Here is a 55161-nt window from a genome sequence, read left to right on the forward strand (position 1 = left end):
CCGTCGTCCTGAACTTGATTCAGGATGACGGAAATATCGGGTGAGAACGGGTGCGTCAGCGGGCGGGCGCGCGGCGACGGGGGGAGCGGAAGCCGCGCACCAGCAGCGTGGACACCGCCACGAACAGCATCCAGGCCAGAACCGCGCCGACCACGCCCCAGCGCGGATCGATCGTCAGCCCCGGCCGCCACTCGGCATAGGCGTTGCCCAGGATATCGCTGTCGGAATGGCGCAGCGCCACCGCCGGCCGGGTCCACGGCCCCGCCGCCTCCAGCTCGGCGCGGGCGACCCGCAGGTCGGCCAGCCGGTCGACCATGGCGGTCAGCCGCCGGCCGGAGCCCTGGATCGCCGGGTCCGCGTTGGTGTGGTGGCGCTCCAGATAGGCCTCCAGGGTGAGGTTCTGGGCGGCGGCCTCGGTCCGATGGGCGGTCACCTGCCGATCCAGCTCGTCCACCGCCCCGCCCAACCGTTGCGCATAGGCATCGACGAAGGAGGAGACCTGCGATCCGCCCGTGAGCCCGAGGATCACGACGAGGAGCAGGCACAGGTCGCGCAGCATCCGAAACATCGTCTCTCCCGGTCAGAAGCCTAGGAACGGATCGTTCGGACGGCGGCGGATCCAGTTGCCAGGGTGCCATGCCGCCGCCCCGTCCACCACGTGCAGCGTGTACGCCATGCGCGAGCGCGGCGAGGTGTTGGCCGCGCTGCCATGGGGCAGCAACCCGTGCAGCACGACCAGGGTACCCTTGCGCGCGGGCAGGGGCACGAAGCCGTCCGCCAGGTAGGGCGTGGCGTCCAGGGTCTCCAGGGACAGACCGCCGTCGCGGTCCAGGAACCGCTGACGCAGCGGACCCCTGTGGCCTCCCGGCTGGGCGATCAGACAGCCATTGCCCTCGTCCGCGTCCTCCAGCGCCAGCCAGAAGCCGGTCACGCTGGGCGGGTCGGTGACGAGAAAAGCGGCGTCCTGATGCGGCACCACCGCGCCGCCGATGGCGGGCGGTTTCCAGATCACCATGGACTGGACCAGCTTCGGCGCGCCGATGCCCAGGGCGGCGGCGATACGGGCCAGCACCGGACGACGCGACACGCGGTCGAAGTCCGGGTCGAGATCGTGCATGGCGTGGCCAAGCTTGTTCACCGCCCGGTGCCGGTCGACGGTCAGCGCGCCCTCGGCATCCACCGCGCCCTCCTCCAGGAACACCCGGATCTTGTCGCCGCTCCCGCGGAAATACGCGTCGGAGGCGTGCCTCGGCGCGGTGGTGGAGAACACCGAACGCCCGTCCGCCGGGTCCCAGGCGTCGACGATCGCATGGGCGCGCTCGATCAGGGCGTCGCAGTCGGCGGACGGGATCGCATCCTCGACGACCAGCACCCCGTCGCGCCCATAGGCGGCGGCGAGTTCGGCCGGGTCGCTGTCGACGGCGAAGCGCGGGATCATCGCCGCGTCCCCAGCCGGCCAGACCTCAACCGATCTATGCCGTGATCGCCCGGCGCCAGGCCCAGATGGGCGGCCAGGGTGGCGCCCACATCGGCGAAGGCGAGTTGGCCGAGATCCCCCGGCGCCAGGCCGGGGCCGGCGAACAGCACCGGCACCTGCTCTCGGGTATGGTCGCTGCCGCGCCAGGTCGGATCGCAGCCATGATCCGCCGTGAGCACCGCCAGATCGCCCGGCCGCAGGGCGCCGAGGAAACGCGGCAGGTCGCGGTCGAACGCCTCCAGGGCGGCGGCGTACCCGGCGACGTCGCGGCGGTGACCGTAGAGCGTGTCGAAATCGACGAAATTCGCCACCACCAGCGCGTTGTCCAGATCGCGGCCGGTCACGGACATCAGGGTCTCGAACACCCCGTCGTTACCGGCAGTCTTGATCTCCTCGCCGGTGCCGGCATGGGCGAAGATGTCGCCGATCTTGCCGATGGAGACCACCGACCCGCCGGACTCGGACTGGCGCTGCAGCAGGGTCGGTGCCGGCGGGGTAACGGCCAGGTCCTTGCGGTTGGCGGTGCGGGTGAAGTCGTCGGGTCCGGAGCCCAGGAAGGGCCGGGCGATGATCCGGCCGACCGTGTCGGGCACCAGGGTGCGGGCGACCCGGCAGACCTCGTAGAGCCGCTCCAGCCCGAAGCTCTCCTCATGGGCGGCGATCTGCACCACGCTGTCGGCCGAGGTGTAGAGGATCGGCTTGCCGGTCCTCATATGCTCGGCGCCGAGGTCGGCGATTATGGTCGTTCCGCTTGCGTGACAATTTCCCAGGATGCCCGGCAGCCCGCAGCGCTCGACCAGGGCGGCGGTGAACTCGGCCGGGAAGGTCGGAACGGTGTCGGGATAGTAGGTCCAGTCGAAGGCGACCGGCACGCCGGCCAGCTCCCAATGGCCGCTCGGCGTGTCCTTACCCAGGCTGGTCTCCGCCGCGTGACCCCAGGCCCCGATGCGGGCCGGCGCCGCGTCCAGTCCGACGGGCTCGGTGCCCGTGGCCCCGCGATGCGCCGCCCCCAGTCCGAGGGCCAGCAGGTTCGGGAGGTGCAGCGTGCCACTGCGGCCGTGCCCATCGCCCCGGCCGGTGGCGCAGGCATCGGCGATATGGCCCACCGTGTCGGAACCGGCATCGCCAAAGCGCTCCGCATCCGGGGCGCCGCCGATCCCGACGGAATCCAGCACGATGAAGAAGGCGCGGGCCATCAGCCTTCCCCCGTCCGCCGTTCGATCACCACCGGCCCGACCTCCGGTGCAGCGTCGCCCAGGGTATAGGCGGCGCGGATGGAGGCAGCCGCCGGCTCGGCGGCGGCGGCATCGCGGCAATGGATCACCGCCAGCGGCACGTCCGGGCCGACCGCCTCACCGATGCCGGCGATCTCCGTCAGCCCGACGGCATGGTCGATCCTGTCGGATGCCTGCCGACGCCCGCCGCCCAGCTCGATCACCGCCACGCCGAGCCGGCGGGCGTCGATCCGGGCGACGATGCCCGGAGCCTCGGCATAGACCGGCACGGCGGCGGGAGCGGTCTCCAGATGTGCCTCGGGTCTGTCCATCAGGTCGGCCGGGCCGCCCAGCGCGGCGACCATGCGGCCGAAGACCTCGGCCGCGCGCCCGTCCTCCAGCGCCGCTCGGGCCATGTCGCGGCCGATATCGGGAGTCTCGGCGATCTTTCCCTGGGCCAGCATCTCGCCGGCCAGCGCCAGGGTCACCTCCAGGCTGCGCGGCTCGCGCTCGGCGCCGATCAGGAAGGCGACGGCATCGGCCACCTCCAGCGCGTTGCCGGCGGTGCGGCCCAGCACCTGGTTCATGTCGGTGATCAGCGCCACCGTCGGCAGGCCCGCCGTCCGCGCGGTCTCCGCCAGGGCGTCGGCCAGGTTCCGCGCCTTGGACAGGTCGTCCATGAAGGCGCCGCTGCCGCATTTCACGTCCATCACCAGCCCGTCCAGGCCGGCGGCAAGCTTCTTTGAGAGGATGGAGGCGGTAATCAGGGCGGCGGATTCCACCGTCGCGGTGACGTCGCGGATGGCATAGAGCCGCCGGTCCGCCGGTGCCAGGTCGTCGGTCTGGCCGATCACGGCGCAGCCGACCTCCCGCACCACCCGCTGGAACGTCTTCAGGTCCGGATTGGTGCGGTAGCCGGGGATCGAGTCCAGCTTGTCCAAGGTGCCACCGGTATGGCCGAGCCCGCGCCCGGAGATCATCGGTACATAGCCGCCGCAGGCGGCGACGATGGGGGCCAGCATCAGGCTGATCCGGTCGCCCACCCCGCCGGTGGAGTGCTTGTCGAGCACCGGGCCGTCGAGCCCGTCCCAGCGCAACACGGTGCCGCTGTCGGCCATCGCCCGGGTCAGGGCGGCGCGCTCGTCGGCGTCCATGCCTTGAAAGAACACCGCCATGGCGAAGGCCGCGGCCTGTCCCTCGCCCACCGCTCCGCCCGTCAGCCCGGCGATGAATTCGGCGATCGCCTCGGCCGATAGGGTCTGGCCGTCGCGTTTGGCGCGGATGACTTCCTGGGGGAGCACGGAGCTGTCCTTCGCTGATCGATGGGTCGGCAACCAGACTACATGTGGGGTCCGGGCCTCGCCACTGCGACGGCGGAGGCCGGCGATCACCGCCACTTACGCCGGTAATCCCGGCAAAACCTGTGGAACCGGTCCTGCCTCAGCCCCGTTGGCCAGGGACATGCGCAACGCAAGGAGGAGCATATGAGGAGGAAATTACTGGCCGGTGCCGGCGCTCTCTCGCTCGCCGTCGCGGCTCTCGCCACCGTCCCGAGCGCGCCCGTGCAGGCCGATACCTCGGTCGTCGTGGTCGATGCCACGGACCTTTATCGCAGCCCCAGCACGGGGAACGGCCCGCGCCTCTCGGAACTGAGCGGCCAGGCGGTCTACAGCAATTCCGGCAAGCAGCTCGGCGTGATCGAGGATTTCGCGATCGGCCGCGGCGGCGAGGTCGTGGCGGTGGTCGATACCGATAACGGCCCGCTCGACGAGCTCTTCGAGACCGGGGATGACGACATGCTGATCATCCCGCTGCGCGAGCTGCGCACCGCTCCGATGGCCAGCCTGCACGGCGCCCAATAGGCGCCGGGTGTGGCCCTTCATCAGCCACCAAGATCCTTGGAGGATGACATGCCTAGAACTCTCATGACTGCGGCGGCCCTTGCCGCCGGCGCCCTCGCCCTCTCCGCCTGCGGCAACACCGCGACCGAGCGCGGCGTCACGGGTGCCGGTCTCGGCGGTGCCGCCGGCTACGCGGTCGGCGCCCCGCTTCTCGGCGCCGCGGCCGGCGGTGCCACCGGCGCCTTCACCGAGGAAGACGACATCAACCTCGGCAGCCCGATCTGGGATTGGGACTGACCCGACCCCGCACTTCCGGCGCTTCCGGCCGATCAGTGCCGGAAGTGCCGCATGCCGGTGAGCACCATCGCCAGCCCCCGCTCGTCGGCGGCGGCGATGATCTCCTCGTCGCGGATCGACCCGCCCGGCTGGATGATGGCCGTCGCCCCAGCCTCGGCCACCGTGATCAGGCCGTCGGCGAAGGGGAAGAACGCATCCGACGCGGCGACGGAGCCCACTGTGCGCGGCTCGGCCCAGCCGGCGGCTTTGGCGGCGTCCTTGGCCTTGATCGCGGCAATGCGCGCGGCGTCCACCCGGCTCATCTGACCCGCGCCGATGCCGGCGGTGGAGCCGTCCTTCACATAGACGATGGTGTTCGACTTCACATGCTTGCCGATGCGGAAGGCGAGCAGCAGGTCGCGCATCTCCGCCGCGCTCGGCGCCCGCTTGGTGACGACCTTCAGCTCGGTCTCGCTCACCCGGCCGGCATCGCGCGACTGGATCAGCAGCCCGCCGGCCAGGTTCTTGATCGTCAGGCCCTTGGCGGTCGGGTCCGGCATGCCGCCGGTCTTCAGCACCCGCAGGTTCTTCTTCGCGGCGAAGACCTCCAGGGCGGCCGGATCGAAATCGGGGGCGATCACCACTTCGCTGAAGATCGCCGCGATCTTCTCGGCGGTTGCGGCGTCCATCCGGCGGTTGGCGGCGACGATGCCGCCGAAGGCGCTGACCGGGTCGCAGGCGAGTGCTGCGTCCCACGCATCCGACAGCGAGCCGGCGACGGCGACGCCGCACGGGTTGGCATGCTTGATGATGGCGATGCCCGGCTCGTCCAGCTCGGCCGCCAGTTCGAAGGCGGCGTCGGTATCGTTCAGGTTGTTGTAGCTGAGTTCCTTGCCCTGGACCTGCTCGGCGGTCGATACGCCGGCCCGGCTCTCCGCGGTGCGGTAGAACGCGGCCTGCTGATGCGGGTTCTCGCCGTAGCGCAGCACCTGCGGGGCGGAGCCGGCCAGGGTGAAGCGGCGCGGGAAGACCTCGCCCACCTCGCCGGCCAGCCAGCCGGCGATGGCCGCGTCGTAGGCCGCCGTGCGGCCATACGCGGTGGCGGCGAGCTTGCGGCGCAGGGCAAGGCTGGTGGCGCCGTCGTTCGCGCGCATCTCCTCCAGCACCGGGCCGTAGTCCTCCACATCGACGATGACAGTGACGAAGTCGTGGTTCTTCGACGCCGCGCGGATCATCGCCGGGCCGCCGATATCGATGTTCTCCACGCTCTCGTCGTAGCCAGCCCCGCGGGCGCGGGTCGCCTCGAACGGATAGAGGTTCACCACCAGCAGGTCGATCGGCGCGATGCCGTGCGCGTCCATGGCGGCGACATGGTGGTCCAGGTCGCGTCTGGCGAGCAGGCCGCCATGGATCACCGGATGCAGGGTCTTCACCCGGCCGTCCATCACCTCCGGGAAGCCGGTCCGCTCCGCCACCTCGACCACCGGGATGCCGGCCTCGGCGATCGCCTTGGCGGTGCCGCCGGTCGACAGGATCTCCACGCCCATCTGCGACAGGGCGGCGGCGAACTCGATCAGGCCGGTCTTGTCGGAGACGGAGATCAGGGCGCGGGCGACGGGAACCAGATCGGGGGCGGCCATGGGGGGCGACCTCGGCAGTTGTTCAGGGATGCGGGCTTATCCCCATTGAAACCGCTCCGGTCAACCGGACACAGCGTCCCAGCCGGGGCTCGGCCCTCTTTTCCCGCCGGGGCTCAGCCCTCTTTTCCCATCGCCCGGGGCGAGGCGACGGGCGGCACCCGGTCCACCGCGGTCGAGGGCGGTCCGGCCGGCAGCTTGCCCTCCTTCTTAAGCCGCGCCTCGCGGATGCCGATATAGGTGGCGCTGGAGAAGATCATTGCGCCCCCCACCCAGGTCCACACGTCCGGCAGTTCGCCGAAGACCACATAGCCGATGGCCGCGGCCCAGAGCAGCTTGGAGAAATCCACCGGCAGAACGGCGGAGGCGTCGGCTATCTTGAAGGACTGGTTCATCGCCGTCTGGGCGATGGTGCCGACAATGCCGATGGCGATCAGCCAGAGCAGGGATTCCAGCGACGGCCAGGCCCAGAACGGCAGGGCGACGACCAGGCAGACCGGCGACAGGAAGATCGAGGCATAGGCGGTGATGGTGACGCTGGACTCCGTACGGGTCAGCACCTTGATCACCATCAGCGCCACCGACCAGACCACCGAGGACCCGAGGATCAGCATCGGACCGAGCCCGACCTCGATCACCCCGGGGCGCAGGATGACCATGGCGCCGGCGAAGCCGATGACGATGGCCGTCCAGCGGCGCAGGCGTACCACCTCGCCCAGCACCAGCATGGCCAGGACCGTGGCGAAGAGCGGAGCGGTGAAGCCCAGCGCCGCCACGGTGGCCAGCGGCGTGATCGACAGGCCGTAGAAGAACATCAGCATCGCCGCGGCATTCAGCATGCCGCGGATGCCCAGCAGCTTGACCTTGCTGGTGCGCAGCGGCGCCCAGCCCTGGCGCAGGAAGACCGGCGCGAGGGCGAAGAACCCGAAGAAGACCCGGAAGAACGCGATCTCGAACGGATGCAGCTCCAGGCTCACGTGACGGATCGCGGCGTGCATGAAGCTGAAGGCGGCGGCGGCCACCGCCATCATCAGGACGCCGGCGAGCGAGCCGGTGAGCAGCGGGGACAGGGCGGATCTGACTGACACCCAGGCAACCTACCCGCCGGGCCGAGGCCTGCCTAGAGCCCGTTCAGAAACGCCATGATGCTGTCAGCCAACTGATCCGGCTTTTCCATCGGGATGATGTGACCGCAGTTCTCGAAGATTTCCAGGCGCGCGTTCGGGATGCCGGCGGCCAGCGCCTCCAGTTCGGCGAGCGGCCGAAGCAGGTCCTCGCGGGCGGCGACCACCAGCGTGGGCGCGGCGATGCGGGGCAGGTCGCCATGGCCGTCGACCCGTGTGGCCTGGAGCTGGCGCGCCATGACCTCGCCGCCGAGTTCGGCCCCCATCGCCCGCAACCGGGCCACCAGGGCCTCCCGGTCCGGATGATCCGGATGGATGCCGCGGGCCAGGGCCTTGCGCGACATGCCCTTGAAGCCGGTCTCGGCGAGCTGTGAGAGGATCGCCTCCTTGCGGCCATGCTCCGCGTCGGAGGTGGCGCGGGCCGAGGTGCCGATGAGGATCAGCGCGTCGACCCGCTCCGGCGCGCTCAGCGCGATCTCCCGGGCCACGAAGCCGCCCATGGAGAAGCCGAGCAGCGCGAAGCGATCGGGCGCGTCCCGGAGCACGCGCCGGGCCATGCCGGCGATGGACGTGTCGCTGTAGACATCCCCGTGCAGAAGCCGGAGCCGGTCGCCGAGGCTGTCGGCAAGATCGTCGAAAAGACCGGGCCCCAGCATGAAGCCGGGCAGGCAGACTGTATTGCGGATCATTCTCAATTACTTGAAATCATTACGTTTTTTCTTGCCGATTTGAACCGTTCTTGTACTCTGCGCGCAATGATCCGACCGACGGAGGGCGCCATGAAGGGCGACAAGACAGTCATCGAACACCTGAATCGCATCCTCAAGAACGAGTTGACGGCGATCAACCAGTACTTCCTGCACTCCCGAATCCTCGGCGACTGGGGTGTTTCGAAGCTTTCGAAGAAGGCCTATGAGGAATCCATCGAGGAGATGGAGCACGCCGACAAGCTGATTCAGCGCATCCTGTTCCTGGAAGGCCTGCCGAACCTGCAGGAGCTGAACAAGCTGCGCATCGGCGAGAGCGTCAAGGAGATCCTCGAGTGCGACCTGGCGGTCGAGCTCGACGCGGTGCCAGACCTGCGTGAGGCGATCGCCCATGCCGACTCGATCCGGGACTACGTCAGCCGCGATCTCTTCAACGAGATCCTCAACGACGAGGAAGAGCATGTCGACTACCTGGAGACCCAGCTCGACCTGATCGGCCGCATCGGCATCGAGCACTACACCCACCTGCAGAGCGAAGCCAACGCGATGACCGAAGGGTCCTGAGCCCGCCTGCTCTTTCTTCAATAGATTGCGAGCCTTTCCCGATCACGGGTGATCTGGAAAGGCTCTAGCGGTGCGTTGGCGCCGCTCGACAACTCTAGCGCCATGAGACGGTCACCCGCCTTGGGGCGGGTGACCGGATTGCGTCTCCGCCGTTAGGCTTGCGGCTCCAGGATCCACAAATATCTGGTATCGCGCTGCACCAGATCCTGGGCTTCCAGACTGTCGGTCTGACCTCGGGAATGGGGATCCAGGATCGACCGTCCCGACACGACCGAGGTAATCATGATCGCGTCGGGGTACTCGGCGGACACTTCACATTTCCAGTGCTGATCCGCCGGGCTCTTGAGAACCTCATCGTCCGTTCGATAGCCGCTGACGGCCGGACCGTTGCTGTAGATGACGGTACCGAGCCACGCCAGGCTCATGATCCGGAGATAGTCGCCCTCCTGAAGGAAATACCAGAGCTGATCGTTACTTATCGCGCCGCCTCCGTAGGCGCAAAGGCCGCCGCTCCTCGGAAACTCCGGTGTTTGAGCGATGACATTGTCGGTCGACATGTTCCTGAGCCTGTACGGCACAGCACTGATTGGCAGCATAACAAGTCCCCCATCTATCGGTTGATTAAGTAGCTGGTGATCGAAGGTATTTTCGACCTGACGAGTCTGTGTCCACCAAAGGGCAAAGTCCTGAAATTCACTCAACTAAAAGCCGAAATAATAACGAAATTGCGGGCTCGTATCGGCCGAATCTGATGGCACGCTGGGGGAGCCTGAACAAAGAAAGGGCCGCTTTGCAGCGGCCCTCATGTCCTCACGCGCTAGCGGAAGAGATCACACGTCCAGGTTGGCGACCTTGAGCGCGTTGGACTGGATGAACTCGCGGCGCGGTTCGACCACGTCGCCCATCAGGGTGCTGAACACCTCCTGGGCCTCGTCGGCATGGGCGATCTTCACCTGCAGCAGGGTGCGGCGGTCCGGATCCAGGGTGGTCTCCCAGAGCTGGTCCGGGTTCATCTCGCCGAGACCCTTGTAGCGGTTGATCGTCAGGCCCTTGCGGCCGATCTCGAAGATCGCCTCGATCAGCCCGACCGGCCCGTAGACCGTACGCTCGCTGCCGTCCTTCTGCACCAGGGTGGCCGGCTCGGCGAACAGTTCGCTCAGGTCGGCCGCCCGGTCGGCCAGCGCCCGCGCCTCGGCGGTGCGCATCAGTACGCCGTCGATGGTGTAGGTCTCGGTCACGCCGCGCAGGGTGCGGGCGACGACGATGGCCGGACCGGTCTCGGTCTGCTCCTCGTAGGAGGCGAACCAGCCGCGCTCATGCTCCTCCGACAGCACGTCGAGGCGCCGGGCGAAATCGGAGGCAGCGGCGGCCGCTTCCGCCGGCTCCGACAGCAGTCCCGGGCGCAGCAGGCCGGCGACGGCCGCCTGCTCGGTGACGACCGGGCCGCCGAGACGGCGGACCAGCGGCTCCAGAAGCTGGCGGGCCTGGCGGGCCAGCTCACCCTGATGGGCGAGATCGGCCGCCCCGATCTGCGCGCCGGAGGAGGTCCGCAGCACCGCGCCCTTGGTGCCCTCGTCGATCAGGAAGCGCTCGAGCGCCTTGTCGTCCTTCAGGTACGTCTCCTCATTGCCCCGCTTCACCCGGTAGAGCGGCGGCTGGGCGATATAGAGATAGCCGCGCTCCAGCAGCTCCGGCATCTGCCGGAAGAAGAACGTCAGCAGCAGGGTGCGGATGTGCGAGCCGTCCACGTCGGCGTCCGTCATGATGATGATCCGGTGATACCGGGTCTTCTCGATGTTGAACTCCTCCGGCCCGATGCCGGTGCCCAGGGCGGCGATCAGGGTGCCGATCTCGGCGCTCGACAGCATCTTGTCGAAGCGGGCGCGCTCGACGTTCAGGATCTTGCCGCGCAGGGGCAGGATCGCCTGGTTCTTGCGGTCGCGGCCCTGCTTGGCCGAGCCGCCGGCGCTGTCGCCCTCGACCAGGAACAGTTCGGCCTTGGAGGGATCGCGCTCCTGGCAGTCGGCGAGCTTGCCGGGCAGGTTGGCGATGTCCAGCGCGCCCTTGCGCCGGGTCAGCTCGCGCGCACGCCGGGCGGCGTCGCGGGCGGCGGCCGCCTCATAGGCCTTGGTGACGATCCGCTTGGCCTCGTTCGGATGCTCGTCGAACCACTGGTCCAGACGCTCGCCGACGATGTTCTCCACCACCGGCTTGACCTCGGAGGAGACCAGCTTGTCCTTGGTCTGGGAGGAGAATTTCGGGTCCGGCACCTTGACCGACAGCACGCAGGTCAGACCCTCGCGGGCGTCGTCGCCGGCCAGCGAGACCTTCTCCTTCTTCGCGATCCCGGTCTGGGCGGCGTAGTTGTTCACCTGACGGGTCAGCGCCGCACGGAAGCCGGCCAGATGGGTGCCGCCGTCGCGCTGCGGGATGTTGTTGGTAAAGCACAGCATCGTCTCGTGATAGGAGTCGGTCCACTCCATCGCGATCTCGACCGTGATGCCGTCCTTCTCGCCGATGGCGGAGATGGTCGGATGCAGCGCCGTGCGCGAGCGGTCCAGATACTCGGCGAAGGCCTTCAGCCCGCCCTCGTAGAACAGGTCGGTGGTCGTCGGGTCGCCGCTGCGCTCGTCGGTCAGCAGGATGCGGACGCCGGAGTTCAGGAAGGCCAGCTCCCGAAGCCGGTGCTCCAGGGTCGGGAAGTCGAAATCGACCATGGTGAAGGTGCCGGTGGACGGCTTGAACGTGACCTCGGTGCCGGTCTTGCCGTTGGAGGGCCCGACCTCGACGAGATCCGCCTCGGCGTCGCCGTGACGGAACCGCATGAAGTGTTCCTTGCCCTCGCGCCAGACCTTGAGTTCCAGCCATTCGGACAGGGCGTTCACCACCGAGACGCCGACCCCGTGCAGGCCGCCGGAGACCTTGTAGGAGTTCTGGTCGAACTTACCGCCGGCATGAAGCTGGGTCATGATGACCTGGGCCGCCGACACGCCTTCCTCGGAGTGGATCTGCACCGGAATGCCGCGCCCGTTGTCGCGCACGGTGACCGAGCCGTCGCCGTTCAGGATGACCTGTACCGCGTCGCAATAGCCGGCCAGCGCCTCGTCGATGGCGTTGTCCACCACCTCGTAGACCATGTGATGCAAGCCGGAGCCGTCATCGGTGTCGCCGATATACATGCCCGGTCGCTTGCGCACCGCATCGAGGCCGCGCAGGACCTTGATGGATTCCGCGCCGTATTCGTTGTCTTGACCGTTTTCGGTGCCGTTGGTGGCGTCGTCAGCCATGGGGGGAGACTCCGGTTAGGACACGACCTCAGCCGGCCGGACCTTGCCGTCGGCGACGTCGAACAAGCGCGCGCGATCGGCGATCGGCGCGAAGGTTGATAGATCGGTTCCGGTCAGCCAGGCCTGCCCACCGAGGTCGAAGACGGCCTCGAACAGGGCGGCGCGGCGCCGGTCGTCGAGATGGGCGGCGACCTCGTCCAGCAGCAGGATCGGCGCCGCATGCTCGTCGATCGCCTGCAGCCGGGCATGGGCGAGCACGATGCCGACCAGCAGCGCCTTCTGCTCGCCGGTGGAGCATTGGGCCGCCGGCATGGCCTTGCCCACATGGGTCACCGCCAGGTCGGAGCGGTGCGGCCCTTCCGCCTCCTGCGGGCCGAAACGGGCGGCCGCCAGGGTGGCGCGCAGCCGGTCCTCGACCTCCAGGGCCGGGGTGCCGACCAGCCAGCGGTCGATCTCGCCGTCCAGCGCCAGCTCGGCGGCCGGGAACGGGTCGCGGGTGGCGGCGCAGATCCGGTTCAGCCGGGCGATCAGCGCGGCCCGGGCGGCGGCGATGGCCACCCCGGTCTCGGCCAGGGTCTCCTCCAGCGCGGCGTACCAGGCGGCCTCGCGCCGGCCGTCCTTGATCAGCCGGTTGCGCTCGCGCCAGGCATGTTCATAGCCGTTCACCCGCCCCGCATGCTCGCCGTCGAAGGCATAGACTAGGCGGTCCAGGAACCGGCGGCGACCCGACGCCCCTTCGGTGAACAGCCGGTCCATCGCCGGGGTGAGCCAGGACACGGTCAGGTGGTCGCCTAGCGCCGACTGGCTGCGCGCCGGGGCGCCGTCGATGCGGACGATCCGCCGCTCGCCCTCGGCCGCCGCATCGCGGCCGGTGCCGACCCGCGCGTCGCCGAGCTTGCCGGTGATGGACGCCGAGACCGCCCAGGGCCCGGAATCGCCCACCCGATCGATCTCCGACAGCCTGGCCCGGCGCATGCCGCGGCCGGGGCTGAGAAAGGAGAGCGCTTCTAGCAGGTTGGTCTTGCCCGACCCGTTGGCGCCGGTCAGCACCGCCACCGGCCGGTCGATCTCCAGGGAGGTCGCCGCGTGGTTGCGGAACCGGGTGAGGCTGATCGAATTCACCGCCAGCCGCAGCGGTTCCCCGGCGGCGGAGGCGGCACCGCTATGTTCGCTGAGAATGGGACCCTCGACCGACACGCGCGCCGTCACACCCTCATCGGCATCAGGACGTAGAGCGCGCCGTCATCGGCCTCGTCCGTGACGATGGTCGGCGAGGCCGCGTCGGCCATCTGGAAGACGGCCTTGCCACCGTCGTCGACCTGGTCGGCGATGTCCAGCAGATAGCGGGAATTGAAGCCGATCTCCATGGCGGCGGCGCCGTATTCCACGTCCATCTCTTCCGTCGCCTGAGCATTGTCCGGGCTGTTGGCCGACAGGGTCAGGGTGCCGTTGTTCACGGCCAGCTTGACCGAGCGCGACTTCTCCGTGGAGATCGTCGCCACGCGGTCGACCGCCTTCTTGAAGGAGCGGCAATCGACCCGCATGATCTTGTCGTTGCCGGCCGGGATCACCCGCTCGTAATCCGGGAAGGTGCCGTCGATCAGCTTGGTGGTCATCACGGTGTCGGCGAAGGCGAAACGCAGCTTGTTCTCGCTCAGGCCGATCTGCACGTCGCCGTCGGTCTCGTCGATCAGCTTGCGGATCTCGGTCACCGCCTTGCGCGGCACGATCACCGACGGCATGCCCGACGCCCCTTCCGGCAGCGGCATCTGCACCCGCGCCAGCCGGTGACCGTCGGTGGCCACCGCCCGCAGCACGGCCATGCCGTTGGCCTGGGTCTCGTGCAGGTAGATGCCGTTGAGGTAGTAGCGCGTCTCCTCGGTGGAGATCGCGAAGCGGGTGCGGTCGATCAGCGTCTTCGCATCGGCCGCCGACAGCACGAAGTTGGTTGTCAGCTCGTCGCCGGACAGGGCCGGGAATTCCTCCACCGGCAGGGTCGGCAGCGAGAAGTTCGAGCGCCCGGCGCGGATCGCCATGCGGCCGCTGTCGCCGGCGACGGTCAGCTCGACCTCCGAGCCGTCCTGCAGCTTGCGGGCGATCTCGTAGAGGGTCAGGGCCGGCACCGTGGCCGAGCCCGGCTGGTCGACGGAACAGGCGACGCTCTCGACCACGTCCATGTCCATGTCGGTCGCCGTCAGGGACACCCGCCCTTCCTTCGCCTGCAACAGGACATTGGCCAGGATGGGAATGGTATTCCGGCGCTCGACGACGCTCTGAACATGGGCCAGCGGCTTCAGGAGGGCCGCCCGGTCAATGGTGATCTTCATGTGCTCGCTCGAACTGGATTGACGCCTGACGGACCGGCGTATCGCGAGTTTCGGCGCCACCCGATCCGGTGGAATCCGACCGCCCGCGACCCGGCGAATCGAAAGTCAGACTTTATAGCACGAAACGCTTGTGCACAGGGAGTTTTTCACCGTCCGGCGAGGCGGTTTCCGCCACCGCCGGACGGCAAGGGACTCACCCCTCCAGCATGCGCCGGAGCAGGTCCACATCGGCGTCGAAATGCCGGTCCGTGGACCGCAACTCGTCGACCTTCTTGACGGCGTGCATGACCGTCGTGTGGTCGCGGCCGCCGAACTTGCGGCCGATCTCCGGCAGGGAGCGCTGGGTGAGGTGCTTCGACAGGTACATGGCGATCTGCCGCGGTCGGGCGATCGCCCGGGCCCGGCGGGCCGAGTACATGTCGGAGATCCGCATGTTGTAGTGCGAGGCCACCTGACGCTGGATCTCCTCGATCGTCACCCGGCGGTCATTCGCCTTCAGCAGGTCGGACAGGACCTCCTGCACCATCTCCAGGGTGATCGCCCGACCGACCAGGGTCGAATGGGCCACCACCCGGTTCAGCGCCCCTTCCAGCTCGCGCACGTTGGAGCTGATCTTGTGCGACAGGAACTCCATGACCTTCGGCGGAATGTCCACGTCCACCCGCTCGACCTTGGACTGCAGGATGCCCAGCCGCAGCTCGTAGTCGGTCGGATGGATGTCGGCCACCAGGCCCCAGCCCAGGCGCGAGCGCAGCCGCTCCTCCAGCCCGTCCAGATTGGTCGGGCTCTTGTCGGCGGAGATCACCACCTGGCGGTTGTTGTCCACCAGGGCGTTGAAGGTGTGGAAGAACTCCTCCTGGGTGCTGTCCTTGCCGCTGATGAACTGCACGTCGTCTATCATCAGCACGTCGACGGAGCGGAACAGGTCCTTGAAGGCGACCGTGTCCCGGTACCGCAGGGCGCGGATGAACTGGTACATGAACTTCTCGGCCGAGAGGTACAGGACCCGCCGTTGAGGGTGGTTCCGGCGGATCTCCCAGGCGATGGCATGCATCAGGTGGGTCTTGCCGAGCCCGACCCCGCCATACAGGAACAGCGGGTTGAACGGCACGGTCTCGCTCTCCGCCACCCGGCGGGCGGCGGCGAAGGCCAGCTCGTTCGGCTTGCCGACGACGAAATTCTCGAAGGTGAACCGGGCGTCAAGAGACGCCGAGATGGCGTTCAGGTCGCTCGGCGGTTCCGCCGACACCAGCTCCGGCGTCGACAGCGGCTCGGCGACCGGCTCGTCGTCCTCGAACACGTCGGGGACGGCACGGGCGACCGCCTCCTGACGCGCTGCGGCGACCACCTCGACGGCGGCGATGGCCGGATCCTCGCCCTGCCACAGTCCCCGCAGGCGATCCCCGTACTGGGTGACCACCCGGTCCCGCTCGAACTTCGACGGGATGGCCAGATAGACCACCTGACCGTCGCGGCGCGCCAGCGTCAGCGACTTCAGCCAGCCGCGATACGCCGTCTCCCCGCATTCCGAACGCAGACGTGTTTTAACCCGCGCCCATTGGGCGGCTAGGCCGTCCCGATCCGCCAGTTCAGCCATGACGACCCTCCCTCGAAAGATCGCCCGCCGGCCGGTCGACGTTGGTCAGCGCGATGCTCCAATAGTTCCACTTTGACGATACATCCCCCGATTGGCTCCCCCAGCCGATCCGTGTCACCGTCCTTCCCTCGCATTCCTCTGAACCCCGACATGCGGCAGTTCAATTTGCCCAACCACTTGCGGAGGCATCCCTGTGACCTCCACACCGACATCATTCGATCGTCTACACACACTCGTTCCGCCGCGGCCGACGCCGCTTCGTTTAGCATTTAGCCAGTATTCGGAAAATCACCCCGAGAACTTGATCCGGGAAAATCCATTCGACCGAATGAAACCGCTCAGAGTAGTAGACGAATTACTCGACATGTTTATTCCCTATGCTTCGCAACTCGTCATCTGCGGTGAGATCGCTAAGGTACTAGGCAGACCATCGGCGCGCAACCGAGTCGAACACTCTATGACGATTTTTTTTCGAACCCTTGTGCAAGGTCAACACGATCACTTCAAAGAGTCATTGTGATTCAGCGGATTGAGGCGGTTTCCTCACCCCGGACTCAACGAATCGGGCCAACTACTTCACCGGTTAGAATCGTGTTGGGGATTCAGATTGCTAAGCATGGACTCCCAATTGTCACACAGAAAGAAGGTGCATACGATCGCGAACCAAAACAATCATGAGGCGCGGCCCAAAAACCCCTTCCGTGACCAAATGCGACGGCACCCGCATGACCGTCGCCGCGGTGAACAAGGACAATGTGATCCTGGGTGACGGGGACCAGGGCCTGGATGACGGGCCTGGCTGACCGGGGCGGCGACGACCTTGCCGCACGGGGTGCCCGCACGCGACCGGCGGCAGAGCTGCTCCTGATCCCGCCGACAGGCAGCGCCCCCTCGACTTCAGCAGGCTCCGCAGGATCCTCCGGACCCGATCAGACGGGCCGGGACGCGGGCGCAGGGGCGGTGCCGATACACAGCGGTGCCGGCACAAAAAAGCCGCCGATCCCGGCGGCTTCCTCGTCGTCGTCTCGGCACGGGCCTGAGATCAGGCGCCCAGCGCCTTGATGCGGGTGTTCAGGCGGGACAGCTTGCGCGCCACCGTGTTGCGGTGCAGGACGCCCTTGAGGACGCCGCGGTGCATCTCCGGCTGGGCGGCCTTGAAGGCCTCCATGGCAGCGGTCTGGTCGCCGGAGGCGATCGCCTTCTCGACGCGCTTGACGTGCGTACGGATGCGCGAGATGCGCGCGTGGTTGATTTCGTACCGCCGTGCGTTGCGCCGGATGCGCTTTTCAGCTGAAGCGTGATTGGCCATGTTCGTCTCTCAAAGTACGGCAGATCCGTGGAAGGCGCGCTTATAGCTGTCACCCCGGACGCCGTCAACAACGAGTCGCGTCGACCGGGGTGATTCTTTGGCGGAGAAGAGTCCCGCCGGAGTCCTGCGGTCAGCGATTCTTGAAGACCGGCTGGCGCTTCTCGACGAAGGCGGCCATGCCCTCCTTCTGGTCTTCGGTGGCGAACAGGGAGTGGAACAGCCGGCGCTCGAACCGCACGCCCTCGCTGAGCGTGGTCTCGTAGCTGCGGTTGACCGCCTCCTTGGCCATCATCACCGACGGCAGCGACAGATCGGCGATACGGCCGGCGACCTTCATCGCCTCGTCCAGCAGGTCGGCCGCCGGCACGATGCGGCTGACCAGGCCCGAACGCTCGGCCTCCTGAGCATCCATGTTGCGGCCGGTCAGCACCATGTCCATCGCCTTCGACTTGCCGACGAAGCGGGTCAGGCGCTGGGAGCCGCCGGCGCCCGGAATGACGCCGAGATTGATCTCCGGCTGGCCGAACTTGGCGCTGTCGGCGGCGATGATGAAGTCGCACATCATCGCCAGCTCGCAGCCGCCGCCGAGCGCGTAGCCGGCGACCGCCGCGATCACCGGCTTGCGCACCCGCAGGATCGTCTCCCAGCCGGAGGTGATGAAGTCCTCGACATACGCGTCGGCGAAGCCCTTGGACTGCATCTCCTTGATGTCGGCGCCGGCGGCGAAGGCCTTCTCGCTGCCGGTGACGACGATGCAGCCGATCTCGGCATTGGCATCGGCCGCCAGCAGCGCATCGCCCAGCTCCGCCATCAGCGGCGAGGACAGGGCGTTCAGCGCCTTCGGGCGGTTCAGGGTGATCAGCGCGACACTGCCGCGCGTCTCGGTCAGAATGTTCTCATAAGCCATAGCGGCCACTCCCGGGTCGCGCCGACCGCCCGAGCAGGGGCGGCGGCGGTTGTGATCATCGCGGCACGAGCTCGAAGCGGACCACCAGTCCGCCCCGCTCGGCCACCGCGTCGAAACTCAACTCCTCGCCCGCGCGCACCCAGCGATCGCCCTCCAGCCTGTCCCAGCCAAGCTGGGGCAGTGTGGCGTCGTAGAAGGCGCGGACATCCTCCATGGCAACCGTGCCTTCAGCGAAGGCGACGACGATGCGGCCGGCGAGCCCGTCGAACGCGACGCTCGCGGCCGGCACGCTCTGCAGTTCCGGCATCAGGGGCAGATCCTCGATGCCGTCCACGAACCGCCCGTCGGCCGATGCCGGCATACGGACAAGCAGCAGCACCGCGATCGCCAGGGCGGCGAGAGCGGTCGGTTTGACGCATCGGAACGGCAGGCTCATGGCGCCGGCTTCTACCTCAGCGTTGACAGCGGGGACAATAGAAAGTGGACCTCCCGGACTGCACCAGACGTTTCACCGTGCCGCCGCATTCCGGGGTCGGACATCCCTCCCCCTCGCGATCGTACACCCGAAAGGTGTGCTGGAAATACCCGAGTTCGCCCGACACCTGACGGTGATCGCGCAGGCTCGAGCCGCCGGCGGCGATCGCCTCGGTGAGCACGGTTTTGACCGCGTCGGCCAACCGCTCCGCTCGACCGCCCCAGACGTTCAGGGCCAGCCGCCGCGGCGCGATCCCGGCGCGATGCAGCGCCTCGCAGGCGTAGATGTTGCCGACCCCGGCCACCACCTTCTGGTCCAGCAGAGCGGCCTTTATCGGGGTGTATTTGCCGGCCAGCGCGGATTCCAGCGCCGGGCCGTTGAAGGCGTTGCCCAGCGGCTCCGGCCCGATGCCCTTGAGCAGCTTGTGCCGCTCAACCTCCTGGGTCGGCCAAAGGTCCATCATGCCGAAGCGGCGCGCGTCGTTGAACTTCACCCAGGTGCCGTCATCGGTGCGGAAGACCACGTGGTCATGGGTCTCCAGCGGCGGTTTCGGGCCGTCGGAGATCAGCATCCGGCCGGACATGCCGAGATGGATCATCCAGCTCGTCCCGTCGTCGAGATCGACCAGGATGTATTTCGCCCGGCGGCGCAGTCCGAGGATCCGGCGCCCGGTCAGACGCTCGGCCATGCGGTCGGGCAGAGGCCAGCGCAGGTCCGGCCGGCGCACCTCGACCTCGGCCAGCACGCGCCCGTCCATGCGGCTGGACAGCCCGCGCATCACGGTTTCGACTTCAGGCAGTTCAGGCATGATGGCGGACGGTATCCCGACGGCCGTGCCGCGCCAAGCGGCAGATTGGCCGGCACGGCAGACCGGTGCCCGGCCTTGATTCCGGGCGCGTAGAGGCCTAATCCACGTCAGACCGAAACCGGTGGGCGGGTGCAGACGCGATGGCTGCCGAGGGCAAGAACGCGAAATCAGCGCAGGCGACGGCGGCGGCGACGGCCGGCGACCCCTCCGCCGCCGATCCGAAGATCCGCGACGGGGTGACCGATTTCGGCTTCACCTCGGTGTCCGTGGAGGAGAAGAGCACCCGGGTCCGCGAGGTGTTCGACAGCGTGGCCTCCTCCTACGACCTGATGAACGATCTGATGAGCCTGGGCATCCACCGGGTGTGGAAACAGGCCTTCGCCGACTGGCTGGCGCCGCGCCCGGGACACCGGCTGCTCGACGTGGCCGGCGGCACCGGCGACATCGCCGCCCTGTGGCGTAAGCGCGGCGGCGGCCCGGTCACGGTCTGCGACATCAATGCCGAGATGATCGCCGTCGGCCGCGACCGCCTGGAGAAAGCCGGCGGTGACGACGCGGTGGACTGGGTGGTCGGCAATGCCGAGGATCTGCCGCTGGCCGACGGCTCGGTCGACCGGGTGACCATCGCCTTCGGCCTGCGCAACGTGACCCGCATCGACCGCGCATTGGGGGAGATGACGCGGGTGCTGCGTCCCGGCGGCCGGTTCATGTGCCTGGAATTCTCGCGGCCGACCCAGGGCTGGCTCGATCCGATCTACGACACATATTCCTTCAAGGTCCTGCCCTGGCTGGGCGACAAGGTGGCCAAGGATCGCGAGGCCTATCAGTATCTGGCGGAAAGCATCCGCCGCTTCCCCGACCAGCAGGATCTGGCCGAGCGCATGCGCCGGGTCGGACTGGAGCAGGTGAAGTGGCGCAACCTGTCGGCCGGGATCGCGGCGATCCATTCGGGCTGGCGCCTGTAGGCGATGATCCGGTCCCCATGATCCGTTCCCTGCGCAACCTGATCCGCCTGCTGCGGATCGCCTGGGTCCTGGCCCGGCACGGCGTGTTCGAGCCGCTGGAGACCGTGGCGGAGGCGCCGACCGTCTCGGGCCTCGCCCGTCTGGCCCGGCACCTGCGCAGCCCGTCGGTCACCGGCCGCTGGGGCCAGCGGCTGGCCTCCGCGCTCACCCAGCTCGGGCCCACCTTCATCAAGCTCGGCCAGTCCATGGCCACCCGCGCCGATCTCATCGGCGAGCAGGCGTCGGAGGACCTGACCCAGCTCCAGGACCGCCTGCCGCCCTTCGACGAGACCGTCGCGCGCCAGACCCTGGAATACGAACTCGAGGCGCCGGTGGCGGCGCTGTTCGCGGAGTTCGAGACCAGCCCGATCGCCGCCGCCTCCATCGCCCAGGTGCACCGCGCCATCACCACCGACGGCCGCCGGGTCGCGGTGAAGATCCTGCGCCCGGGCATCGAGGTGGCGGTCGCCCGCGACCTGGACCTGTTCTCCTGGATCGCCGAGACCCTGCAGCGCCACCTGCCCTGGTCCCACCGCTTCAAGCCGGTCGACACCGTCGAAGTGTTCCGCGAGACGGTCGAGATCGAGATGGACCTGCGCCTGGAGGCCGCCGCGGCGGTGGAACTGGCGGAGAACTTCATCGGCGACGACAGCTTCGCCGTGGCCGAGGTGGATTGGGACCGCACCACCCGCCGGGTCTTCACCAATGCCTGGATCGACGGCTTCCGCATCGACGACACCGAGGCGCTGGCCAAGGCCGGCCTCGACCCGACGGTGCTTCTGGCCCGCTCGGCGGCGGTGTTCTTCAACCAGGTGTTCCGCGACGGCTTCTTCCACGCCGACATGCATCCCGGCAACATGCTGGTGACCCCGGACGGCGTGCTGATGCCGGTGGATTTCGGCATCATGGGCCGACTCGACCTGGAGACCCGCTACTACCTCGCCGACACCCTGACCGGCTTCCTGCTCGGCAACTGGCGCTCTGTCGCCGAGGTGCATTTCCGCATGGGCATGGTGCCGGCCAACAAGTCGATCGACCTGTTCACCCAGGCGGTGCGCTCGATCGGCGAGCCGCTGATGGACAAGCCGCTGAACGAGGTCTCCGTCGCCAAGCTGCTGGGTCAGGTGCTGCGCATCGCCGAGACTTTCGCCATGGAGGCGCAGCCCCAGCTGCTGCTGCTGCACAAGACCATGGTGGTGTCCGAGGGCGTGGGTCGGCGGCTGAACCCGAACGTTAACATGTGGGAGATGGCGCGGCCGCTGATCGAGGACTGGATGCGCGAGAACCGCGGGCCGGAGGCGCGCCTCGCCCGGGCCGGTGCGGATATCCTGCGCGGCGTCGAGCGCCTGCCCTCGCTGATCCGCCACGCCGACATGGCGTTGAGCCATGTGGAGAAGGGCGGTCTGCGGCTGCATCCGGACACGGTGCGGCTCATGGCGCGGGAGCGGGCGCGGCGGGCTTATTGGCCGGTCGGCGTCGCCCTGGCGCTCGGCCTGCTCTTCGGCATGATGCTGTCCTGAACCCCGGCGTCCGAGTTCCATGGCCTTCCTCGACCATATTCGCTTCTGCAACGCCTACGACCTGAAGGATTTCGTGCCGTTCCGCGTGGGCCAGGCCCGGGTCGGCCTGATGCGCCGGGGCCTGTCGCTGGAGCTGCGCCGGTTCGGCGGCCTGTTCCACGTGTTCGAGGACCTGGTCCATCTCGACCCGCGCCTGACCACCTACGCAGACCGTACCAAGGCAGTGGACGAGGCCCTGGCGGCCCTGTCCGAGGACGGGCTGCTGCCCCGGCTGCGCGGCGAGAAATATCCGGTGATGGAGCGGCTCTCGGACGATCCGGTGTTCGAGATCGACCGGGCGGCAGCGACCGCCTTCGGCATCATCAACCGCGGCTTCCATCTGAACGGCGTGGTCGGCGAGGGCGACGCGGCGCGCATGTGGGTGGCGCGCCGGGCCTGGGACAAGAGCACCTATCCGGGCAGCCTCGACAACATCGTCGCCGGCGGCCATCCGGTCGGATACGGCCCGCAGGAGAACCTGATCAAGGAATGTGCCGAGGAGGCCGGCATCGCCGAGCCTCTCGCCCGCCAGGCGGTGGCGACGGGGATGGTCTCCTACACCATGGAGGTGGACGACGGCGGCCCGTCCAGCACCGGCGGCGAGATGGGCGGCGGCCTGCGGCGTCACGCCTTCTGGGTCTACGACCTGACCCTGCCGGAGGACTTCACCCCGCGGCCGGTGGATGGCGAGGTCGCCGAATTCATGCTGATGCCCTGGCGGGACGTGGCCTCGATCGTCGAGCGCGGCGTGGTCCAGGGGCCGGCGGGGTTCAAGTACAATTGCAACCTGGTGGTGATCGACTGGCTGCTCCGCACGGGCCGCATCGATCCGGACCACCGGGACTACCTGGAGCTCTGCACCGGCCTGCACGCGGTGTTTCCGTAGGGGACCGGGGGCCCGCTCCGCCTTATCCCCCCCTTCCTCACTCCCCGGACCTCTTCCGGGGCGATCCGAAGAGCAGGCGTGGAGGTTCATTCCAAATTACCCGGCGCCCGTCCAAGCTGGACGGATTACCCCGGAATACATCCCGGGAGTGCGTGAAGGTGCGGGGCCTTAAAAGCCCACCCGCGCCCGCACCTCCGCCGGACTCACCCCGCTCTCCCGCAGTGCCTTCAAGGTCAGCGACCGGTCGCGTTTGGCGAAGCGACGGCCGGTTGCCGGGTCCACCAGCAGCGGATGATGCGCATACTCCGGCACCGGCAGGTCCAGCAGCGCCTGGAGCAGGCGGTGGACATGGCTCGCCTGGAACAGGTCCTCGCCCCGTGTCACCAGCGTCACGCCCTGCAGCGCGTCGTCCACCGTCACCGCCAGGTGGTAGGACGTCGCCGCGTCCTTGCGCGCCAACACCACGTCGCCGAACACCTCCGGCCGGGCCGGCTGCTCGCCATGGGTCCGGTCACGCCAGCTCAGCGGCCCGGCCCGCCGAACCGCCTCGGCCATGCGCAGGCGCAGGGCACAGGGCTCGCCGGCCGCCTCGCGCCGGGCGCGTTCGTCTTCCGGCATCAGCGCGTCCGTGTCGGTCACCGCCGGACCGTCCGGTCCCATCATCGGCCGGTTGTGCGGCGCCGACAGGGCGTCGTCCAGCTCCTTGCGGGAGTGGAAGCACTTGTAGAGCAGCCCCATCGCGTCCAGCCGGTCCAGGGCGGCGCGGTAGTCGTCCATATGGTCCGACTGGCGGCGCACCGGCCGCTCCCAATCCAGCCCCAGCCAGGCCAGGTCCTCCAGGATCGCCGCCTCGAACTCCGGCCGGCAGCGGGTGACGTCGATATCCTCGATGCGGACCAGGAACCGGCCCCCGGCCGTCCGGTCTGTGAACTGACCGGCGAAGGACGCCGCCTGCAGCGCCGAATAGGCGTGGCCCAGATGCAGCAGGCCGGTCGGGCTCGGGGCAAAGCGGGTGGTGGTCATGACGGCTCGGTACCGCTAGGGTCTCGCCCGGTCAACTGAAGGAAAGACGGCCATGGCGGAGACTCAGGCAACAGAGCTGGACGGCCCCCGGTTCGGACCGGCGGCCGGCGGCGAGGCGGACGCCCTGGTGGTGATGCTGCACGGCCTGGGAGCGGACGGGAACGACCTGATCGGCATCGCCCCGGTCTGGGCGCGCGAGATGGGCTCGGTCGCCTTCGCCTCGCCCAACGCGCCCTATCCCTGCGACATGGCCCCGTTCGGCCGCCAGTGGTTCAGCCTGCGGAGCCGCGATCCGGCCGACATGCTGGCCGGCATCCGCGGCGCCGCGCCGATGCTCAACGCCTTTCTCGACGCCGAGCTGGCGCGTCTCGGCCTCGGCGCCGACAAGCTGGCGCTGGTCGGGTTCAGCCAGGGTACCATGATGTCGCTCTATACCGCCCTGCGCCGGCCGGCGCCGGTCGCCGGAATCGTCGGCTATTCCGGCGCGCTGATCGCCGGCGATCTGCCGGACGATCCGGTCACCGCCAAACCGCCGGTCCTGCTGGTCCACGGCACGGCGGACGAGGTCGTGCCCTTCGGCGCGATGGAGGCGGCCCAGACCGGGCTCACAGCCGCCGGAGTGGCCGTCGAATCGATCGCGCGGCCGGGTCTCGGCCATGGAATCGACGAGGTCGGGCTCGGGGCCGGGGCGGCGTTTCTGCGGAGAGTTCTTGGGGTTTGACCGACCACCGCGAGGGGCCTTGCGGGGACCATAAAACTGTAACAACATATAGATATATAACGCCTCGAAGCCTGGCACGAACTCCCCACTAAATGGGCGGTCACTGCGATGCGAAGCGACTGGGACGACAAGATGTTGTGGCAAAACATGCGGCAAAGCGCTGCGTGGCATGCCGCTGCTCTCCCTAGTCGCGCGCCGCGTGCCCTGCCGAGAAATCGGAGGAGCACGCGGTGACGGGGCCGGACGCAGCACCCGCGCTCGTCCTCAATGCCGATTTCCGGCCGCTCTCCTATTTTCCGTTGTCGCTCTGGTGCTGGCAGGATGCCGTCAAGGCGGTGTTTCTCGACCGGGTGAACATCGTCTCCGAGTACGACACGACCGTGCGCAGCCCGAGCTTCGAGATGCGGCTGCCCAGCGTGATCGCGCTGAAGGAATACGTGCACCAGTCGCGCCGTCCGGCCTTCACCCGGTTCAACGTGTTCCTGCGCGACCGTTTCTCCTGCCAGTACTGCGCCGACCGCTTCCCGACCCAGGAGCTGACCTTCGACCACGTCATCCCGCGCTCGCGCGGCGGGCGGACGAGCTGGGAGAACGTGGTCACCGCCTGCGGCGCCTGCAATCTGGTGAAGGGCAACCACATGCCGCGCGATATCGGCATGATCCCGATCACCGCGCCGAAACAGCCCACCGCCTACGAGCTGCAGCAGAGCGGCCGCGGCTTCCCGCCGAACTACCTGCATGAGAGCTGGCGGGACTACCTGTACTGGGACATCGAGCTCGACCACGACGACGCGCCCGAGGGCCTCACCCGGATCACGGCGACCTCGCCGGCGTTCTGAGAGCCCCTCTTCCTCCCACCCTTCTCACACTCCCCTCACACACTCCCCGGACTTGTTCCGGGGCGAGCCCAAGTGGAATGCGGCGCGTTTCACGCCGATTCCCGAGCGCCCGCCCAAGCGTCGCCGCTTACCCTGGAATGAATCCGGGGAGTGTATTTGGTGGAGAGGAAAGCCCCCTACCGCTCCTCGCGCACCGTGGTGAGCAGCGCGAGGCCGGCCACCAGGAACAGCACGATCGTCGCCATCCCCGCCCGCTGGCTGTCGAAGGCCAGCGTCGCCCAGCCCAGCAGCAGCGGGCCAGCGAAGTTCGTCGCCTTACCGGAAAGAGCGAACAGACCGAACATCTCGGCGCGCTGATCCGGCGGGGCGAGCTTGGCCATGTAGGTGCGCGAGGCCGCCTGGGCCGGGCCCATGAAGGTCCCCAGCGCCATGCCGATCCCCCAGAACCAGGTCTTGTCCGGCGCCAGCAGGGCCGCCACTCCGAACAGCACCAGCCCGATCAGCGCCAGGAAGATCGTGCGCTTCGGCCCGATCCGGTCGTCGAGCCAGCCGAAGGCGGCCGCCCCGATGCCGGCGGTCACGTTCAGCGAGATGCCGAAAATGATGATCTCGTCGAACGCCATGCCGAAGGTGCCGGCGGCGTAGATCCCGCCGAAGGTGAACAGGGTGGTCAGCCCGTCGGCATACAGCATCCGCGCCACCAGGAACCGGGTCACCGGCTGGGACCAGCGCAGGCGGCGCAGGGTGGTCCAGATCCGCTTCAGCCCGTCGCCCACCGCCTCGTCCAGCGCCTCATTCTCCCGCAGCCGGGATTCCGGCACGAACAGAAGCAACGGCAGGGAGAAGACCGCGAACCAGACCGCCACCAGGATGAAGGTCGCGCGCACCGGCTCCTCGGCCTCGGTGCCCATGCCGAAGGGTGGCGGATCGGCCTGGATGAAGCCGAACAGCGCCACCACCAGGCAGGCGAGCCCGCCGAAATAGCCGAGCCCCCAGCCCAGCCCGCTGACCCGGCCGATCTTGTCGGGCGGCGCCACCTCCGCCAGCATCGCGTTGTAGAAGATCGTTGCGAATTCGAAACCGAGCGTGGCGACGATCACCAGCGCCAGGGCCCGGGTGATGAAGGACGGATCGGGCTCCACGGTCCACAGCGCCGCCGACGCCACGATGCAGACCAGGGAGAACACCGCGAGCCAGGGCTTGCGCTTGCCGGTGCGGTCGGCGATCGCCCCCAGCACGGGGCTCAGCAGGGCGATGCAGACGGCGGCGATGGCCGTCGCGTTGCCCCACAGGAAGGTGCCCGTGGTTTCGTCCGGCGCCACCGCCTTGGTGAAATAGGCGGCGAAGACGAAGGTGGAGATCACCGTCGGAAACGCCGAATTCGCCCAGTCGTACAGGCACCAGCCGATGACCGGCGCACGCGGGAGGCGGCTCATCTCATTCCCAGCCAATCCTCGGCGTCCTCGACGGAGAAAAAGATTCGGAACACGGACCCCGGATAGTCGAAGCTGACCGCCCGGGCGAGCTTGGTCAATAGGGTGTCGCGCAGCACGATCGCCACCCGGGTGCCGGCGTCGCGCCCCATGGCGAAGCGCTTCCAGGCGCTCGACACGTCGCGCAGGCCGCGCCAGCCGTATTTCCCCTCGCCGGTCAGCTCGCGGGCGTCCACCAGGGTGGCGCAGTCGAGCACCTCGGGGTGGCGGTGCCAGATCTCCGGGACGCCGTTGGACAGATCGTCATCGGTCACCCCACCGCACAGACGGATGATCAGGACCAGCCGGCGATAGTCGACCTCCCACGAGATCCGGCCGCCGGGAACCTCGCCCGTGGCCACGCTCGCCGGATGCGCCGTACCCTCCGGGCTCATCGCGACAGCAGCGCCCGCATCTGGCCGTTGGCCACGGCAAGCATGGCCAGATCGACATGGTCGGCGGAGCGGATGTCGTCGAGCAGCCGGTCCGCCCGATCCACATCGTCCACGCGGTCGGCGCTCCAGGCGGTGATGGCGGCATCGGTGGCGGCGACGTCGCCATTGCCGACGGCCGCAGTGTCGGGGGCCTTCTTGCCCGCCGCCTTCTTGGGTTTCGTACCCGATCCGCGGCCGCCCGCATCCACATGGCCGAGCACGTGCTGCGCCAGCTGGCTCTGGTGCTGGTAGAAATCGTCCACCAGGGCGTTGACCGCCAGCTTCTGCCAATAGGTATCGGCCGCCAGTTCCGAGGCCCGGTCACGCAGCCAGTCGAGCGAGAAGCGCGCACCGACCTTGAAGTAGACGATGGCGACCGTCCGCACCTCGGATTTCGAGGCGAGGGCGAGCCGGACCACGTCGCAGGCCGAGGACAGGGCCTCCAGGGACGCAATCTCGTGGGCGAGGTCCTTTGGCACGCCCTTCTCCTCTAGCTCGGAACAGACCAGCCTCAGGTCGTCGCGCTCAACATCGCCAATGACCTCGACGAGGCAGCCCTTCAGGGCGCTGACGCCGGGCTCGAACTCGTTGACGTGGCTGGCGATGTCGAGCGGACGGCGGCCGTTGCGCAGGAACCACAGGGTCTCGCGCTCGACCAGCCGCTGGATGTCCAGCAGCATCCGGGTCTGCAGGGCGGCCGGCACCTTGTTGTCCAGGGCCTCGATGGCGTCCCAAAGCCCGCGCAGTCCGAACACGTCGCGCACGACGGTATAGGCGCGGGCGATCTCCGCCGGCTTCGCGCCGGTCTGCTCGTGCAGGGTGTTGAGGAAGGTCGCCCCGACCCGGTTGATCATCGAGTTGGTGACCGTGGTGGCGATGATCTCCCGACGCAGGCGATGCTCCATGATCGCCTTGCCGTGCTTGGCGCGCAGCCGCTCCGGGAAGTACAGTGCCAGATCCTCGGCCAGGGCCGGGTCGTCCGGCAGGTCGCTGTCCAGCAGGTCGTCGTACAGCTCCATCTTGGCATAGGCCAGTAGGACGGCCAGTTCCGGACGGGTCAGTCCCTTGCCGGCGGTCACCCGGTCGGCGATGGCCTCGTCGTCCGGCAGGAACTCGATGCGCCGGTTCAGCTTCAGATGGCCGCGCTCCAGTTCCCGCATCAGCCGGCTCTGGGCATCGATCAGCGACAGCCCCTTGTGGGAGGCGATGGAGAGCGCCTGGGTCTGGTCGTAATTGTCCGCCAGCACTAGCTCGGCCACGTCGTCGGTCATCGCCTCCAGCAGCTTGTCGCGCTGCTTCAGGGTCATGTCGCCGTCGGACACGATCGCGCCGAGCAGGACCTTGATGTTGACCTCGTGGTCGGAGCAGTCGACGCCGGCGGAGTTGTCGATGGCGTCGGTGTTCAGCTTCACGCCCCGCAGCGCCGCCTCGATCCGGCCCCGCTGGGTGACGCCGAGATTGGCGCCCTCGCCCAGCACCTTGGCGCCGATCTCCTTGGCGTCGATCCGTACCGGGTCGTTCGCCCGGTCGCCGACATCGGCGTTGCTCTCGCGCTCGGACTTGATGTAGGTGCCGATCCCGCCGAACCAGAGCAGATCCACATCGGCCTTCAGCATGGCGCGGATCAGCTCGCTCGGCGGTACCGAATCCTCGGTCATGCCGAATGCCTTCTTGATCTCCGGGCTCAGCTTGATCGACTTGGCCGAGCGGTCGAACACGCCGCCGCCCTTGGAGATCAGCTTGGCGTTGTAGTCGGACCAGCTCGAGCGCGGCAGCTCGAACAGCCGCTGGCGCTCCTTGAAGCTCCTGGCCGTATCCGGGTCCGGATCGACGAAGATGTGCAGGTGGTTGAACGCGCCGACCAGGCGGATGTGCTTGGACAGCAGCATGCCGTTGCCGAACACGTCGCCCGACATGTCGCCGCAGCCGACGACCGTGAAGTCCTCGCTCTGGGTGTTGTGGCCGAGCTCGCGGAAATGCCGCTTCACGCTCTCCCAGGCACCGCGGGCGGTGATGCCCATCTTCTTGTGGTCGTAGCCGGCCGAGCCGCCCGACGCGAAGGCGTCGTCCAGCCAGAAGCCGTAATCCTGGGACACGCCGTTGGCGATGTCGGAGAAGGTCGCCGTGCCCTTGTCGGCGGCCACCACCAGATAGGGGTCGTCGCCGTCGTAGCGCACCACATGCCTGGGCGGAATGATGTCGGGGCCGGAGATGTTGTCGGTGATGTCGAGCATCCCGCGCATCAGCGTCTTGTAGCACTCGATGCCCTCGGCCTGGACCTCCTCGCGGGTGCCGCCGACCGGCGGGCGCTTGACCACGAAGCCGCCCTTGGAGCCGACCGGCACGATGACCGCGTTCTTGACCTGCTGGGCCTTCATCAGCCCGAGGATTTCGGTGCGGAAGTCCTCGCGCCGGTCGGACCAGCGGATGCCGCCGCGCGCCACCTTGCCGCCGCGCAGATGGATGGCCTCGACCCGCGGACTGTAGACCCAGATCTCCACCATGGGGCGCGGCAGGGGCAGGTCCTGGAGCGACTGGCTGTCCAGCTTGAAGGAGGTGTAGCTCTTCGGCTCGCCGTCCTCGCCCATCTGGTAGAAGTTGGTGCGCAGGGTGCTGCGGATCAGGTTCAGGAACCGGCGCAGGATGCGGTCCTGATCCAGGTTGGCCACGTCGTCGAGGGCGGAATGGATCTTGTCCTCGAGCCCCTCGACCGCCTTCGTCCGGTCCTGTTCGGCCGCCGGATCGAAGCGGGCGGCGAACAGCTTCACCAGCAGACGCGCGATCGGCGCATAGGCCAGCAGCGTCTCCTCCATGTAGTCCTGGGAGAAGGTGAAGGCCGCCTGGCGCAGGTATTTGGCGTAGGCGCGGATGACGGTGACCTCGCGCCAGGTCAGCCCGGCGTTCAGCACCAGGCCGTTGAAGCCGTCATTCTCCATCCGCCGGTCCCAGACGGCGGCGAAGGCCTCCTGGAACGGCGTCTTGATGGTGGCGAGATCGCACTCGGTCTCGGCGCGCAGCCGCATCTCGAAATCGTGCATCCAGATCGGGTGTTCCAGGCCGCCGCCCTCGATCTCGAACGGCACCTCGGAGAGCACGCGCACGCCCATGTTCTCCAACATCGGCATGACGTCGCTGAGCGGTACCGGCTCGCGGCCGTGGAACAGCTTCAGGTGCAGGACGTCTTCATCCACCCCGATCGGCCGGAACAGGTTCATGCCGAGCGTCTGGTCGGATCGAATCTCCTCCATGCGCTCCATGTCGAAGATCGCCGCATGGGCGGGGTAGGCTTCCTTGTAGGCGGTCGGAAAGGCCGGCCCGTATCGCCGCAGCAGCTTCTGGGAGCTCTCCTCTCCCTTGTCGGCGACCAGGGCGTCGTGGAGCTTGTCGGCCCAACTCCGCCCGGCATCGATCAGCCGCTGCTCCAGCTCGTCGAAATCGACCTTGGGGATCTCGCCGCGGGTGGTCCCGATGATGAAATGCAGGCGCGCCAGAACGCTGTCCGACATCAGCGTGTAGAACGCCGTCACCTCGCCGTTGAAGGCCGTGGCCAGGATCGCCTGGAAGCGCTGCCGCAGCTGGGTGTTGTAGTGGTCGCGCGGCACGAAGACGAGCGCACTGACGAAACGCTCGAACGCGTCACGGCGCACGAACAGCGCCGTCTTCTGGCGTTCCTGCAGGTGCAGGATGCCGATCGAGATCTCGAACAGCTCGTCCTCGCTGGCCTGGAACAGCTCGTCGCGGGGATAGGTCTCCAGAATGTTGACCAGCGCCTTGCCGTCGTGGCTGGCCGGGCGGAAGCCGGCGCGCTCGACGATCTTCTCCACCCGCCGGCGCAGCAGCGGGATCTCCTTCGGGCTTTCGTTATAGGCGACCGAGGTGAACAGGCCGATGAACCGGTGCTCGCCGACCACCTTGCCGGACTTGTCGATCTTCTTGACGCTGATGGAGTCGAGCGGCACCGGCCGGTGCACGGTGGAGACCTTGTTGGCCTTCATCACCAGCAGCGGCGTCGGGTCGAGCAGGAAGCCCTGCACCTGCTCGGGCAGCGCCGAGATGTCGCGCAGACCGTCGAACACGCTGACCTCGGGCGACCGGATGATGCCGAGGCCGCTCTTCTCGACCACCTCCATGCGGAGCTTCTTGCCGGTGGTCTTGTAGTCGTACTGGCGGTAACCGAGGAAGGTGAAGTGATTGTCCTCGATCCAGCGCAGGAAGGCGCAGATCTCGGTCAGATCGTCCTTGCTCGCGGCCTTCGGCGGCGCCTTCTCCAGCTCGGCGATGACGTCGACCATGGTCTTGCGCATGGTGCGCCAGTCCTCGACGGCGGCGCGCACGTCCTTCAGTACCTGGGCCAGGTCGGCCTCGATTTCGGCCAGCGCCTCGGAGGAGGTCTGTTCCGACACCTGGAGGTGCATGAAGGATTCACCGGCGGCGCCCTGTGCCCCCGCATCCTCCTTCAGCAGGGACGTCACCACCCCCTTGTCGTCGCGTACGACCCGCAGGATCGGGTGGATGACCAGATGCACCGTCAGGTCCCGCCGGTTCAGGGCGGCGGTGACGGAATCGACCAGGAACGGCATGTCGTCGTTGACGATTTCGATGACCGTGTGGGTCGACTGCCAGCCCACTTCCTCGAAACGCGGATTGTAGGCCCGGATCCGGGCCTGGCCCGGCTTGCGTTCGCGGCCGTAGGTCCAGATCGCGATCGCCGCGCCGAACAGGTCCTCGACCTCCTCGTCGATCAGGTCCTGCGGTGCCACGTTGGCGAAGAACTGACGCACGAAGGTCTCCGCCGTCTCCGCCTTGGCTCCCTGCAATCGCGCGAGAACCAGGGCGCAAACGGCATCGATCTTCTCCAGCTTCAGGGTCTCAGTGCGGTTGCGCATAGCGGTCCCCCCTTAGAAATTCGGTCGCCAGCGAGCCTATCAGAACGGCCGAACTACCGGAAACAATTCAGGGATTATGGATATTTACGGGTCGGGGCCTCCATCGGACACGCGCGCCGCGGTTTTTTCTTTGGCTGTCTTCCGTCTATCAAAAATTGATAGAATAGATAGGAAACTGATCAAATATTGATTGGATTTCTTCACCTGCGATAAAGTTCAGCGTTTGCCGAATCCGAGTCAATACGTCGCACGGTTGTTTGTTTCTCTTTCAGGTGACGGCTGGCCCGGATGCCCATTCGCCAATGGAGGATCAAATGCAAAGAACTCGACTGCCCCAGGCCTTGGCCGGAACGATCATGGGTGACCTCATCGCCGAGGGTCAGCGCGCGCTGGCCCGCCACGGTGCGGAAATGACCATCCACGGCGACTTCGCGGCCTTCGCGAACGTCGACCGGGATACCGCCATCGCCTTCCCGGGATATTTCAACGAGACCACAAACGCCGACCGTGGAATGTGCGTCCTGATCCACAAGGACGGAGAGACCATCGGCACCTATGCCTGCGGGCTCTACCTGCCGGTCGACACCATGGCCGAGTACATCGACGAGATCGGCCTGCACAACGCCTGCGCCAAGCCCGATATCGAGATCTTCGGGACGGTGCGCGAGTGGTTCGAGGCGATGGAAGGGCCCTCGGCCTTTTCCGGCGGCATCTGGGTGCGCCCGGATCTTCGGGGCACGGATCTGTCCAGGCTGCTGGTGCCGTTCCTGCCGATGATCGGTCGCAGCTTCGCGGTCGATGTCTGGGATGCCAAGCACGTCTTCTTCATGGTGCCGGAGATCATCATGAAGAAGGGCATCGCGGAGCGGTACCGGCCGCTGTTCCTGGAGCCGGGCGCCACGTGGCACTACACCACGCCGCCCACGCCCCTCTGGTTCGGCTACGCGGCGCCGGTGCAGATCATGAAGGATGCCCTGGACTTCATCTCCAAAGGTCCGGACGTCCTAGTTCCGACCAAGACACCACAGCCTGCCGTCCAGCATGCCGAACTGGTACGCTGAGCACGGTGAACTCGAGGTCGCCGCGGCGGCAATACGCAAGGTTCGGCTCATTGGCGATGATCGATCGCCAATAGCGTTCTGAGGCGGACACCGCCACGTCCTGATCCGCGAGCTCCATCAGGGGGCGTCCGACCATGTTGTTGGACGCCCACCGGAGCCCGTGACCGAGCAGGCCGATCCGCAGCCCGCCGTCGTCGCCGACATTGACGCTGGACATTCTGTCGGTCGCCCCGCCGAGGCGGCGCACCAGATCCTCCAGATCTTGAGTTTCCATCGACTGGGCCCACAGCCGGGTCAGACTGGTGAACCGTCCGGGCATGCGCCGGATCAGCTCGGCCGGCAGCGCGACCGTGATCAGCGGATCCAGCTCGCCCGGCGCCTTCGGCCGGTCCAGCGCCCCCTCCGCCGCCAGCGCGGTGGCCACCTTGTCGATCGAGCTGCGCCTGGCCTGAATCGCACCGTTCTGCGCCAGCATGCGGTAGACCGTCGCCTCGCCGAGGCCGGCCGCCACGGCCAATCGCTCGCGGGTCCAGTTCAGCCGCGCCAGCGCGGCCCGCAACGCCTCGCCTGTCAGGTAGTCGTCCATGGGACGAGACTACATCCAGCGGCTGAATTTTTAAATATGATAGATGGATGATCGGTTTGACTTGGCTAAAAATCGGCATAGATCAAAACCTGATCGATTTTCGATAGGCAGAATGCAATTATATCGCTAGTCTGATGTCTCGATACTCGCGCATGGCAGAACAGGTGACGGATCGGACACATGCCTCCATCGGATGACAGAGTTGGCGGCGGTGCCGGTCCCGGCACCTCGGGGCCGCAGGATCTCGATACACTCTTTGATTTCACCCGGACCCTTGCGCCCCCGCGCGGCGCGGCCGGCGCGGGAGCCTCGCGCGCCGACATGTCGCGTGCCGACGTCCTGCGCGGTCACGGGCTGCCCGTGGGGCTCACCGTCCCCTCGATCCAGCTTGCCCATGCGCTCGAGCTGCTGACCCGGCGCCCGCGGCGGACGGATCCACGCAGCCCGGATCAGGACTTCCCGGAGGACCCGGACCTCGCAGAGGACGCCGAGGAGGCGCGGCGCCTGGTGGCGGATGCCCTGGCCTCGCTTGCCGGCTCGTCCGGGCTGAGCGTTCCGATGGGCGCCCTGACACAGTCGCCGGCGCCGACGGCCGTCGATCCGGAGGTGGAGGCGGTGTTCGTGGAGTTCGACATGGCGCGGGAAGCCTGGAAGGCGCTACCGCCCTCGGCGGAGGCCTGGCAGCCGCACCCGGACGTGGACCGGTATCTCGCGGCGGAGGATGCGGTCCTGAACCTGACGGACGGCAACGCCGTGGTGCTGAGCCGCCAGGCCGGTCTGCTGCTGGAGCTGGCCGACGAACTCGCCGACCAGATGGGGCCGGCGGCGGCGAACGCGATCGCCAATGTCGCCCAGGGTCTGCTGCTCAGGCTGCGTCGCTGACACGAATGCCCGGAACGCGCCGGTAGCCCCGTGGTCGCCACGGGTCCCCCGGTGGGGGACTGATACACCGTCGATGTGCAGGAAAATTGGAGCGGGCGATGAGATTCGAACTCACGACCCCAACCTTGGCAAGGTTGTGCTCTACCCCTGAGCTACGCCCGCGCTCCGTCGAGGCCGCGGATAATACCGGCGGATCGCACGATTGCAAGAGCGATTAACGCCTTTTTCCACGGATTTTTTTTGCCCCCGAAATATGGCTAAAACCCAAGCGTTTTCAAATAGCTATGGCACGGCTCGCGGCGCAGGCTCACTCGCCGGCAGCGATTTTGATATGAAAGACGGCCCAGGCGAGGCCGGAGTCGTCATCCGCCGTCTGACCCTCGTAACTGCCGGCCGGGAACGCCAGCCATACGGGACCTCGCCCGCCCAGGGCCAGCGGCTTCCCGCCCTGGGACGTGGCCAGCACGAAGGTTCCGGCGCGCACCTCGGCGATCTTGAAGGACGGGGCATAGCCGTCGACGGCCTGGACCAGCACCTCGCTGCCCGTCGCCCCGACGAGGTCGAGCACGGCGGCGAGCGTCGGACCGCTGACGGTCACCGGCCCGGGCCAGTTCGGATATCCGATCTCGACCGTCTTCTGCGGCAGCGCGGCCAGATCGTCCAGCGTCAGCGCGTAGGCTTTCTCGAACGTCTCCTGCAGCGTGCCGAACAGCACGTCGGAGAACGGGTCGAAGGGTCCGCGGTTGGTGTTGTCGATGGCCCCCGTCACGGTGAGGACGACCGGGCCGGCGGCCCGGGCCGGGGCCGACAGGGGCAACAGGACGATCAGGGCGGCGAGAAGGGCGAGGGCGACACGGCGCATGGGACACTCCATCCGAGCAGGAACACCGAATTCGGGTCGTCCCAGGATAGCACGCCCCGCGGCAGACGCAGACCGTTCACGGCTTCCCGCCGGCGCGGCGCGGCGCGAAAACCCTCCGGTGCTGCACCCGGAGCGCAAAATGCGCTAGACAAGCCCATCACACACCGCGACAAGCCACCGAAACCGCGCATACCGGAGCTTCCCAGATGGCCGAAAGCGAGACGCCTACCTCGCCCGAACTGCCCACCTCGCCCGAGACGCTGCTGGCCCGACTCGACGCGCTGGACATCGCCTACGACTTGCACACCCACCCGCCGCTGTTCACGGTGGAGGACAGCAAGGCGCTGCGCGGCGACCTGCCCGGGGGGCACTGCAAGAACCTGTTCCTGCGCGACCGCAAGGGCGCCATGTGGCTGGTGGTCTGCCTGGAGGACCGGCGGATCGACCTGAAGGCGCTGGGCGCCCTGCTCGGTGGCGTGCGCCTGTCCTTCGGCAGCGCGGACCGGCTGATGAACACCCTGGGGGTGATCCCGGGCGCGGTGTCGCCGTTCACGCTGATCAACGACACCGAGACCTCGGTCACCGTGATCCTGGACAAGGAGATGATGGGCATCTCGCCCCTCAACTATCACCCGCTGTCGAACGAGATGACCATCGCCGTCACGCCCGACGCCCTCACCCGCTTCATCGAGGCCTGCGGGCATACCCCGCAGATCCTCGACCTCTCCGCCGCCTCTGGCGATTGAGCCTCGGCGGCCCCAATTTCAGGGCGCGGCGACGAAAATCGCCCCCCTTCACCCTTGTCGCGACACGGTCGCACTTTAGATAGTCACTCCCAGAACAGAGGAACGCAGCAGATGGAACCGATCCTGGGCGCGGCGCAACCCGGCGGACAGACCGGAGAGGCCGCAATCGTCGATGCGACCACGGCAACCTTCATGGCCGAGGTGGTCGATGCCTCCATGCAGATGCCCGTGCTGGTCGATTTCTGGGCACCGTGGTGCGGCCCCTGCAAGCAGCTCACCCCCGCGCTGGAGAACGCCGTTCGCAAGGCCGGCGGCTCGGTGAAGCTGGTCAAGATCAATGTGGACGAGAGCCCCGAGATCGCCGGCCAGCTGCGCATCCAGTCGATCCCCACGGTCTACGTCTTCAAGGACGGCCAGCCGGTCGACGGCTTCCAGGGCGCGGTTCCCGAGAGCGAGATCACCGCGCTGATCGAGCGGGTCGGCGGTGCCGCCGGCCCGTCGCCGATCGAGCAGGCCCTGGAGCAGGCGGACCAGCTCATGGAGGCCGGCGATCACCAGCAGGCGGGCGCCGTCTATCAGCAGATCCTCCAGCACGAGCAGACCAATCCGGCGGCCCTCGCCGGGCTGTTGAAGTGCCTGCTCGCCGATGGGCGGTCGGATCATGCCGAGAAGGTGCTGGAGCAGATCCCCGAAGACGTGAAGGCCGACAAGGCCGTCCAGGCGGTGATCGCCCAGATCGAGTTGGCGAAGGAAGGGGCCAAGGCCAGCGCCGAACTCGACACCCTGCGCGCCAAGGTCGAGGCCGATCCGAAGGATCACCGCTCGCGCATCGACCTCGCCGCCGCCCTCTACGCCACCGGCGACCGCGCGGGCGCGGTGGAGCAGCTTCTGGAGAGCATCCGCATCGACCGGAAGTGGGAGGACGAGGCGGCGCGCAAGCAGCTGCTGAAATATTTCGAGGCGATGGGCCCGACGGACCCGGTCACCGCCGACGCGCGGCGCCGTCTGTCCTCGCTGTTGTTCTCCTGAACCCGGGGAAAGGAAAGGCGGCGACGCGATGAGTCCAAGCCCGTTCGACCCGAGCTTCGACGAGCTGCCGGCAACCCTGCCGGTGTTTCCCCTGCCCGGCGTGCTGCTGCTGCCACGGGGAAAGCTGCCGCTGAACATCTTCGAGCCGCGTTACCTGAACATGACCCGCGACGCCCTCGCCACCGACCGGCTGATCGGCATGATCCAGCCGAAGCCGGCCGAGGGCGGTTCCGAAGCGGGGTCGCGCTGCCTCTACCGGATCGGCTGCGCCGGCCGGATCACCCAGTTCGCCGAGACCGATGACGGCCGGTTCCTGATCACCCTGACCGGAGTATGCCGGTTCGTGGTCGACGAGGAGATCGCCTCCATGCGCGGCTACCGCCGGGTCATCGCCGACTGGGGGCCGTTTGCCGGAGACCTGGAGGGCGACTGCGACGCGGAACTCGACCGTGGCCTGCTGGTCACCCGGCTCAAGCAGTATTTCGACGCCCAGGGCATCACCGCGGACTGGGGCGTGATCGAACAGACACCGGACCACCGGCTGGTCACCACGCTGGCCATGGTCTGCCCGTTCGAGAGCAGCGAGAAACAGGCTCTTCTGGAATGCGATTCGCTCAAGTCACGGGCCAGCATGATGCTGGCCCTGCTCGACATGGCGGTCGCCGATACGAGCGGAGGCGACCATGCCCGACACTAACGCGCCGGAACCGGAGTCCGGCCCCGTCGGCCCGACCGGCGCCGGGATCGACCCGAAGCTGCTGGAGATCCTGGTCTGTCCGGTGACCAAGCAGGCCCTGACCTATGACCGGGTGGCGCAGGAGCTGGTCAGCGAGAAGGCGGGCCTGGCCTTCCCGATCCGCGGCGGCGTGCCGATCATGCTGGTCGAGGAGGCGCGACGATTGGACGAGGGGTCGCCGGCGTGAGCGATCCCGGCGCCCCTGACGCCACGACCGGCGACTGGCCGACCGAACTGCGGGTCACCCGCGACCGGAGCGCCCTGGCAGTGACCTTCGAGAGCGGCGTGTCGGGGACCATCGCGGCCGAGCTGATGCGGGTGGAGAGCCCCTCGGCCGAGGTCCAGGGCCACAGTGCTGCCGGAAAGACCCTGGTGGCCGGCAAGCGCGCGGTGACCATCAAGGCGGTCGAGCCCGTGGGCAACTACGCGGTGCGGATCGTCTTCAGCGACGGCCACGACACCGGCCTGTTCACCTGGCGCTACCTGCGCAAGCTCGCCGAAGAGGGCGCCACGATGATGGCGGCCTACGAGGACGCGCTCGCCAAGGCCGGCCTGTCGCGCGGCTGAACGCATTCCAAACGCCGAATTTTCTCGCACGCTCCGGCCTTGTGCCGGGGGTGAATTAAGGTGCTAAACAGCCTAAACTGGCTCGCCGCGCAGCAGCCGCGGCAGGGTGCCCAGGGTCCCCATGGCATGGCGGATCGCGGCCCGTTTGAACATCGGGACCCGCTGCACCATCGACAGGCCGATCCGGCGGGCCGTGCGCACCGGGGCGATGTCGTTGGAGAACAGCCGGGTCAGCCCGTCGGTCGAGGCCACCATCGTCATGATATCGAAACGACGCTGGCGCTGGTAATCGCGCAGCACCGGCACGCCGCCGATGTCGAGGCCGAGACGGGCCGCGTCGGCCAGCACTTCCGCCAGCACCGCGATGTCGCGCACCCCCACGTTGAACCCCTGCCCCGCGATCGGGTGCAGGGCGTGGAAGGCGTCGCCCACCAGCGCCACCCGGTCGGCGATGCCGGACTCCGCCAGGGTCAGGGTCAGCGGATACACCGCGCGCGGCCCCACCGGACTCATCGTTCCGAGGGAATCGCCGAAGCGCTCCTCCAACGCTGCGGCGAAGCCCGCGTCGTCGAGCTGGGCGATCCGCTCGGCGACGGCGGTGCGCTCCGACCAGACCAGGGCCGACCGGTTCCGGTCGAGCAGCGGCAGCAGCGCCAGCGGCCCGCCCGGCAGGAAGCGCTCATGGGCCAGGTTCCGATGGTCTTCGGTATGGGCGATGGTGTCGACCACCGCGCTCTGGTGATAGTCGACGGTGGTGGTGCGGATGCCGGCGAGCGCCCGAACCCGCGAGCCGCGCCCGTCGGCTGCGATCACCAGCGGGGCCGAGAGCACCCGACCGTCCTCCAGGGTGAGGCAGGCCCGGCCCGCGGTGACCGCCAGGGCGGCGGCGGAGCCCGGCTCGACGAAGGTCACCCGGTCGCCATGGTCGGCGAGACGCGCCAGCAGCGAGGTCTTCAGCGCCCCATTGTCGACGATATGGCCCATCGGCTCGTCGCCGACCGTGCTGTGATCGTAGTGCAGATAGCGACTGGAGCCGGAATCGGACACCCGGATGTCATGGATCGGCCCGGCGCCGTCGGCCACGGCCTGCCAGGCGCCGAGCACGGTCATCAGCCGGCGCGAGGACAGGGAGATGGCGGTGGTGCGGATGTCGTTGCGGCCGGCGACCGCGGCGCGCGGATCGACCCGGTCGACGATGATGCTGGACAGCCCGGCCTCGGCCAGCGCCAGGGCCATGGTCAGCCCGGACAGTCCAGCTCCGACGATCACCGTGTCGGCCTCGTCCTGCGGCATGTCGCGCTTGGCCTGCGCCGGCGGAAGCCCCGTGGAAGTGCCCCGGGAGGGTCCCTTGGAAGTCGAAGCCATGGTCGGTCTCCTGATATCCCGTTCTCAGAATGGCGCGCCGGGCGCTCAGGACAAGGGGCAGATGGTCGCGTATCACGCATTTGATCTGCCTGGTTTTTAGGCAGTCCCGTTTTTTCGGCTAATTTCTGACCATTCTAATCGGGGCACGCCGCACGGCTGAACCATACCCGGCGTTTAACACCCCGGAATCAATCAATGATTCAACAAACCTCGCTTTCGGCACGCTTCTTGATGATGGAACCACTGGCCTGCATGACGCGGCCGCTCCGCTCGGCGCGCGGGCAGTACCTGGGGGGTTTCCGGACCGCGCGGGCGCCGATCGGAGTTTTGGGGAACACAAGGTGCGAGGTTGGGCGATATGAAACTCGTCATGGCCATCATCAAGCCCTTCAAGCTCGACGAAGTGCGCGAGTCGCTGACGGGCCTGGGAATCCAGGGTCTTACCGTCAGCGAAGTGAAGGGTTTCGGCCGTCAGAAGGGCCAAACCGAAATCTATCGAGGCGCGGAGTATTCCGTGAATTTCCTGCCGAAGGTCAAGGTCGAGGTCGTCGTTGCCGACGACATGGTCGGCCAGGTGGCGGAGCAGATCCAGAAGTCGGCGAATACCGGCCGGATCGGCGACGGCAAGATCTTCGTGCTGGACGTGGCCCAGGCGGTTCGTATCCGCACGGGCGAAACCGACGCGGACGCGCTCTGAGTAGCGGCGGGGAGCACAATCGATGAAGAAGTTCATGTCCTTCAGCCTGCTGGCCCTCGCGGCGTCCGTCGCGACGGTTGGCTTCACCAAGAGCGCCTCGGCCGAAGTCTCGATCGAGACCGCGTTCATTTTCAACACTTTCTCCTTCGCCTTCCACGGCGCATTGGTCATGTGGATGGCCGCCGGCTTCGCGATGCTCGAGGCCGGACTGGTCCGCACCAAGAACACGACCATGCAGCTCACCAAGAACGTGTCGCTCTATTCGATCGCCGGTCTGATGTACTGGGTGATCGGCTACAACCTTATGTATGCCGACGTTTCCGGCTTCTTCGGCGTCCCGGGCCCGTGGTCGGCCGCCGATCCGTTCGACGCCGAGGGCGCGTTCACCGGTGACGACGCCGCCGGCTACGGTGCGGCCTCCGACTGGTTCTTCCAGATGGTGTTCGTGGCCACGGCCGCCTCGATCGTGTCCGGCACCCTGGCCGAGCGCATCAAGCTGCTGCCGTTCCTGATCTTCACGGTCGTTCTGACCGGTATCCTCTACCCGATCCAGGGGTCCTGGAGCTGGGGTGGCGGCTGGCTGTCCGAGGCCGGCTTCCTGGACTTCGCAGGCTCGACCATCGTGCACTCCGTGGGTGGCTGGGCGGCTCTGACCGGCGCCATCATCCTCGGCGCCCGCAAGGGCAAGTACGGGGCCGACGGCTCGATCAACCCGATGCCGGGCAGCAACCTGCCGCTGGCCGCGCTGGGCACGTTCATCCTGTGGATGGGCTGGTTCGGCTTCAACGGCGGTTCGCAGCTCGCCATGGGCTCCGCCGCCGACGTGGTCGCCATCGCGACCATCTACATGAACACCAACCTGGCCGCCGCGGCCGGCGTGGTGATCGCCCTGATCCTCACGGGGATCATGTACAAGAAGGTCGACCTGACGATGCTGCTCAACGGCGCGCTGGGCGGCCTTGTGGCGATCACGGCGGAGCCGCTGGCCCCGTCGCCGTTCCTGTCGATCATCATCGGCGGTATCGGCGGCGCGCTGGTCGTGTTCGCGGTGCCGCTGCTCGACAAGCTGAAGATCGACGACGTGGTCGGTGCCATCTCGGTCCACCTCGTCGCCGGCATCTGGGGCACGATCGCGGTCGTGTTCTCCAACGGCGATGCGACGATCGGCGGTCAGCTGACCGGCATCGTCGGTGTGGCGGTCTTCATGATCATCACCTCGGCCATCCTGTGGTTCATCCTCAAGCTGATCTTCGGCCTGCGGCCGAGCGAAGAGGACGAGGCCCTGGGTCTGGACCGTGCCGAGAACGGCATGGAGGCCTATCCGGAGTTCGGTCGCGGTTCCCAGACCTTCTGATCAGGGACCGATCGACCAATCCAATAGCGGGACCGCTCCGGCGGTCCCGCTCCCCAGGCGGCAGGGTCCTTTCGACGCCGCACTCTCCCATAACTCGGGCTCGATGCTGGTCATCGGGCCCGCTTTCTGTTTGAGAGGATTCGATTTTTTCTTATCTTCCCTGTGAAGGTTGCCCGCTAACTCCCTGTCGTATAGAGTTGTTCGGCGTTTGGAACAAACCCGATACGCGTGAACCGCCCGGAGTTGGCCCTCCGGCGGCACCGCGCGTCTCCGAGATCTGGGAGGGCTGAGGCGCATGGCACGGGCGTCCGGCGGCAATGAGAATCGAACCCTTCTGCCGGTCGAGGCGACCCGGTACCTGCAGCGGCGCGGCGAAGAGGCGGGCGGTCTGGCGCTGATCGCCGCCGCCGGTCTGCTGGCGGCCACCATCGGCGCCTATGACCCGGCCGATCCCTCGCTCAACGCGGCGGGGTCCGGCGCGATCTCCCATCCCTTCGGCTTCGTCGGCGCGGTAATCGCCGACCTGCTGCTGCAGTCGCTCGGCGCCGCCAGCGCCCTGCTGGCGCTGATCCCGGCCGTCTGGGGCTGGCGGATCCTGCGCCACGAGCGGGTCGGACGCTGGCCCCTGCGCATCGCCCTGCTGCCCCTGTCCATGGTTCTGGCGACCGCCGCCCTGGCGCTGATCACCCCGCCCGCCGCCTGGCCGCTGCGCGCCGGGCTCGGCGGCTTCCTCGGCCCGATCGTGCTGACCCCGGCCGGCGCTGTCGCCGCCCAGCTCGCCCCGATCGGCGGGCTGCTGCCGGTGGCGATCCTGTCCGGCCTCCTGGCTCTGGCCGCCGGCCTCTGGTCCGCCGGCATCGGCCTGATCGAGGCCATCCGGGGTGTCATAGGCCTGTTCCGCCACGCCGCCAGCGGTGCGGCCAGCGGCGCCCGCATGGGCGCCCGTGGCGCCGAGGCCGGTGTGCGGCTCGGTGCCCGGCTCGGCGCCGGTTTCAGCGCCGGCGTGCGCCGCAAGGAGCCGCGCCTGGACGGCGGCGATGGCGAGGACGACGAGGGCGACGTCCCCTGGAAGGAAGAGCGCCGCGAGACGGAGGCACCGCGCCAGGCCGTGCGCGCCGCCAAGGCGGCCGCCGACCGGCCGGCCGAACCGTCGATGCGCCGGGTGGAGAAGCCCGCCAAGACCGCCAAGCCGCGCCAGGCCACCCAGCGCCAGTTCGACCTCGGTCCGAATGACGGCAGCTACGTCTATCCCGAGCTCGACCTGCTGACGGATCCGCCGGCGCAGACCACCGGCCCGGACGAGGATTCCCTGGAGCAGAACGCTCGCATGCTGGAAAGCGTGCTGGCCGATTTCGGCGTGAAGGGAACCATCGGCAAGGTCCGCTACGGCCCGGTGGTCACCCTGTACGAACTGGAGCCGGCCCCCGGCACCAAGTCGTCGCGGGTGATCGGCCTGTCCGACGACATCGCCCGCTCCATGAGCGCGGTCTCGGTCCGCGTCGCCGTGGTCCCGGGACGCAACGTGATCGGCATCGAGTTGCCGAACGCCCGGCGCGAGACCGTGTATTTCCGCGAGGTGCTGGAATCCGACTCGATCAACAGCTCCTCGCACAAGCTGGCGATCGCCCTGGGCAAGGATATCGGCGGCACGCCGATCGCCGTCGATCTCGCCCGCATGCCGCACCTGCTGATCGCCGGCACCACCGGCTCGGGCAAGTCGGTGGCGGTGAACACGATGATCCTGTCGCTGCTCTACCGGCTGCCGCCGGAGCGCTGCCGCTTCATCATGATCGATCCCAAGATGCTGGAGCTGTCGGTCTATGACGGCATCCCGCATCTGCTCTCCCCGGTCGTGACCGACCCGAAGAAGGCGGTCGTCGCGCTGAAATGGACCGTGCGCGAGATGGAGAGCCGCTACCGGGCCATGTCGAAGCTCGGCGTGCGCAACATCGACGGCTACAACGCCCGCATCGCCGAGGCGGTGAAGAAGGGCGAGGTGCTGAAGCGCCGGGTGCAGACCGGCTTCGACGCCGACAGCGGCAAGCCGGTCTTCGAGGAGGAGCCCCTCGACCTGGTGCCCCTGCCCTATATCGTCGTGGTGATCGACGAGGTGGCCGACCTGATGCTGGTCGCCGGCAAGGATATCGAGGGCGCGGTCCAGCGTCTGGCGCAGATGGCGCGCGCCGCCGGCATCCACGTCATCATGGCGACCCAGCGTCCCTCGGTCGACGTCATCACCGGCACGATCAAGGCGAACTTCCCGACCCGGATCTCGTTCCAGGTCACCTCCAAGATCGACAGCCGCACCATCCTGGGCGAGCAGGGGGCCGAACAGCTCCTGGGCATGGGCGACATGCTCTACATGGCCGGCGGCGGGCGCATCACCCGCGTGCACGGGCCGTTCTGCTCCGACGAGGAGGTGGAGGACGTGGTCCGCCACCTGAAGACCCAGGGCGAGCCGGAATACGACGAGACCATCACCGAGGACGACGACGGGGTCGGCGATCCGCTCGGCTTCTCCGGCGCCGGCGAGGGCGGCGGATCCGGCGACGAACTCTACGATCAGGCGGTGGCGATCGTGGCGCGCGAGGGCAAGGCGTCGACCAGTTTCATCCAGCGCCACCTGAAGATCGGCTACAACCGGGCGGCCACCCTGATCGAGCGCATGGAATCCGAGGGCGTTGTCAGCCAGGCCAACCATGTGGGCAAGCGCGAGGTCCTGGTCGGCGACCATTCGGCCGAGTAGCGGTTAGGTTAGGCCGAGTGCCGCTTCGGCCGACCGCGGCTTCGGGCGGCGCACAGGCAGAGTGTCGTGGCGCAATCGTGACGCGGCCGTCTCCGATTTGCCGCTTGCCATTCGCCCCGCGACACGCCAAGTCAGCGACATGATCCGAGCACGCTCCCTCCTCGCCGCCCTGCTGTTCACCGTCGCCGCCGCCGGGGGTGTCGCAGGGGTACCCGCTTCCGCCGTCGCCCAGGGGCTCACCGCCGAACAGCGGGCGGAAGTCCAGCGGGTGGAGGACTACTTCAACCAGCTCACCAGCATGCGCTCGACATTCCTGCAGGCGAGCTCGACCGGGCTGGTCGCCCGCGGGGTGGTCTGGCTGGAGCGCCCGGGCCGCATGCGGTTCGAATATGCCCCGCCCTCGCCGGTGCTGATCACCGCCGACGGAATCTGGCTCACCTACCAGGACAACGACCTGGAGCAGACCACCCAGATCCCGCTGATCTCCTCGCCGCTTTCGGTGCTGGTCTCCGACGAGGTCGACCTGATGGACGAGCTGGTGGTCGAGGACGTGCAGAAGGGCTCCAACGTGATCCGTCTGCAGCTTCGCCAGCGCGACGATCCGGATCAGGGCAACGTGATCCTGACCTTCCAGGACAATCCGCTGTCCCTGAAGCAGTGGATCATCACCGACGCCCAGGGCGTGGAGGTGAAGGTGGCGCTGCTCGACCCGGTCTTCGGCCTGGACCTTCCGCCGGACCTCTGGCGTCCGAACGATTTCGGCCGGCCGTCGGACGACGTGGGGCGCTAGAGCAGATCGTGCGGTGACGGGATCACTTGGTGATCGCGTCACCGTGCGTGAATCTGCTCTATCTTGTTGTTTCAGAGACAAATTCACCGACCATATTGAGTCATTTCATGATTCAATATGGTCGGATTTGGCTCTAGAGTGCGATCGGTTCAGATCGAAACGATCCGTACCGTGAATCGCCCTCTATCCCATTAAAGATAGAGCACATTCCGCTTCTTCCCATCCCACGGCGCACTCCGGCCTTGGTGCGCGTATCGAGGGACCGCGCTTCCGCCTCACAGAAACTTGTTGGGCTTCAGAAACGTTCCCAGCAGCAGCGCCCCGTTCCGCGACTTCGCCACATGCCTGGAACCCGCCGGCCGCCAGACGAAGTTGCCGGCCGTCACCTCGCCCTCCTCGTCCTCGATGGAGCCTTCCAGCACGAAGGTCTGCTCGATGCGGGTGTGCTCGTGCAGCGGCAGCTCCGAGCCGGGCGCCCATTTGAACAGGGCGGTCAGCAGCCCGCTCTCCTCGTCCTTCAGCAGGATCTTCCATTCCACGCCGGGATAGGGGGTCGGCTCCCAGTCCATACCGTCCACATCGACATAGCGTGAGGCCAGCGGGTCGAGTCCGTTGTGGTTCGCAGCCTTCGGGGTCACGGCGGTCATGGTTTCCTCCTCCAGTCGTGTTGGGTGTCGCTAATCCTCTTGCGGGATCACGGCGATCACGTCGATTTCCATCAGCCATTCCTCTTTGGCGAGCCCGGCGACCATCAGGCCGGTGGAGACCGGATAGACGCCCTTCAGCCACCTGCCGACGGTGCGATAGACCGGCTCGCGATCCTCGCGCCGGGTGATGAAGATGGTGATCTTGACGATATCCTCCAGCCGCGCGCCCGCCTCGGTCAGCAGGGTCTCCACGTTGCGCATCGCCTGGTCGGTCTGGGCGGCCGGATCGTCGCGGCCCACCAGGTTGCCGTCGAAATCGGTGCCGACCTGGCCGCGCAGATAGACCGTGCCGTTGGCGACCACCGCCTGGCACAGGTCGTTGTCGAGCGCCTGGTCGGGATAGGTGTCGCGGGTGTTGAACTTGCGGAGTCGCGTATGCGGCATGTCGGGTACACCATGAGAACGGGATTTTAGCGATTGTTTCGTGTGGCAGCGTTCCCGGCAAGCGCGTAAACCGAATGGCTCCCGCCCACGCATGCCAGCCAGCCCATAGGTTCCCCCCCCCGATGACCGACGCCGCATGACCCGAGGCCGCGCCACCCTGATCGGTTTCACCGCCGTGCTGAGTTGGGCGCTGCTCGCCCTGTTCACCGCCCTGTCCGGCGACGTGCCGCCGTTCCAGCTCCTGGCGATGACGTTCAGCGTCGCCACGGCGATCGGCATCGTCGGCTCGCTGGCCCGGGGGAGCTCGCCGCTGGCCCATCTGCGCCAGCCGGCGCCGGTCTGGCTGCTGGGGGTCGGCGGGCTGTTCGGCTATCACTTCTTCTACTTCCTGGCCCTGCGCAACGCGCCGGCGGTGGAGGCGAGCCTGATCGCCTATCTCTGGCCGCTGCTGATCGTCGTGTTCTCCGCCCTGCTGCCGGGCGAGCGGCTGCGCTGGTTCCATGTGGGCGGCGCCCTGCTCGGTCTCGCCGGCGCGGCCCTGCTGGTCACCAAGGGCCAGAGCCTGGAGATCGACCCGCGCTACACGCTGGGCTACATCGCCGCCGGGGTCTGCGCCCTGACCTGGTCGAGCTATTCGGTCGCCTCGCGTCGTTTCGGACACGTACCGACCGATGCGGTCGGCGGGTTCTGCGCCGCGGCCGCGATTCTTGCCATCCCCTGCCACCTGATCTTCGAGACCACGGTCTGGCCGCAGACCACGATCGAGTGGCTGGCGGTGCTGGCCTTGGGACTGGGCCCCGTGGGCGGGGCGTTCTTCACCTGGGACATCGGTGTGAAGAAGGGCGACATCCAGGTGCTCGGCGCCTCCTCCTACGCCGCCCCGCTGTTGTCGACCCTGGTCCTGGTTGCGGCCGGTCTGGCGCCGGCGACACCGGAGGTGGCGATCGCCTGCGTGCTGATCGTCGGCGGCGCGGTGCTGGCGGCACACCGCATGTTGCGGCGCCAGGTGGCGGATCCGGCGCTCTAGCTTCCGGCAGTCCTCGGCACCGGGCGCCAGTCCGGCGGGGCCATCTCGAAGCCGGAGAACTCGAAGGCCGGGGCCACCGTGCAGCCGCACAGGGTCCAGCGGCCCAGGCTCTCAGCCGTCTGCCACCAGCCGGGCGGCACCACCACCTGGGGCGTCTGGCCGGCCAGCACGTCGGCGCCCAGCGTATGGGCCTCGGCGTCGTGGCCATTCGGCGACAGGGTCAGCACCAGCGGCGCGCCGGCATAATGGTGCCAGATCTCCGTCGCGTCTGTGACCCGGTGCCAGGCGGACAGCTCGCCCGCCGACAGCAGATAGTAGATTTGGGTCACCGCCCCGCGTCCGCCGCCTTCCGGGGCGTCGCGGTAGGTCTCCTTGTACCAGCCGCCTTCCGGATGGGCCTGGAGGCCCATCCGGTCGATCAGTTTCTTGACCTCGTCATCCATCGTCGGCTCACCCAACCGGCTTGGTGGCCTGCATGGACGGCCGGGCGGAGAACCGCTCGTACCAGGTGGCCAGCGCCCGGTTCTCGCCGCGCCAGTCCTTGTCCGGGAACCGGAAGTCGAGATAGCCGAGGGCGCAGCCAGCGGTGATGGTGCCGATATCGACCCGGTCGCCGAAATCCTCCGACCAGGTGTCGAGCGCGGCCAGGGCGCCGTCGACCTTGCTCATCTGGGCGTCGGTCCAGGGCTTGTAATGCAGCTCTTCCGGCCGGATCCGGCCCTCGTAGATGATCAGCAGGGCGGCATCCAGCAGGCCGTCGGCGGCCGCCTGGACGCGCAGGGCGTGCCAGCGGGCGTTGCCCGGCTCCGGGAACACCTTCGGGCCCTCGTGCTGGCTGTCCAGGTACTCGCAGATCACCGGCGAGTCGAACAGCGACAGGCCGTCATCGGTCACCAGGGCCGGGATCTTCTTCACCGGGTTGGCCTTGGCCACGTCGGCATCGGGAGCGCCGGGCGCCGTCTTCACTGCCTCCAGCTCGATCTGGTCGATCAGCCCGGTCTCGTGGGCGACCACCACGACCTTGCGGACATAGGGAGAGGCGGGGGACTGGTAGAGCTTCATCTGGGTTTCCTCACAGGAAATACCCCGGGTCGATGCGGCCAGGGGGTCTTGGTTGGCGATGCGGATCGGTCAGAAGTTGTCCTTGCCCTTGCGCACGGCGGCGAAGACGTCCACCGGATCGGCGCCGGGCTTGCCCACGGCGGCGGCGATCGCCGGATCGTCGGCCCGCAGGAACGGGTTGATCGTCTTCTCCTGGCCGAGCAGGGAGGGAATCGTCGGCTCGCCGTTGGCTCGCTGTTCCTCGATCTCCTTGGCCCGCGCCTTCAGGGCGTCGTTGTCGCCGTCGATCGACAGGGCGAACTTCGCGTTGGCGGCGGTGTATTCGTGGCCGCAATAGATGTAGGTCGTGTCGGGCAGCTTGCGCAGCTTGGTGAGCGAGTCCCAGAACTGGGCCGGCGTGCCCTCGAACATCCGCCCGCAGCCGAGCGAGAACAGGGTGTCGCCCGGGAACAGCGCGTCGCTGTCGGCGAAATACAGGGAGATATGGCCGGTGGTGTGACCCGGCGTATCGAACACCTGGGCGGTATGGCCGGCGAAGTCGTAGGTGTCGCCCTCGGCCACGGTGACGTCCATGTCCGGGATCCGGGCCGCCTCGGCCTTCGGCCCGACCAGGGTGGCGCCGTACTTGGCCTTCAGCGCCTCGTTGCCGTCGATATGGTCGGCATGGTGGTGGGTGTTGAGGATATGGGTCAGCTTCCAGCCGCGCTCGGCCAGGGCCGCCTCCACCGGGGCCGCCTCGCCGGGATCGACCACGGCGGTCGCACCGGAGGCCGCGTCGTGCAGCAGATAGACGTAATTGTCCGACAGGGCCGGGACGAGAACGATTTCGAGAGCAGGCATCGGCGGTTTTCCTCGCGTTCTTGTGGCAGTTCGGTGCTGCACGCTGAGATGGGGTGTTTGGTCCCGGTGTCGAGACGGCACGGTCGATCGGATGAGCGGCCGGAACCCTAGCACCGTCCCTCCGAGGCGGCCAATCGGTCATTGGACGCGCCGGATCAGTGCCAGATGCGGGCTCGACAGGACGCGCCCCGCGCAGCCTAAGATGGCGGACAATCACAAACACCATCGTTCCCGGGAGGACGCCCATGAAGATCGCCGCCGTCGAGGCCATTCCGCTCCGCATCCCCTTCAGCCATAGCGGCGAGACCAAGGCCTTCGCGACGGGCAGTTGGGCGATGCTGGACACCTGTCTGGTCAAGGTGACGACCGATACCGGCCTGGTGGGCTGGGGCGACGCCTTCGCCTACCACTGCCTGGACGCGGTGACCGCGGCGGTGGAGCACATGATCGCGCCGGCCGCGATCGGCGAGGACGCCACGGACATCGTCGGGCTGAACCACCGGCTGCAGCAGAAGATGCACCTGTTCGGCCGCCACGGGATCACCATCTTCGCGATCTCCGGCCTCGACCTGGCCCTGTGGGACATCGCCGCCAAGGCCGCGAACATGCCGCTGTGCCAGCTCTTCGGCGGCTCGCCCTCGGCCAAGCTGCCGGCCTATTCGTCGCTGTTCATCCTGCGCGACCAGGAGGCGGTCGTTAAGGATGTGAAACAATCCCTCGAGGAGGGGTACAAGTACATCAAGCTGCACGAGATCGCCGCCGAGGAAGTGGGGGCCGCGCGCGAGGCGGCCGGCGACGACATCCCGATCATGGTCGACACCAACTGCCCCTGGACACCGGATCAGGCGCGGCGCATGGCGGTGGAACTGGACGCCTTCGACCTGCACTGGCTGGAGGAACCGATCTTCCCGCCGGAGGATTTCGCCAGCCTCGCCCATCTGCGGCGCGAGACCGGGGTGCCGATCGCGGCCGGCGAGAACTGGTGCACGGCGATGATGTTCGGCCAGGCGGTCCAGGCTGGTGCCGTCGACTATGCCCAGCCCAGCGTGACCAAGGTCGGCGGCATCACCGAGTTCCGCAAGACGGCGGCGCTCTGCGAGGCGGCCGGGGTGCAGGTGATGCCGCACTCGCCATATTTCGGGCCGGGCTTCCTGGCGACCCTGCACCTGGCGGCGGGTCTGGCCAATCCGGGGCTGATCGAGCGGTTCTACATTCGCCCGGAGGCGATGCTGTACCAGCGCTGGCTCGACCCGGTGGACGGGTTCTTCGCGGTCCCCGACATGCCGGGGCTGGGACCGGAGCCGGACGCGGACGTGATCAAGGAGTATGGGGTGCGGTAGAGCGCTGAACTCTCCTCTCCCGTATTCACACACTCCCCGGATTCATTCCGGGGAGTGTGAAAAGGGGAGGGGGACACAAACAAAACCCGGCGCCTTGAGGGCACCGGGTTTGATGTTGCCGTGACGAAGGAAGATCCCGCGGGATTCGCCGCTCCATCTACTGGCGCAGCACCATGAGCTTCTTGATCTCGGCGATCGCCTTGGCCGGGTTCAGGCCCTTCGGGCAGGTCTTGGTGCAGTTCATGATCGTGTGGCAACGGTACAGGCGGAACGGATCCTCCAGCGCGTCCAGACGGTCGCCGGTGCGCTCGTCGCGGCTGTCGGCGATCCAGCGATAGGCCTGCAGCAGCACGGCCGGGCCCAGATAACGGTCGCCGTTCCACCAGTAGCTCGGACACGAAGTGGTGCAGCAGAAGCACAGGACGCATTCCCACAGCCCATCAAGCTTCTCGCGCTCCTCCGGCGACTGCCGGCGCTCCTCGGTCGGCGAGGGCGGGGTGTCGGCCTGCAGCCAGGGCTCCACCGAGGCGAGCTGCGCGTAGGGCACCGAGAGATCGGGGACCAGGTCCTTGATCACCGGCATGTGCGGCAGCGGATAGATGTGGACGTCGCCCTTCACATCCTCGATCGGCTTCAGGCAGGCCAGCGTGTTCGTGCCGTCGATGTTCATCGAGCACGACCCGCAGATGCCCTCGCGGCACGACCGGCGGAAGGTCAGCGTGGTGTCGATCTCGTTCTTGATCTTGATCAGCGCGTCCAGAACCATCGGCGCGCAATCGTCCATGTCGATCTCGTAGGTATCGAGACGGGGATTGGCACCCTTGTCCGGGTCGTAGCGGTAGATCTTGAACTTCTTGACCCGCTTGGCTCCGTCCGGCGCCTTGTAGGTGTCGCCGATCTTGACCTTGGAATTCGCGGGCAGAGTGAACTCGGCCATCGGTGTTTTTCCTTCGCTATCTGGCTATCCGGTGCGGCGGGCGCGGCTCAGTAGACGCGCGCCACCGGCGGGATCACCTCGACCTCGTTCGAAAGCGTGTTCATGTGGACGTCGCGATACGAGACCCGGGTCTCGTTCTTGTCGTTCAGCCACATGACCGTGTGCTTCATCCAGGTGTCGTCGTCGCGGTCCGGGAAGTCCTCATGGGCGTGCGCACCCCGGCTCTCCTGGCGCAGCGACGCCGAGTTCAGGGTGACGATCGCCTGACCCATCAGGTTGTCGAGCTCCAGGGTCTCGACCAGATCGGTGTTCCAGATCAGCGACTTGTCGTTGACGCCCACATTCGGCATCGAGTTCGCCACCTCGTGGATCTTCTTCAGGCCGTTCTCCATGAGCTCGGTGGTGCGGAACACCGCGGCATGGGTCTGCATGGCGCGCTGCATGTCGAGCCGCACCTCGCCGGAGCGGAGCTCGCCCTTGGCATTGCGGATCCGGTCGAGTCGGGCGATCGCCTTCTCGGTGGAATCCTTGGTGATCGGCTTGTGGCCCTCGCCCGGCTTCACCGTCTCGGCGGCGCGGTGGGCGGCGGCACGGCCGAACACCACGATGTCGAGCAGCGAGTTGGTGCCCAGGCGGTTGGCGCCGTGCACCGACACGCAGGCTGCCTCGCCGATCGCCATCAGGCCCGGGACCACCCGGTTCGGATCGTCGGCGGTCGGGGAGATGACCTCGCCGTGATAGTTCGTCGGGATGCCGCCCATGTTGTAGTGCACGGTCGGCAGCACCGGGATCGGCTCCTTGGTCACGTCGGAGCCGGCGAAGACCTTGGCAGTCTCCGAGATGCCCGGCAGGCGCTGGTGCAGGACGTCGGGGTCCAGGTGCTCCAGGTGCAGCATGATGTGGTCGCTGTTCGGACCCACGCCGCGGCCCTCGTTGATCTCGATGGTCATCGCCCGGCTGACCACGTCGCGCGAGGCCAGGTCCTTGGCGGTCGGCGCGTAGCGCTCCATGAAGCGCTCGCCTTCGGAGTTGGTGAGGTATCCGCCCTCGCCGCGCGCGCCCTCGGTGATCAGGCAGCCGGCGCCGTAGATGCCGGTCGGGTGGAACTGCACGAACTCCATGTCCTGCAGCGGCAGGCCGGCGCGCAGCACCATCGCGTTGCCGTCGCCCGTGCAGGTATGCGCCGAGGTGCAGGAGAAGTAGGCGCGGCCGTAGCCGCCGGTCGCCAGCACCGTCTGGTGGGCGCGGAACCGGTGGATGGTGCCGTCCTCCAGGCACAGCGCCATGACGCCGACGCACTCGCCTTCCTCGCTCATGATGAGGTCGAGGGCGAAATACTCGATGAAGAACTCGGCGTTGTTGCGCAGCGACTGCTGATACAGCGTGTGCAGGATCGCGTGGCCGGTGCGGTCGGCGGCGGCGCAGGCGCGCTTGGCCATCGACTTGCCGTGGTTCAGCGTGTGGCCGCCGAACGGCCGCTGGTAGATCTTGCCTTCCTCGGTGCGCGAGAACGGCACGCCGAAATGCTCGAGCTCGATCACCGCCGGAATGGCGTTGCGGCACATGTACTCGATCGCGTCCTGGTCGCCGAGCCAGTCGGAGCCCTTGACCGTGTCGTACATGTGGAACTTCCAGTTGTCCCCCTCGCCCATGTTGTCGAGCGCGGCACCGATGCCGCCCTGGGCGGCAACGGTGTGGCTGCGGGTGGGGAACACCTTGGTGATGCAGGCCGTCTTCAGCCCTTCCAGAGACATGCCGAGCGTGGCGCGCAGACCGGCGCCGCCGGCCCCGACGACGACCACGTCGTACTCGTGTTCGATGATGGGATAGGCGTCCATGATCTCAGCCTCCGAAGGCGATTTTCAACACGGCGAAGATCGAGGCCACCGCGAGGATGATCATGGCGAACTTCACCAGGACCAGGGCGGCGATCTTCAGACCTTCGTTGTGGATGTAGTCCTCGATGACGACCTGGAGACCCAGCTGGGCGTGGTAGAAGGTCGCACCGATCAGAAGGACCAGGGTGATGGCGACCGACGGCGAGCCGATCCAGGCCAGGGCGCCGGCGTAGTCCATCCCGGCCAGGCCGGCGACGGACACCACGAACCAGAGCACCAGCGGCACCAGGGCGAGGGCGGTGAGGCGCTGCATCCACCAGTGGTGCACGCCCTCCTTGGCCGAGCCCAGATGGCGGACCCGCCCCAGGGTGCTCCGCATCGAGGTGCTGCGCATCGAATTCTCAGACATTCTCTTGTCCCCCTCGTCAGCCGGCGGCGACGATGATCCAGGCGACGACGGTGAGCACCGCCGCGGCGCCCAGCGTCATCCAGCCCGACTTATACGCCGTCTCCAGCTCGAAACCGTAGCCGGCGTCCCAGAACAGGTGCCGGATGCCGTTGCACAGGTGGTACATCAGCGCCCCGGTGAACCCGAACAGGATCAGCATCCCGAACCAGGAGCCCAGGAACCCGTGCGCCGTGGCGAAGGCCTCCGGTCCCGCGGCGGCGGCGACCACCCACCAGACCAGCAGCAGCACGCCCGCCGCCAGCGCGATCCCGGTCGCGCGATGGCAGATGGACATGACGCTCGTGAGCTGGGGCTTGTAGACCTGAAGGTGCGGAGACAGCGGCCGATTGTGAGCGCTCATACTTCCCTCATACTGGCGGGCCTCGTAAGTGTAGGCCCCCTGACAGGCGCCGCCGCGAGGCGGTGCCGGTTCGCCCGAATGGCAGCGCGCTCCCCGGTCCGGACCGCGCGCCCCTGACAATTTCGACACGTCTTATAGACCATCACCCGGCGCCCTCAAACCCGGCGTAGGGTCGCACCGCGCAAAAGTCTCGTTCTCTTTAAAACAGCATACGGTTTTCCACAACCGGCAGCGCGGCCTGGAGCGCCCCCGGGAAGCCGTTGATTCCACGTAACTTCTCTGGGCTTTTCCCGAAAAATTCTTGTGGATAAGTTGGTGGAAAATAATGGAATTAATTGTTGAGAAGTAATTATCGGAATTTCATTATAAAACCCACACGCTATATTGAATTTTCACTTGCCGCATCGAGGCGCCGATGTCAC

The 55161-nt window shown here is 67.6% G+C and carries 53 protein-coding genes and 1 tRNA gene; 21 read left to right on the forward strand and 33 right to left on the reverse strand.

Going from position 1 to position 55161, the window contains the following annotated elements; genetic code table 11:
* Positions 1-55 precede the first annotated feature (55 nt).
* The 4 genes from G578_RS0121565 to deoA are packed head-to-tail and all read right to left on the reverse strand — an operon-like array spanning position 56 to position 3992.
* Entirely contained in the window at positions 56-568 is a 513-nt protein-coding gene (locus G578_RS0121565; protein ID WP_028795990.1) for a DUF2937 family protein, read from the reverse strand.
* A 12-nt stretch (positions 569-580) separates the two neighbouring features.
* Complete coding sequence (locus G578_RS0121570; RefSeq protein ID WP_051245147.1) at positions 581-1438, reverse strand: phytanoyl-CoA dioxygenase family protein; 858 nt, start codon at positions 1436-1438, stop codon at positions 581-583.
* Positions 1435-2673, reverse strand: a complete 1239-nt coding sequence (locus G578_RS0121575) for a phosphopentomutase (protein ID WP_028795992.1) — start codon at positions 2671-2673, stop codon at positions 1435-1437. Before G578_RS0121575 ends, G578_RS0121570 begins: the two co-directional genes overlap by 4 nt.
* Positions 2673-3992, reverse strand: a complete 1320-nt coding sequence (deoA, locus tag G578_RS0121580; protein ID WP_028795993.1) for a thymidine phosphorylase — start codon at positions 3990-3992, stop codon at positions 2673-2675. The genes G578_RS0121575 and deoA overlap by 1 nt, the downstream gene beginning before the upstream one ends.
* 183 nt (positions 3993-4175) lie before the next feature.
* Here deoA and G578_RS0121585 point away from each other — a divergent pair, with 183 nt between their 5' ends.
* Both G578_RS0121585 and G578_RS0121590 read left to right on the forward strand, forming a co-directional pair.
* On the forward strand, positions 4176-4553 hold the full coding sequence (locus tag G578_RS0121585) for a PRC-barrel domain-containing protein (protein WP_084619107.1): 378 nt from the start codon (positions 4176-4178) through the stop codon (positions 4551-4553).
* 48 nt (positions 4554-4601) lie between these two features.
* Positions 4602-4829: a hypothetical protein gene (locus G578_RS0121590; RefSeq protein ID WP_028795995.1), complete on the forward strand. Its 228-nt coding sequence runs from the start codon at positions 4602-4604 to the stop codon at positions 4827-4829.
* Between the two features lie 32 nt (positions 4830-4861).
* Here G578_RS0121590 and purH read toward each other — a convergent pair whose 3' ends face one another.
* The 3 genes from purH to G578_RS0121605 all read right to left on the reverse strand — a co-directional run bounded on the left by purH (position 4862) and on the right by G578_RS0121605 (position 8258).
* Complete coding sequence (gene purH, locus G578_RS0121595; RefSeq protein WP_028795996.1) at positions 4862-6448, reverse strand: bifunctional phosphoribosylaminoimidazolecarboxamide formyltransferase/IMP cyclohydrolase; 1587 nt, start codon at positions 6446-6448, stop codon at positions 4862-4864.
* 113 nt (positions 6449-6561) lie between these two features.
* A complete protein-coding gene (locus G578_RS27630; RefSeq protein ID WP_245565674.1) occupies positions 6562-7533 on the reverse strand; it encodes a DMT family transporter in 972 nt (323 codons plus the stop codon).
* Between the two features lie 32 nt (positions 7534-7565).
* Complete coding sequence (locus tag G578_RS0121605; RefSeq protein ID WP_038015655.1) at positions 7566-8258, reverse strand: alpha/beta fold hydrolase; 693 nt, start codon at positions 8256-8258, stop codon at positions 7566-7568.
* A 90-nt stretch (positions 8259-8348) separates the two neighbouring features.
* Here G578_RS0121605 and bfr point away from each other — a divergent pair, with 90 nt between their 5' ends.
* Positions 8349-8840, forward strand: coding sequence for a bacterioferritin (bfr, locus tag G578_RS0121610; protein ID WP_028795998.1), 492 nt, complete (start codon positions 8349-8351; stop codon positions 8838-8840).
* A 152-nt stretch (positions 8841-8992) separates the two neighbouring features.
* On the opposite strand, the gene G578_RS0121615 is transcribed toward bfr, so the two are convergent.
* The 9 genes from G578_RS0121615 to mutM form a co-directional block, all read right to left on the reverse strand.
* Positions 8993-9397, reverse strand: a complete 405-nt coding sequence (locus G578_RS0121615) for a hypothetical protein (protein WP_139189362.1) — start codon at positions 9395-9397, stop codon at positions 8993-8995.
* A 273-nt stretch (positions 9398-9670) separates the two neighbouring features.
* Positions 9671-12127 carry a DNA topoisomerase (ATP-hydrolyzing) subunit B gene (gyrB, locus tag G578_RS0121620; RefSeq protein ID WP_028796000.1) on the reverse strand — a complete coding sequence of 819 codons (2457 nt, stop codon included), beginning with the start codon at positions 12125-12127 and terminating at the stop codon, positions 9671-9673.
* A 15-nt stretch (positions 12128-12142) separates the two neighbouring features.
* Positions 12143-13336, reverse strand: coding sequence for a DNA replication/repair protein RecF (gene recF, locus G578_RS0121625; RefSeq protein ID WP_084619108.1), 1194 nt, complete (start codon positions 13334-13336; stop codon positions 12143-12145).
* Entirely contained in the window at positions 13333-14454 is a 1122-nt protein-coding gene (gene dnaN / locus G578_RS0121630) for a DNA polymerase III subunit beta (protein ID WP_028796002.1), read from the reverse strand. Before dnaN ends, recF begins: the two co-directional genes overlap by 4 nt.
* A 193-nt stretch (positions 14455-14647) precedes the next feature.
* Positions 14648-16051 (reverse strand): chromosomal replication initiator protein DnaA, encoded by a 1404-nt coding sequence (gene dnaA, locus G578_RS0121635; RefSeq protein WP_051245148.1) that lies wholly within the window; start codon positions 16049-16051, stop codon positions 14648-14650.
* Between the two features lie 1042 nt (positions 16052-17093).
* Positions 17094-17360, reverse strand: coding sequence for a 30S ribosomal protein S20 (rpsT, locus tag G578_RS0121645; protein ID WP_028796004.1), 267 nt, complete (start codon positions 17358-17360; stop codon positions 17094-17096).
* Positions 17361-17490: 130 nt separating this feature from the next.
* The gene (locus G578_RS0121650; RefSeq protein ID WP_028796005.1) at positions 17491-18267 is read right to left on the reverse strand and encodes an enoyl-CoA hydratase; all 777 of its coding nucleotides are present in this window, start codon (positions 18265-18267) and stop codon (positions 17491-17493) included.
* A gap of 55 nt (positions 18268-18322) precedes the next feature.
* Positions 18323-18703 (reverse strand): hypothetical protein, encoded by a 381-nt coding sequence (locus G578_RS0121655; protein WP_028796006.1) that lies wholly within the window; start codon positions 18701-18703, stop codon positions 18323-18325.
* Positions 18704-18719: 16 nt separating this feature from the next.
* Complete coding sequence (mutM, locus tag G578_RS0121660) at positions 18720-19550, reverse strand: bifunctional DNA-formamidopyrimidine glycosylase/DNA-(apurinic or apyrimidinic site) lyase (protein ID WP_028796007.1); 831 nt, start codon at positions 19548-19550, stop codon at positions 18720-18722.
* Positions 19551-19690: 140 nt separating this feature from the next.
* Between mutM and ubiE the strand changes: the two genes are divergently transcribed.
* Genes ubiE through G578_RS0121675 form a run of 3 tightly spaced genes read left to right on the forward strand, consistent with a single transcriptional unit; the run spans position 19691 to position 22999 of the window.
* A complete protein-coding gene (gene ubiE, locus G578_RS0121665) occupies positions 19691-20515 on the forward strand; it encodes a bifunctional demethylmenaquinone methyltransferase/2-methoxy-6-polyprenyl-1,4-benzoquinol methylase UbiE (RefSeq protein ID WP_084619109.1) in 825 nt (274 codons plus the stop codon).
* A gap of 17 nt (positions 20516-20532) precedes the next feature.
* On the forward strand, positions 20533-22074 hold the full coding sequence (gene ubiB, locus G578_RS0121670) for a 2-polyprenylphenol 6-hydroxylase (RefSeq protein WP_028796009.1): 1542 nt from the start codon (positions 20533-20535) through the stop codon (positions 22072-22074).
* Between the two features lie 19 nt (positions 22075-22093).
* Positions 22094-22999 carry a DUF4743 domain-containing protein gene (locus G578_RS0121675; protein ID WP_028796010.1) on the forward strand — a complete coding sequence of 302 codons (906 nt, stop codon included), beginning with the start codon at positions 22094-22096 and terminating at the stop codon, positions 22997-22999.
* Positions 23000-23167: 168 nt separating this feature from the next.
* Here the strand turns inward: G578_RS0121675 and gluQRS are convergent, their stop codons facing one another.
* Positions 23168-24022: a tRNA glutamyl-Q(34) synthetase GluQRS gene (gluQRS, locus tag G578_RS0121680; protein WP_028796011.1), complete on the reverse strand. Its 855-nt coding sequence runs from the start codon at positions 24020-24022 to the stop codon at positions 23168-23170.
* A 52-nt stretch (positions 24023-24074) separates the two neighbouring features.
* On the opposite strand from gluQRS, the gene G578_RS0121685 reads away from it, so the two are divergent.
* Together G578_RS0121685 and G578_RS27635 are read left to right on the forward strand one after the other, a co-directional pair.
* On the forward strand, positions 24075-24743 hold the full coding sequence (locus G578_RS0121685) for an alpha/beta hydrolase (RefSeq protein WP_028796012.1): 669 nt from the start codon (positions 24075-24077) through the stop codon (positions 24741-24743).
* A gap of 230 nt (positions 24744-24973) precedes the next feature.
* Complete coding sequence (locus G578_RS27635; RefSeq protein ID WP_038015660.1) at positions 24974-25582, forward strand: HNH endonuclease; 609 nt, start codon at positions 24974-24976, stop codon at positions 25580-25582.
* A 176-nt stretch (positions 25583-25758) separates the two neighbouring features.
* Here G578_RS27635 and G578_RS0121695 read toward each other — a convergent pair whose 3' ends face one another.
* The 3 genes from G578_RS0121695 to G578_RS0121705 are packed head-to-tail and all read right to left on the reverse strand — an operon-like array spanning position 25759 to position 32374.
* Positions 25759-27018: an MFS transporter gene (locus tag G578_RS0121695; RefSeq protein WP_028796013.1), complete on the reverse strand. Its 1260-nt coding sequence runs from the start codon at positions 27016-27018 to the stop codon at positions 25759-25761.
* The gene (locus tag G578_RS0121700; RefSeq protein WP_139189363.1) at positions 27015-27449 is read right to left on the reverse strand and encodes a hypothetical protein; all 435 of its coding nucleotides are present in this window, start codon (positions 27447-27449) and stop codon (positions 27015-27017) included. Before G578_RS0121700 ends, G578_RS0121695 begins: the two co-directional genes overlap by 4 nt.
* The gene (locus G578_RS0121705) at positions 27446-32374 is read right to left on the reverse strand and encodes an NAD-glutamate dehydrogenase (RefSeq protein WP_028796015.1); all 4929 of its coding nucleotides are present in this window, start codon (positions 32372-32374) and stop codon (positions 27446-27448) included. Before G578_RS0121705 ends, G578_RS0121700 begins: the two co-directional genes overlap by 4 nt.
* A 314-nt stretch (positions 32375-32688) precedes the next feature.
* On the opposite strand from G578_RS0121705, the gene G578_RS0121710 reads away from it, so the two are divergent.
* The gene (locus tag G578_RS0121710; RefSeq protein WP_169400899.1) at positions 32689-33435 is read left to right on the forward strand and encodes a hypothetical protein; all 747 of its coding nucleotides are present in this window, start codon (positions 32689-32691) and stop codon (positions 33433-33435) included.
* Here the strand turns inward: G578_RS0121710 and G578_RS29775 are convergent.
* Positions 33356-34021, reverse strand: coding sequence for a helix-turn-helix domain-containing protein (locus G578_RS29775; RefSeq protein WP_139189365.1), 666 nt, complete (start codon positions 34019-34021; stop codon positions 33356-33358). The two genes, G578_RS0121710 and G578_RS29775, sit on opposite strands and share 80 nt — an antisense overlap.
* A gap of 321 nt (positions 34022-34342) precedes the next feature.
* Between G578_RS29775 and G578_RS0121720 the strand changes: the two genes are divergently transcribed.
* Positions 34343-34903, forward strand: coding sequence for an SDR family oxidoreductase (locus G578_RS0121720; RefSeq protein ID WP_028796017.1), 561 nt, complete (start codon positions 34343-34345; stop codon positions 34901-34903).
* 87 nt (positions 34904-34990) lie between these two features.
* Here the strand turns inward: G578_RS0121720 and G578_RS0121725 are convergent.
* Together G578_RS0121725 and G578_RS27640 are read right to left on the reverse strand one after the other, a co-directional pair.
* Positions 34991-35065, reverse strand: a tRNA-Gly gene (locus G578_RS0121725).
* 145 nt (positions 35066-35210) lie between these two features.
* Positions 35211-35765, reverse strand: coding sequence for a putative pterin-binding protein (locus G578_RS27640; protein ID WP_051245149.1), 555 nt, complete (start codon positions 35763-35765; stop codon positions 35211-35213).
* 206 nt (positions 35766-35971) lie between these two features.
* Between G578_RS27640 and G578_RS0121735 the strand changes: the two genes are divergently transcribed.
* The 5 genes from G578_RS0121735 (at position 35972) to G578_RS0121755 (ending at position 38843) form a co-directional block, all read left to right on the forward strand.
* Positions 35972-36511: a prolyl-tRNA synthetase associated domain-containing protein gene (locus tag G578_RS0121735; RefSeq protein ID WP_028796018.1), complete on the forward strand. Its 540-nt coding sequence runs from the start codon at positions 35972-35974 to the stop codon at positions 36509-36511.
* Positions 36512-36622: 111 nt separating this feature from the next.
* Positions 36623-37540: a thioredoxin gene (gene trxA, locus G578_RS0121740; protein ID WP_028796019.1), complete on the forward strand. Its 918-nt coding sequence runs from the start codon at positions 36623-36625 to the stop codon at positions 37538-37540.
* Between the two features lie 28 nt (positions 37541-37568).
* Complete coding sequence (locus tag G578_RS0121745; protein ID WP_028796020.1) at positions 37569-38237, forward strand: LON peptidase substrate-binding domain-containing protein; 669 nt, start codon at positions 37569-37571, stop codon at positions 38235-38237.
* Entirely contained in the window at positions 38224-38463 is a 240-nt protein-coding gene (locus tag G578_RS0121750; RefSeq protein WP_028796021.1) for a Trm112 family protein, read from the forward strand. Before G578_RS0121745 ends, G578_RS0121750 begins: the two co-directional genes overlap by 14 nt.
* Positions 38460-38843 carry a gamma-butyrobetaine hydroxylase family protein gene (locus G578_RS0121755; protein ID WP_051245150.1) on the forward strand — a complete coding sequence of 128 codons (384 nt, stop codon included), beginning with the start codon at positions 38460-38462 and terminating at the stop codon, positions 38841-38843. Before G578_RS0121750 ends, G578_RS0121755 begins: the two co-directional genes overlap by 4 nt.
* Before the next feature lie 72 nt (positions 38844-38915).
* Here G578_RS0121755 and G578_RS0121760 read toward each other — a convergent pair whose 3' ends face one another.
* Positions 38916-40208, reverse strand: a complete 1293-nt coding sequence (locus G578_RS0121760) for a UbiH/UbiF/VisC/COQ6 family ubiquinone biosynthesis hydroxylase (RefSeq protein WP_245565675.1) — start codon at positions 40206-40208, stop codon at positions 38916-38918.
* A 358-nt stretch (positions 40209-40566) separates the two neighbouring features.
* On the opposite strand from G578_RS0121760, the gene G578_RS0121765 reads away from it, so the two are divergent.
* The 4 genes from G578_RS0121765 to G578_RS0121780 all read left to right on the forward strand — a co-directional run bounded on the left by G578_RS0121765 (position 40567) and on the right by G578_RS0121780 (position 45795).
* Positions 40567-40905: a P-II family nitrogen regulator gene (locus G578_RS0121765; protein WP_028796024.1), complete on the forward strand. Its 339-nt coding sequence runs from the start codon at positions 40567-40569 to the stop codon at positions 40903-40905.
* Positions 40906-40927: 22 nt separating this feature from the next.
* Entirely contained in the window at positions 40928-42259 is a 1332-nt protein-coding gene (locus G578_RS0121770) for an ammonium transporter (protein ID WP_028796025.1), read from the forward strand.
* Positions 42260-42554: 295 nt separating this feature from the next.
* On the forward strand, positions 42555-45005 hold the full coding sequence (locus G578_RS0121775) for an FtsK/SpoIIIE family DNA translocase (RefSeq protein WP_038015662.1): 2451 nt from the start codon (positions 42555-42557) through the stop codon (positions 45003-45005).
* A gap of 139 nt (positions 45006-45144) precedes the next feature.
* Positions 45145-45795 (forward strand): LolA family protein, encoded by a 651-nt coding sequence (locus tag G578_RS0121780; protein ID WP_038015665.1) that lies wholly within the window; start codon positions 45145-45147, stop codon positions 45793-45795.
* A 275-nt stretch (positions 45796-46070) separates the two neighbouring features.
* On the opposite strand, the gene G578_RS0121785 is transcribed toward G578_RS0121780, so the two are convergent.
* Positions 46071-46442: a cupin domain-containing protein gene (locus tag G578_RS0121785; protein ID WP_028796028.1), complete on the reverse strand. Its 372-nt coding sequence runs from the start codon at positions 46440-46442 to the stop codon at positions 46071-46073.
* A gap of 30 nt (positions 46443-46472) precedes the next feature.
* Positions 46473-46886, reverse strand: coding sequence for a RidA family protein (locus G578_RS0121790; RefSeq protein WP_028796029.1), 414 nt, complete (start codon positions 46884-46886; stop codon positions 46473-46475).
* 136 nt (positions 46887-47022) lie between these two features.
* On the opposite strand from G578_RS0121790, the gene yddG reads away from it, so the two are divergent.
* On the forward strand, positions 47023-47913 hold the full coding sequence (yddG, locus tag G578_RS0121795; RefSeq protein WP_028796030.1) for an aromatic amino acid exporter YddG: 891 nt from the start codon (positions 47023-47025) through the stop codon (positions 47911-47913).
* Here the strand turns inward: yddG and G578_RS0121800 are convergent.
* The 3 genes from G578_RS0121800 to gloB form a co-directional block, all read right to left on the reverse strand.
* A complete protein-coding gene (locus G578_RS0121800) occupies positions 47910-48356 on the reverse strand; it encodes a cupin domain-containing protein (RefSeq protein WP_028796031.1) in 447 nt (148 codons plus the stop codon). The genes yddG and G578_RS0121800 overlap by 4 nt on opposite strands.
* A gap of 7 nt (positions 48357-48363) precedes the next feature.
* Positions 48364-48975, reverse strand: coding sequence for a glutathione S-transferase family protein (locus G578_RS0121805; RefSeq protein WP_028796032.1), 612 nt, complete (start codon positions 48973-48975; stop codon positions 48364-48366).
* Between the two features lie 69 nt (positions 48976-49044).
* Positions 49045-49815 (reverse strand): hydroxyacylglutathione hydrolase, encoded by a 771-nt coding sequence (gloB, locus tag G578_RS0121810; protein ID WP_028796033.1) that lies wholly within the window; start codon positions 49813-49815, stop codon positions 49045-49047.
* Positions 49816-50060: 245 nt separating this feature from the next.
* Between gloB and G578_RS0121815 the strand changes: the two genes are divergently transcribed.
* Positions 50061-51155 carry a mandelate racemase/muconate lactonizing enzyme family protein gene (locus tag G578_RS0121815; protein WP_028796034.1) on the forward strand — a complete coding sequence of 365 codons (1095 nt, stop codon included), beginning with the start codon at positions 50061-50063 and terminating at the stop codon, positions 51153-51155.
* Positions 51156-51312: 157 nt separating this feature from the next.
* On the opposite strand, the gene G578_RS0121820 is transcribed toward G578_RS0121815, so the two are convergent.
* From G578_RS0121820 to sdhC, 4 genes are read right to left on the reverse strand one after another with little or no spacing between them, the layout of a single operon-like run.
* Positions 51313-52092 (reverse strand): succinate dehydrogenase iron-sulfur subunit, encoded by a 780-nt coding sequence (locus tag G578_RS0121820; protein ID WP_028796035.1) that lies wholly within the window; start codon positions 52090-52092, stop codon positions 51313-51315.
* A 47-nt stretch (positions 52093-52139) separates the two neighbouring features.
* Positions 52140-53930, reverse strand: a complete 1791-nt coding sequence (sdhA, locus tag G578_RS0121825; RefSeq protein WP_028796036.1) for a succinate dehydrogenase flavoprotein subunit — start codon at positions 53928-53930, stop codon at positions 52140-52142.
* A 4-nt stretch (positions 53931-53934) separates the two neighbouring features.
* Positions 53935-54339, reverse strand: coding sequence for a succinate dehydrogenase, hydrophobic membrane anchor protein (sdhD, locus tag G578_RS0121830; RefSeq protein WP_028796037.1), 405 nt, complete (start codon positions 54337-54339; stop codon positions 53935-53937).
* 16 nt (positions 54340-54355) lie between these two features.
* Positions 54356-54739 carry a succinate dehydrogenase, cytochrome b556 subunit gene (sdhC, locus tag G578_RS0121835; RefSeq protein ID WP_028796038.1) on the reverse strand — a complete coding sequence of 128 codons (384 nt, stop codon included), beginning with the start codon at positions 54737-54739 and terminating at the stop codon, positions 54356-54358.
* Positions 54740-55161 lie beyond the last annotated feature (422 nt).

Source organism: Thalassobaculum salexigens DSM 19539, assembly GCF_000423805.1.
Classification (GTDB): domain Bacteria; phylum Pseudomonadota; class Alphaproteobacteria; order Thalassobaculales; family Thalassobaculaceae; genus Thalassobaculum; species Thalassobaculum litoreum.

What these genes read in the sequence shown, in the direction of transcription:
- G578_RS0121565 (WP_028795990.1), bottom strand. Translation starts at nt 568, where the DNA reads ATGTTTCGGATGCTGCGCGACCTGTGCCTGCTCCTCGTCGTGATCCTC.
- G578_RS0121570 (WP_051245147.1), bottom strand. Translation starts at nt 1,438, where the DNA reads ATGATCCCGCGCTTCGCCGTCGACAGCGACCCGGCCGAACTCGCCGCC.
- G578_RS0121575 (WP_028795992.1), bottom strand. Translation starts at nt 2,673, where the DNA reads ATGGCCCGCGCCTTCTTCATCGTGCTGGATTCCGTCGGGATCGGCGGC.
- G578_RS0121585 (WP_084619107.1), top strand. Translation starts at nt 4,176, where the DNA reads ATGAGGAGGAAATTACTGGCCGGTGCCGGCGCTCTCTCGCTCGCCGTC.
- G578_RS0121590 (WP_028795995.1), top strand. Translation starts at nt 4,602, where the DNA reads ATGCCTAGAACTCTCATGACTGCGGCGGCCCTTGCCGCCGGCGCCCTC.
- purH (WP_028795996.1), bottom strand. Translation starts at nt 6,448, where the DNA reads ATGGCCGCCCCCGATCTGGTTCCCGTCGCCCGCGCCCTGATCTCCGTC.
- G578_RS0121605 (WP_038015655.1), bottom strand. Translation starts at nt 8,258, where the DNA reads ATGATCCGCAATACAGTCTGCCTGCCCGGCTTCATGCTGGGGCCCGGT.
- bfr (WP_028795998.1), top strand. Translation starts at nt 8,349, where the DNA reads ATGAAGGGCGACAAGACAGTCATCGAACACCTGAATCGCATCCTCAAG.
- G578_RS0121615 (WP_139189362.1), bottom strand. Translation starts at nt 9,397, where the DNA reads ATGTCGACCGACAATGTCATCGCTCAAACACCGGAGTTTCCGAGGAGC.
- gyrB (WP_028796000.1), bottom strand. Translation starts at nt 12,127, where the DNA reads ATGGCTGACGACGCCACCAACGGCACCGAAAACGGTCAAGACAACGAA.
- dnaN (WP_028796002.1), bottom strand. Translation starts at nt 14,454, where the DNA reads ATGAAGATCACCATTGACCGGGCGGCCCTCCTGAAGCCGCTGGCCCAT.
- dnaA (WP_051245148.1), bottom strand. Translation starts at nt 16,051, where the DNA reads ATGGCTGAACTGGCGGATCGGGACGGCCTAGCCGCCCAATGGGCGCGG.
- rpsT (WP_028796004.1), bottom strand. Translation starts at nt 17,360, where the DNA reads ATGGCCAATCACGCTTCAGCTGAAAAGCGCATCCGGCGCAACGCACGG.
- G578_RS0121650 (WP_028796005.1), bottom strand. Translation starts at nt 18,267, where the DNA reads ATGGCTTATGAGAACATTCTGACCGAGACGCGCGGCAGTGTCGCGCTG.
- G578_RS0121655 (WP_028796006.1), bottom strand. Translation starts at nt 18,703, where the DNA reads ATGAGCCTGCCGTTCCGATGCGTCAAACCGACCGCTCTCGCCGCCCTG.
- mutM (WP_028796007.1), bottom strand. Translation starts at nt 19,550, where the DNA reads ATGCCTGAACTGCCTGAAGTCGAAACCGTGATGCGCGGGCTGTCCAGC.
- ubiE (WP_084619109.1), top strand. Translation starts at nt 19,691, where the DNA reads ATGGCTGCCGAGGGCAAGAACGCGAAATCAGCGCAGGCGACGGCGGCG.
- ubiB (WP_028796009.1), top strand. Translation starts at nt 20,533, where the DNA reads ATGATCCGTTCCCTGCGCAACCTGATCCGCCTGCTGCGGATCGCCTGG.
- G578_RS0121675 (WP_028796010.1), top strand. Translation starts at nt 22,094, where the DNA reads ATGGCCTTCCTCGACCATATTCGCTTCTGCAACGCCTACGACCTGAAG.
- gluQRS (WP_028796011.1), bottom strand. Translation starts at nt 24,022, where the DNA reads ATGACCACCACCCGCTTTGCCCCGAGCCCGACCGGCCTGCTGCATCTG.
- G578_RS0121685 (WP_028796012.1), top strand. Translation starts at nt 24,075, where the DNA reads ATGGCGGAGACTCAGGCAACAGAGCTGGACGGCCCCCGGTTCGGACCG.
- G578_RS0121695 (WP_028796013.1), bottom strand. Translation starts at nt 27,018, where the DNA reads ATGAGCCGCCTCCCGCGTGCGCCGGTCATCGGCTGGTGCCTGTACGAC.
- G578_RS0121700 (WP_139189363.1), bottom strand. Translation starts at nt 27,449, where the DNA reads ATGAGCCCGGAGGGTACGGCGCATCCGGCGAGCGTGGCCACGGGCGAG.
- G578_RS0121705 (WP_028796015.1), bottom strand. Translation starts at nt 32,374, where the DNA reads ATGCGCAACCGCACTGAGACCCTGAAGCTGGAGAAGATCGATGCCGTT.
- G578_RS0121710 (WP_169400899.1), top strand. Translation starts at nt 32,689, where the DNA reads ATGCAAAGAACTCGACTGCCCCAGGCCTTGGCCGGAACGATCATGGGT.
- G578_RS29775 (WP_139189365.1), bottom strand. Translation starts at nt 34,021, where the DNA reads ATGGACGACTACCTGACAGGCGAGGCGTTGCGGGCCGCGCTGGCGCGG.
- G578_RS0121720 (WP_028796017.1), top strand. Translation starts at nt 34,343, where the DNA reads ATGTCGCGTGCCGACGTCCTGCGCGGTCACGGGCTGCCCGTGGGGCTC.
- G578_RS27640 (WP_051245149.1), bottom strand. Translation starts at nt 35,765, where the DNA reads ATGCGCCGTGTCGCCCTCGCCCTTCTCGCCGCCCTGATCGTCCTGTTG.
- G578_RS0121735 (WP_028796018.1), top strand. Translation starts at nt 35,972, where the DNA reads ATGGCCGAAAGCGAGACGCCTACCTCGCCCGAACTGCCCACCTCGCCC.
- trxA (WP_028796019.1), top strand. Translation starts at nt 36,623, where the DNA reads ATGGAACCGATCCTGGGCGCGGCGCAACCCGGCGGACAGACCGGAGAG.
- G578_RS0121745 (WP_028796020.1), top strand. Translation starts at nt 37,569, where the DNA reads ATGAGTCCAAGCCCGTTCGACCCGAGCTTCGACGAGCTGCCGGCAACC.
- G578_RS0121750 (WP_028796021.1), top strand. Translation starts at nt 38,224, where the DNA reads ATGCCCGACACTAACGCGCCGGAACCGGAGTCCGGCCCCGTCGGCCCG.
- G578_RS0121760 (WP_245565675.1), bottom strand. Translation starts at nt 40,208, where the DNA reads ATGGCTTCGACTTCCAAGGGACCCTCCCGGGGCACTTCCACGGGGCTT.
- G578_RS0121765 (WP_028796024.1), top strand. Translation starts at nt 40,567, where the DNA reads ATGAAACTCGTCATGGCCATCATCAAGCCCTTCAAGCTCGACGAAGTG.
- G578_RS0121770 (WP_028796025.1), top strand. Translation starts at nt 40,928, where the DNA reads ATGAAGAAGTTCATGTCCTTCAGCCTGCTGGCCCTCGCGGCGTCCGTC.
- G578_RS0121775 (WP_038015662.1), top strand. Translation starts at nt 42,555, where the DNA reads ATGGCACGGGCGTCCGGCGGCAATGAGAATCGAACCCTTCTGCCGGTC.
- G578_RS0121780 (WP_038015665.1), top strand. Translation starts at nt 45,145, where the DNA reads ATGATCCGAGCACGCTCCCTCCTCGCCGCCCTGCTGTTCACCGTCGCC.
- G578_RS0121785 (WP_028796028.1), bottom strand. Translation starts at nt 46,442, where the DNA reads ATGACCGCCGTGACCCCGAAGGCTGCGAACCACAACGGACTCGACCCG.
- G578_RS0121790 (WP_028796029.1), bottom strand. Translation starts at nt 46,886, where the DNA reads ATGCCGCATACGCGACTCCGCAAGTTCAACACCCGCGACACCTATCCC.
- yddG (WP_028796030.1), top strand. Translation starts at nt 47,023, where the DNA reads ATGACCCGAGGCCGCGCCACCCTGATCGGTTTCACCGCCGTGCTGAGT.
- G578_RS0121800 (WP_028796031.1), bottom strand. Translation starts at nt 48,356, where the DNA reads ATGGATGACGAGGTCAAGAAACTGATCGACCGGATGGGCCTCCAGGCC.
- G578_RS0121805 (WP_028796032.1), bottom strand. Translation starts at nt 48,975, where the DNA reads ATGAAGCTCTACCAGTCCCCCGCCTCTCCCTATGTCCGCAAGGTCGTG.
- gloB (WP_028796033.1), bottom strand. Translation starts at nt 49,815, where the DNA reads ATGCCTGCTCTCGAAATCGTTCTCGTCCCGGCCCTGTCGGACAATTAC.
- G578_RS0121815 (WP_028796034.1), top strand. Translation starts at nt 50,061, where the DNA reads ATGAAGATCGCCGCCGTCGAGGCCATTCCGCTCCGCATCCCCTTCAGC.
- G578_RS0121820 (WP_028796035.1), bottom strand. Translation starts at nt 52,092, where the DNA reads ATGGCCGAGTTCACTCTGCCCGCGAATTCCAAGGTCAAGATCGGCGAC.
- sdhA (WP_028796036.1), bottom strand. Translation starts at nt 53,930, where the DNA reads ATGGACGCCTATCCCATCATCGAACACGAGTACGACGTGGTCGTCGTC.
- sdhD (WP_028796037.1), bottom strand. Translation starts at nt 54,339, where the DNA reads ATGTCTGAGAATTCGATGCGCAGCACCTCGATGCGGAGCACCCTGGGG.
- sdhC (WP_028796038.1), bottom strand. Translation starts at nt 54,739, where the DNA reads ATGAGCGCTCACAATCGGCCGCTGTCTCCGCACCTTCAGGTCTACAAG.